Origin of the sequence: Hungatella hominis (assembly GCF_014288005.1) — a bacterium.
GTDB lineage: Bacteria > Bacillota > Clostridia > Lachnospirales > Lachnospiraceae > Hungatella > Hungatella effluvii.
On record NZ_JACOPB010000001.1, the window covers coordinates 230,687 to 288,357 of the forward strand.

Annotated in this window: 41 protein-coding genes (2 of these 41 running past the window's edge); 29 read left to right on the forward strand and 12 right to left on the reverse strand. The window is 50.3% G+C overall.

The features are described from left to right. From H8S75_RS01115 to H8S75_RS01150, 8 genes are all read left to right on the forward strand, one after another. A protein-coding gene (locus H8S75_RS01115; protein WP_187018664.1) for an InlB B-repeat-containing protein crosses the window boundary here: on the forward strand, positions 1 to 4,516 show its 3' portion. 1,787 nt of this gene lie to the left of the window's left edge; only the last 4,516 of its 6,303 coding nucleotides appear in the window; its start codon lies beyond the left edge, outside the window; its stop codon occupies positions 4,514 to 4,516. A 10-nt stretch (positions 4,517 to 4,526) separates the two neighbouring features. Next, positions 4,527 to 8,951 carry an InlB B-repeat-containing protein gene (locus H8S75_RS01120; protein WP_187018666.1) on the forward strand — a complete coding sequence of 1,475 codons (4,425 nt, stop codon included), beginning with the start codon at positions 4,527 to 4,529 and terminating at the stop codon, positions 8,949 to 8,951. 168 nt (positions 8,952 to 9,119) lie between these two features. Beyond that, positions 9,120 to 9,707, forward strand: a complete 588-nt coding sequence (locus tag H8S75_RS01125) for a tungsten formylmethanofuran dehydrogenase (protein ID WP_187018668.1) — start codon at positions 9,120 to 9,122, stop codon at positions 9,705 to 9,707. Continuing rightward, positions 9,704 to 9,859, forward strand: coding sequence for a hypothetical protein (locus H8S75_RS01130; protein ID WP_187018669.1), 156 nt, complete (start codon positions 9,704 to 9,706; stop codon positions 9,857 to 9,859). Before H8S75_RS01125 ends, H8S75_RS01130 begins: the two co-directional genes overlap by 4 nt. Continuing rightward, a complete protein-coding gene (locus H8S75_RS01135) occupies positions 9,856 to 10,524 on the forward strand; it encodes a PAS domain S-box protein (RefSeq protein ID WP_349768844.1) in 669 nt (222 codons plus the stop codon). Before H8S75_RS01130 ends, H8S75_RS01135 begins: the two co-directional genes overlap by 4 nt. After that, a complete protein-coding gene (locus H8S75_RS01140) occupies positions 10,514 to 10,843 on the forward strand; it encodes a helix-turn-helix domain-containing protein (protein WP_187018671.1) in 330 nt (109 codons plus the stop codon). The genes H8S75_RS01135 and H8S75_RS01140 overlap by 11 nt, the downstream gene beginning before the upstream one ends. Before the next feature lie 462 nt (positions 10,844 to 11,305). Further along, positions 11,306 to 13,762, forward strand: coding sequence for a response regulator (locus H8S75_RS01145; protein WP_207729043.1), 2,457 nt, complete (start codon positions 11,306 to 11,308; stop codon positions 13,760 to 13,762). A 21-nt stretch (positions 13,763 to 13,783) separates the two neighbouring features. Next, positions 13,784 to 15,676, forward strand: coding sequence for an extracellular solute-binding protein (locus H8S75_RS01150; protein WP_187018673.1), 1,893 nt, complete (start codon positions 13,784 to 13,786; stop codon positions 15,674 to 15,676). Between the two features lie 98 nt (positions 15,677 to 15,774). Here H8S75_RS01150 and H8S75_RS01155 read toward each other — a convergent pair whose 3' ends face one another. Together H8S75_RS01155 and H8S75_RS01160 are read right to left on the reverse strand one after the other, a co-directional pair. Beyond that, positions 15,775 to 17,049, reverse strand: a complete 1,275-nt coding sequence (locus tag H8S75_RS01155; protein ID WP_187018674.1) for an EAL domain-containing protein — start codon at positions 17,047 to 17,049, stop codon at positions 15,775 to 15,777. Between the two features lie 434 nt (positions 17,050 to 17,483). Further along, positions 17,484 to 20,201 (reverse strand): EAL domain-containing protein, encoded by a 2,718-nt coding sequence (locus tag H8S75_RS01160; RefSeq protein ID WP_187018676.1) that lies wholly within the window; start codon positions 20,199 to 20,201, stop codon positions 17,484 to 17,486. Positions 20,202 to 20,389: 188 nt separating this feature from the next. Between H8S75_RS01160 and H8S75_RS01165 the strand changes: the two genes are divergently transcribed. The 6 genes from H8S75_RS01165 (at position 20,390) to H8S75_RS01190 (ending at position 28,309) form a co-directional block, all read left to right on the forward strand. After that, on the forward strand, positions 20,390 to 21,316 hold the full coding sequence (locus tag H8S75_RS01165; RefSeq protein WP_187018678.1) for an AraC family transcriptional regulator: 927 nt from the start codon (positions 20,390 to 20,392) through the stop codon (positions 21,314 to 21,316). Positions 21,317 to 21,503: 187 nt separating this feature from the next. Beyond that, complete coding sequence (locus H8S75_RS01170) at positions 21,504 to 22,829, forward strand: MFS transporter (RefSeq protein ID WP_187018680.1); 1,326 nt, start codon at positions 21,504 to 21,506, stop codon at positions 22,827 to 22,829. Further along, positions 22,829 to 25,108 carry a glycoside hydrolase family 3 protein gene (locus H8S75_RS01175; protein WP_187018682.1) on the forward strand — a complete coding sequence of 760 codons (2,280 nt, stop codon included), beginning with the start codon at positions 22,829 to 22,831 and terminating at the stop codon, positions 25,106 to 25,108. The genes H8S75_RS01170 and H8S75_RS01175 overlap by 1 nt, the downstream gene beginning before the upstream one ends. Further along, positions 25,108 to 26,670 carry a carboxylesterase/lipase family protein gene (locus H8S75_RS01180; RefSeq protein WP_187018684.1) on the forward strand — a complete coding sequence of 521 codons (1,563 nt, stop codon included), beginning with the start codon at positions 25,108 to 25,110 and terminating at the stop codon, positions 26,668 to 26,670. Before H8S75_RS01175 ends, H8S75_RS01180 begins: the two co-directional genes overlap by 1 nt. Positions 26,671 to 26,917: 247 nt before the next feature. Then, positions 26,918 to 27,559 carry a hypothetical protein gene (locus H8S75_RS01185; RefSeq protein ID WP_187018686.1) on the forward strand — a complete coding sequence of 214 codons (642 nt, stop codon included), beginning with the start codon at positions 26,918 to 26,920 and terminating at the stop codon, positions 27,557 to 27,559. Between the two features lie 81 nt (positions 27,560 to 27,640). Beyond that, entirely contained in the window at positions 27,641 to 28,309 is a 669-nt protein-coding gene (locus H8S75_RS01190; RefSeq protein ID WP_187018688.1) for a vWA domain-containing protein, read from the forward strand. Between the two features lie 118 nt (positions 28,310 to 28,427). Here the strand turns inward: H8S75_RS01190 and H8S75_RS01195 are convergent, their stop codons facing one another. Both H8S75_RS01195 and H8S75_RS01200 read right to left on the reverse strand, forming a co-directional pair. Continuing rightward, on the reverse strand, positions 28,428 to 29,417 hold the full coding sequence (locus H8S75_RS01195) for a rhodanese-like domain-containing protein (RefSeq protein ID WP_117634663.1): 990 nt from the start codon (positions 29,415 to 29,417) through the stop codon (positions 28,428 to 28,430). A 19-nt stretch (positions 29,418 to 29,436) separates the two neighbouring features. Continuing rightward, on the reverse strand, positions 29,437 to 30,351 hold the full coding sequence (locus tag H8S75_RS01200; RefSeq protein ID WP_002603110.1) for a sulfurtransferase: 915 nt from the start codon (positions 30,349 to 30,351) through the stop codon (positions 29,437 to 29,439). 241 nt (positions 30,352 to 30,592) lie between these two features. Here H8S75_RS01200 and H8S75_RS01205 point away from each other — a divergent pair, with 241 nt between their 5' ends. Next, positions 30,593 to 32,230 (forward strand): ArnT family glycosyltransferase, encoded by a 1,638-nt coding sequence (locus H8S75_RS01205; protein WP_187018690.1) that lies wholly within the window; start codon positions 30,593 to 30,595, stop codon positions 32,228 to 32,230. 73 nt (positions 32,231 to 32,303) lie between these two features. On the opposite strand, the gene H8S75_RS01210 is transcribed toward H8S75_RS01205, so the two are convergent. Genes H8S75_RS01210 through H8S75_RS01230 form a run of 5 tightly spaced genes read right to left on the reverse strand, consistent with a single transcriptional unit; the run spans position 32,304 to position 38,109 of the window. Beyond that, positions 32,304 to 33,023: an ABC transporter ATP-binding protein gene (locus H8S75_RS01210; protein ID WP_187018692.1), complete on the reverse strand. Its 720-nt coding sequence runs from the start codon at positions 33,021 to 33,023 to the stop codon at positions 32,304 to 32,306. A 14-nt stretch (positions 33,024 to 33,037) separates the two neighbouring features. After that, on the reverse strand, positions 33,038 to 33,838 hold the full coding sequence (locus tag H8S75_RS01215) for an ABC transporter permease (RefSeq protein WP_187018695.1): 801 nt from the start codon (positions 33,836 to 33,838) through the stop codon (positions 33,038 to 33,040). 25 nt (positions 33,839 to 33,863) lie between these two features. Beyond that, complete coding sequence (locus H8S75_RS01220) at positions 33,864 to 34,922, reverse strand: ABC transporter substrate-binding protein (protein WP_187018697.1); 1,059 nt, start codon at positions 34,920 to 34,922, stop codon at positions 33,864 to 33,866. Between the two features lies 1 nt (position 34,923). Next, a complete protein-coding gene (locus H8S75_RS01225; protein WP_187018699.1) occupies positions 34,924 to 36,966 on the reverse strand; it encodes a glycosyltransferase in 2,043 nt (680 codons plus the stop codon). An 18-nt stretch (positions 36,967 to 36,984) separates the two neighbouring features. Further along, on the reverse strand, positions 36,985 to 38,109 hold the full coding sequence (locus tag H8S75_RS01230) for an aminotransferase class I/II-fold pyridoxal phosphate-dependent enzyme (RefSeq protein ID WP_187018701.1): 1,125 nt from the start codon (positions 38,107 to 38,109) through the stop codon (positions 36,985 to 36,987). Positions 38,110 to 38,185: 76 nt separating this feature from the next. On the opposite strand from H8S75_RS01230, the gene H8S75_RS01235 reads away from it, so the two are divergent. Further along, positions 38,186 to 38,401 carry a sulfurtransferase TusA family protein gene (locus tag H8S75_RS01235; protein WP_002603117.1) on the forward strand — a complete coding sequence of 72 codons (216 nt, stop codon included), beginning with the start codon at positions 38,186 to 38,188 and terminating at the stop codon, positions 38,399 to 38,401. On the opposite strand, the gene H8S75_RS01240 is transcribed toward H8S75_RS01235, so the two are convergent. Further along, positions 38,398 to 39,297 (reverse strand): LysR family transcriptional regulator, encoded by a 900-nt coding sequence (locus H8S75_RS01240; protein WP_187018703.1) that lies wholly within the window; start codon positions 39,295 to 39,297, stop codon positions 38,398 to 38,400. The genes H8S75_RS01235 and H8S75_RS01240 overlap by 4 nt on opposite strands. 227 nt (positions 39,298 to 39,524) lie before the next feature. On the opposite strand from H8S75_RS01240, the gene H8S75_RS01245 reads away from it, so the two are divergent. The 7 genes from H8S75_RS01245 to H8S75_RS01275 all read left to right on the forward strand — a co-directional run bounded on the left by H8S75_RS01245 (position 39,525) and on the right by H8S75_RS01275 (position 45,721). Continuing rightward, positions 39,525 to 40,235 carry a YeeE/YedE thiosulfate transporter family protein gene (locus H8S75_RS01245; RefSeq protein ID WP_029466629.1) on the forward strand — a complete coding sequence of 237 codons (711 nt, stop codon included), beginning with the start codon at positions 39,525 to 39,527 and terminating at the stop codon, positions 40,233 to 40,235. A gap of 15 nt (positions 40,236 to 40,250) precedes the next feature. Next, a complete protein-coding gene (locus H8S75_RS01250; RefSeq protein WP_002603120.1) occupies positions 40,251 to 40,478 on the forward strand; it encodes a sulfurtransferase TusA family protein in 228 nt (75 codons plus the stop codon). Positions 40,479 to 40,517: 39 nt separating this feature from the next. Further along, positions 40,518 to 41,045: a YeeE/YedE thiosulfate transporter family protein gene (locus tag H8S75_RS01255; protein WP_034533379.1), complete on the forward strand. Its 528-nt coding sequence runs from the start codon at positions 40,518 to 40,520 to the stop codon at positions 41,043 to 41,045. A gap of 83 nt (positions 41,046 to 41,128) precedes the next feature. Next, positions 41,129 to 42,430, forward strand: a complete 1,302-nt coding sequence (locus H8S75_RS01260) for an FAD-dependent oxidoreductase (RefSeq protein WP_243270147.1) — start codon at positions 41,129 to 41,131, stop codon at positions 42,428 to 42,430. 213 nt (positions 42,431 to 42,643) lie between these two features. Next, the gene (locus tag H8S75_RS01265; protein ID WP_187018706.1) at positions 42,644 to 43,633 is read left to right on the forward strand and encodes a hypothetical protein; all 990 of its coding nucleotides are present in this window, start codon (positions 42,644 to 42,646) and stop codon (positions 43,631 to 43,633) included. A 97-nt stretch (positions 43,634 to 43,730) separates the two neighbouring features. Further along, entirely contained in the window at positions 43,731 to 45,224 is a 1,494-nt protein-coding gene (locus tag H8S75_RS01270; RefSeq protein ID WP_187018708.1) for an IMP dehydrogenase, read from the forward strand. 29 nt (positions 45,225 to 45,253) lie between these two features. Beyond that, complete coding sequence (locus H8S75_RS01275) at positions 45,254 to 45,721, forward strand: GNAT family N-acetyltransferase (RefSeq protein ID WP_187018710.1); 468 nt, start codon at positions 45,254 to 45,256, stop codon at positions 45,719 to 45,721. Between the two features lie 79 nt (positions 45,722 to 45,800). On the opposite strand, the gene H8S75_RS01280 is transcribed toward H8S75_RS01275, so the two are convergent. Continuing rightward, positions 45,801 to 46,292, reverse strand: coding sequence for a cysteine hydrolase family protein (locus H8S75_RS01280; RefSeq protein ID WP_187018712.1), 492 nt, complete (start codon positions 46,290 to 46,292; stop codon positions 45,801 to 45,803). A gap of 456 nt (positions 46,293 to 46,748) precedes the next feature. Between H8S75_RS01280 and H8S75_RS01285 the strand changes: the two genes are divergently transcribed. The 3 genes from H8S75_RS01285 (at position 46,749) to H8S75_RS01295 (ending at position 51,327) form a co-directional block, all read left to right on the forward strand. Further along, the gene (locus H8S75_RS01285; protein ID WP_187018714.1) at positions 46,749 to 47,681 is read left to right on the forward strand and encodes a helix-turn-helix transcriptional regulator; all 933 of its coding nucleotides are present in this window, start codon (positions 46,749 to 46,751) and stop codon (positions 47,679 to 47,681) included. Between the two features lie 129 nt (positions 47,682 to 47,810). Continuing rightward, a complete protein-coding gene (locus H8S75_RS01290; RefSeq protein ID WP_187018716.1) occupies positions 47,811 to 49,541 on the forward strand; it encodes an ABC transporter ATP-binding protein in 1,731 nt (576 codons plus the stop codon). After that, positions 49,534 to 51,327, forward strand: a complete 1,794-nt coding sequence (locus H8S75_RS01295) for an ABC transporter ATP-binding protein (RefSeq protein ID WP_187018718.1) — start codon at positions 49,534 to 49,536, stop codon at positions 51,325 to 51,327. Before H8S75_RS01290 ends, H8S75_RS01295 begins: the two co-directional genes overlap by 8 nt. Positions 51,328 to 51,452: 125 nt before the next feature. Here the strand turns inward: H8S75_RS01295 and H8S75_RS01300 are convergent, their stop codons facing one another. Beyond that, entirely contained in the window at positions 51,453 to 51,833 is a 381-nt protein-coding gene (locus H8S75_RS01300; protein WP_187018721.1) for a DUF11 domain-containing protein, read from the reverse strand. Positions 51,834 to 52,027: 194 nt separating this feature from the next. On the opposite strand from H8S75_RS01300, the gene H8S75_RS01305 reads away from it, so the two are divergent. The 3 genes from H8S75_RS01305 to H8S75_RS01315 form a co-directional block, all read left to right on the forward strand. Beyond that, entirely contained in the window at positions 52,028 to 53,161 is a 1,134-nt protein-coding gene (locus tag H8S75_RS01305) for an aldo/keto reductase (protein ID WP_187018723.1), read from the forward strand. A gap of 316 nt (positions 53,162 to 53,477) precedes the next feature. Further along, entirely contained in the window at positions 53,478 to 55,433 is a 1,956-nt protein-coding gene (locus tag H8S75_RS01310; protein ID WP_187018725.1) for an ABC transporter substrate-binding protein, read from the forward strand. Between the two features lie 22 nt (positions 55,434 to 55,455). Next, positions 55,456 to 57,671, forward strand: partial view of a hybrid sensor histidine kinase/response regulator gene (locus H8S75_RS01315; protein WP_187018728.1) — the 5' portion only. The gene runs 391 nt beyond the window's last position; only the first 2,216 of its 2,607 coding nucleotides appear in the window; its start codon is at positions 55,456 to 55,458; its stop codon lies off the right edge, out of view.

The following is a 57,671-nucleotide window of genomic DNA, read 5'->3' on the forward strand; positions in this document are numbered from 1 at the left end:
TCAGATTACATCCTTCGTCAAAGATGTAAACACAGGCGGCGGCATTGCAGGAGCGCCTGCGATACCGGCGATTACCCGTGGATCGGGTGAGGCGGTAGAGATTGCCGCGCCGCCGCAAGTGACAGGATATGAATTAGAAGGCGTGACCATTGATCAGGGGGCATTTACCTCGCTTCAGGCTCAGCTCACACCGGGAAGTGATTTTGGAAAAGTAACAGGAACCATGCCGAACCAGGATGTGACGATTGACTACGAGTACAGAAAGGTGGATTCCAGCATTAATTTCGAGGCAAACGGCGGAACGCCGATACCGCCTTCCCTGACAGGAATGGCCGGCAACAGTGTCAACGCACTTCTGCCCAGTGTCAGCCGATATGGATATCGGTTCCGCGGCTGGAGTACGGTAAATGACTGGAATAACCCGAGCTTTATTACGGAACTGCCGGCAGTATTTCCGGATACACCGATTACGTATTACGCGATTTTTGAATCGGACCCCAATGTGAAATTTAACTATACTGTGGAATACTCCAATCAGAACGGATCGATTGTATTCCAGACCAATACTTCGGAAAGTGCATACAGTGTGGAAACGCCGATCCAGGCACAGAAGAAAACGATACACGGCTACGTATGGAACCTGGGAGACTCAGGAACGACGCCGGAGACGTATAACTTTAACGGGTCCAGCGTCCCGATTGGTACGTTTAACGGATCAAGCGGGCAGTTTGAAGGAAAGATGCCGGGGCAGGATGCCACGGTGCGTTACCGCTACCGGGTGGACTACGGCAATACGGCCGCGCAGTCGCAGCTTACGGTACGCCATCAGACTGTGGGAGGAGCCGTCGTCTCGGCCGACCAGACCAGCGGCCGCTATCCGGAGGAGGCGATTACCGCCGGTCCGGTGACGAAATACGGGTATCAGTGTGTGGAGGCACGGATTGACGCCGGGGATACGGCAGACGATGCCGATGGAAATCTGGTCAGCGCCCTCACCGGTGCATTTGACGGGAGCTTCCAGTACCAGGGCGTGATGCCGAATCAGCCGGTCACCATTACCTATATTTATGAACCGACAGAAGAAGGCTATCCCCTGACCGTGGAATATGTGGACAACCAGACACAGGATGACAGACTGAAAAATATCAGGGAACCGCTGCGCCACATGCATCAGGCGGAAGAACCGGTAGGACTTGCCTGTGCGCAGGGCGGAATGGAATACCAACAGCCTTACGGCTACAGCCTGGCGGCCAGGGCCATCAGCCCGGTGACCAATAAGATCAGCTGGAGCGGAAATGATTTTACGGGAACCATGCCGAATGACAGTGTGACCGTGAAATACAGCCATAGCCGTACCGCATCCCTTTGGGCGGACATTACCTACCGCGCAGGAGCCGGCGGAACGCTATCCGCGGCGGACGGGATGTCTCCGGATGTACAGGCTGTTGGAAACGGCAGCTTCCGGACCAGTGCCCTGATCGATGACGGAAGTGACCAGGGAGCGGAAAACGGCTATACCCTGAAAACTTTGACAGACAAAAAGCTGATGCCGAAAGGCGATGCGAACAATTATTACCGTTTTGAAGGATGGTTTGTGGATGCAAACAACAATGGAATGCTTGACGGCGGTGAGACGCTGCTTGGAGAGGACTACCATATTACCGGTAATACGGTATTGACGGCTTATTTCGGAGAAGATCCGGATAAGTGGGTGGATATCCGTTTTGAGGCGGGCGCCCACGGCACCATTAATACGGGAGAACCGGTGAGCCTTCATACCACCTTTGACAAGAAGTGGGGAGACATCACAGGCAGCCTGCCGCAGTACACCCCGGAGGTAAATTACCTGACCGTGGGCTGGTATGCGGGATCAACGCCTGTAAATGGGGAACTCGGTCTCGTAAACGGGCAGACGTATACCATCCGTTTCCGTCCGGACCCCGATGTATTTGGAACGGAAGTGGCCCAGCCGGAAGTGCTGGCCGGTTTAAACAGCCAGGGAAAAGGCCGCGTCACCGTGTTCCACACAACGCAGGGATATCAGTATATTCTGACAGACACAGACGGTAAGATCCTTAAGGTGCTTCGTGGAAATGAGCTGTCCGGGCGCGTGGTGTTTGATGACCTGTATCCGGGCGCGTATTACCGGATCTATGAGGCCGATGAGAATACCCTGGTCCAGGCCGGCGGTCAGATCGACGAGATCACGGAGCCGTTAAGCGCGCCGGCAGAGGCGCTGACACCTGTACTGGAGACGAATTACCAGATTATCTACGATGAGAAAGAGGAAGGCAAAACCTGCCTGGTGATCAAACCCTCGGATCCTGATTCGGAATACGCGGTGCTCGACAGCAATGGTCATGTGGTGGAAGTGCCATCCGCGAGTGCAGGCGGCTGGAAGAAACCGGCCGGAAGCCCGGCTTCCCTGGAATTTGCGGGACTGGATTATAACCAGGAGTACACGGTGGTGGCCCGCCCTGTGGGACAGACGGACATTACGGCGGAGAGCCGGAGAGAGGCAGGAAGCGTTATAACAACCGATCCGGGCGCAGAACTGGAACTGCCTGAATATATCGTTGAGGCGGTAAACGGACAGATCCTGCAGGTGGCGGAGGAAACCGTCGGCGAAGAGCGGTACGAGAAAGCCCATAAGGGTGACCGGGTCAGGATTACGGCCGATGCGGCAGACAGTGCGGGAAATCCATTTTCCCACTGGGAGACGACCATCGGAACCGCCGGAAATCTGGGCGATAAGACAACCGCCCGGGAAACCAGCTTTACGATGCCTGGCGCCAATGTGGTGCTGACCGCAGTCTATAAAAAGCCGGTCGCCTCACCGAGCAACGCTGCGGTCGTGGATGAGGTGAGAGGCGGGAGCCGGAAGGAAACAGCGCTGGATCCCAATGAGATTCCAAGGCTGGAGGAAGAACTGACGACGAACGCGGACCGGGAGCTGATCGATGTAAACCGCGCCGATGTGACGTATAAAATCGTGTACAGAAAGAACGCAGTCAAAGCGTCGGAATCCAATGCGGTAAAAGCCTCCGGCTACTACGACCAGAACCATGAGGAGGCCTATAAGGGCGCCTGGGGACTGGATGTGCTGGCGGAACGGTATGTCAATGGAAGAAAGGTGGCCGGGACCCCGGAACCTGAGGCTTCCTTCCGGACTTACATACAGATGGGAAAAGACGATATCGACATGATGGATTACCAGCTGTATGAAATAACAGAAAACCCGTCTACCGGTGAGACGGAAGCGAGTCTGGTTGATTTGGACTATGACCCGGAGACCACGGGAGGGCTCTTCACCTTCACGGCCCATATTGGAAGCCGGTATGTGATGGTATATAACCGGGCGTACCGCGTGTTCTTCATAAACAGCGTGGTCCTGCCGATTGAGAACCGGTACCGCTATTCCTTTAAGGTCCGCCGCGAGGAGGCGCCGGATGACATATATTACAGCGACGCGTACGGCCAGGTGGCGGATCAGGTGGAATACTTTGTGAGCCCCACCGGAGCGGAATACAGCTATGAAGGATGGAGCTATGACCAGAACCGGTTTAAGGAGTTTGACCCCTCCGGAGCGATCCGAAGAAAGATGTACGTGTACGCCTATTATAAGGATAATGTAAAAGAAGTGGACGATATCAGAAAGAAGCTGGAGGAGGCGATCCAGGAGGCCATACGGATCAGCGATGACCACTTCCTGAAGCTGGAAGAGAGCGGAAAGCTGAAAGACGCAGTGGAGGAAGCGCTGGAGATTCTGGACCATGAGAATCCAAGGGCAACGGCCGGTCAGCTGGAAGCGGCTCTGGAAAAACTGAAGGAGAAAACCGTGCCGTATGAAAAGATCCTGGATGACCGTTACAACCATTACGACGAGATTCAGGAAGGCGGAAACAAGGGCGGCAACAAAGGCGGCGGCGGTGGCGGACACGGAACAAAACAGAATCCTTTTAACACAAATACGCCGAAAAGCTACGTAGTTGGAACCAACGGAAACTGGGTGGAAGTCAGCGCGCCCGAGGGAGAAGAGAGGCAGATGGCCTTCGTTCTGACCGGAGGAATGCGGTTAAGCGGAATGTGGGCGTGGATCAAGTATCCCGCGGACGGAAGCGGCAATCCATCAGACAGGACCGGCTGGTACTATTTTAGTGACAAGGGAATCATGCAGACCGGTTGGATCAGGGATAAGGCCGGAAACTGGTATTACTGCAACACGGAAAAAGAAGGCAGATTCGGCAGAATGCAGACCGGATGGCACCACGACACTGCAGATGGAAACTGGTATTACCTGATTCCGGAAGGCGGAATGATGGCTGTGGGCTGGCGAAAGATTGGAGACAAATGGTACTATTTCGAAACGGCCGGGGCCGGGGTATACACGTACAACCCGACTAAGGAAAACTGGAATTTTGGCGGAGGAAAAGGAAGGCCGCTGGGTTCCATGTATAAAAACGAAAAAACACCGGATGGCTTTGCAACGGACGCTGACGGTGCGTGGATTCAGTAGGAGGAACTCGATGAAAAAAAGATTTAACTTGAAAGCAAAGCTGGCGGAGCTTCTGGCGGCAGTCATGGTATTTTCCATGGCTGCCCCGGGTAATCCGGCGTATGCGGTCAACTATGGGGAGACGTCTGTCATTGAATTCGATCCCCAGGCGGGCCCGGGCCTGATCCATTCCAGCTACAGCGGCGTGCCCAGAAGGGCAGACGGGGTCTCCTTTGCTACGGGACAGGCAGGGCATCCGCTGACGGACTCTGCCGATTTTAACGGAATTCCCAGAGAAGATTTTGGGTCCGGACAGAGGCCGCAAATCCCGGAATTTAATGTCGCGTGGGACGGCTACACGTTTGATGGCTGGTATAACGAGGCGGGAAACAAGATTCTGTCCCTGCCGTACGCATTTCCCTATTCGCAGGTGAGCACCTACAAGGCTGTGTGGAAAGGAAATGCGACGAGTCCGTTTCAATTTACGGTGATGCACTACCGGGATTTAAATACCGGCAGAGACAACAACAATAACGGCGCCGATGAGAATGCATGGCCGGCGTCCGGAGCAGAGGATCTCTGGAAGTTTTATGAGTCGCCGGACTGGACGCGGTCGGTTATGGCCAATACCCCGATCTCTGCCACCTATAGGAGAGATATTCCGGGATACCGCTTAAAGTCCGTGCTGATAAAAAATAACCGGGTGCGGAAGTATGAGGAAGCCAGCGGCCAGGGAAGTCTGGATGGCGGGGCCTCCATCAACTCGGCGACAAACGCGGTGCGCGGCAATATGCCCAATGACAATCTGACGGTGGCGTACCGGTATGAACCCGATCCGACGAAGAAATTTGCGGTGAACGTTGAGTATGTGGATTTCTCAGGAACGCCCATCAAGACTCCGGACACCTTTACATTTCCGGCGGAGGCGGAGATCGATATCGCACCCGCGCAGATCAACGCTTATACGCTGCAGAGCAGCGAGATAAAACCGGGCTTTGAGGGGACGGATGACTTAGCAGGCCAGGGAATCTATTCGGCGGCGACTGCGGGCTGCCATTTTGACGGAAATAACCATTTTAAGGGAAAGATGGCGAATCAGCCTATAACAATTACTTATAAGTATGCAATTGATCCCAATTTCCATACGAGGCTTCAGGTAAAGAGGCTGGATAACCACGGGAATCCGCTGGAGGACGATGAGATACGGGATATCACCCCTGCGTCTCCGGTCGTGATCGATGTGGAACAGAAGACGGGCTATGATTATCCGCCCAACATTCGATGGGACGAGCATTTTACCGGAAATCAGAACAGTTTCGATCCCAATGCGGAAACGCTTACCCTAAACAGCGACATGCAGGGCGGGATCGTGACGATTACATATAATGAAAACCTGTCGGACGAATCGTACTGGGCAAAGCTTGAGTATTATAACGGCAGCAACGGATCCATCTCCGGGGCGACGGCTCCCCGTTTTAAGAAGCACGGGAATTATACCATCGAAGAACTGACGGATGGCATCGCGGCTTCTCCGGAGGCCCATTACGTGTTTGACGGCTGGTACAAGGCCAATGGAAATGGAAGTGATAAGACGGGAGAGCGGCTGGAAGGAAGTCTCTCCATAACCCAGGCGACGAAGCTGTTTGCAAATTTTGAGGAAGATCCCAATGAGTGGTTTGACTTAAGCTTTGAAGCCGGAAATCACGGATCGCTTACCGGAGTGACCTCGATTCACACAGAAAAAGGAGTGCTGTGGACCTCTTTGAATCTTCCGACTCCCGTGCCGGATACGTATTATACGTTTGCAGGATGGTTTGATGAGAGCGGAAACCGGGTACAGGACAGCCAGACTGTATTGGCTGACCAGCATTATACGGCAAGGTTTGTTCCGGTCAGCATGCCAGACGACGGAATCCTTGCAATGCCGGATGCGAGAGGTACTGTGGCTCAGGATGGGCGGGGAAAGGTCTCCGTATCCGGAGCAAATGAAGGGCGCAGATATGCGCTGACGGATGAGAATCACCGCGTGCTGGCTGTTAAGACTGGCGTTCAGCTGCAAAGCAGCGATTTTATCGGATTGTATCCGTGTACAGCCTACTACGCGTATGAGCTGGCCATGGAAGTGAATCCGGCCGTCGGAACGATCCTGCCGGACAGCGTGGATCCCCTCGATTTCGGACCGCCTACCCGGGTGACTGTACCGGCCCTGGGCGGCAATTATCAGGTGGGAGCAGATTCCTTAGAAGGAAAGATGCGGATTACCATCGACCCGGCCGCGCCGAATACCCTATACGGCATTCTGGATGCGGAAGGAAACGTGATACAGGTTCCGGGAACTGATGGAGACGGCTGGATTGGAGCCGCCGGTTCCGCGGGAGCAGTCTCCTTAGGAGGCCTGGAGCCGAATCAGCTGTACACGGTCACTGCTAAACACGCAGGAGAAACGGCTTCGGCTGCCGACAAACGGATAATGGGAACACAGGTAGCCGTTCTGGGCAGTGATCAGCAGGAGCAGACGTATACCGTATCCCTGACAAACGGCGGATACATCGATGAGATAGTAAGAAACGGCACAGCACTGGAAATAGAATCACACGCTGTGACCGCTGTCGTAAGAAAGGGAGACATAGTAAAGATTAATGCAGATACCACGGATGGAAACGGACAGGCGTTTAAGCAGTGGAATACCCTGATTGGAGCCCCGCAACTCTTTGCGGCGAGAAGAAATCAGCCGGTGACCATGCCGGGACAGAATGTCGTGCTGCAGGCCGTTTACCAGTCGCCGCCAACGGCCACACCGGGCAATGCATCGGTGGAGTTTTCGCCGAAGGATGGTAAGACAGCTCTGGATTTATCCGGGAACTATCAGGAGAGCCTGATACAGGCGCTGACTGCCAACACCAGCGATCAGACAGCCATGACACAGGGAATCGATGTGGAATACACGGTGAAATTTAACAGAAGGCCGCCGAAGGCTTCGGAATCCAACGCAGTGAAGCAGGAGATGGGAGAGGACGGCGATCTCGTGAAAGTGCCGTGGACGCTGACCTCTTCCCTGACAAGAAAGGTGGGCGGAACCAATAAGGAGCTGCCGGAAGACGGAAACTCCCAGCCGGATATCCGGGTGTACGGTGTGATCGACAACAACCTGCTGGGATATTTAGACTACAGGCTCTGGAAGATCGATGACCCGGAGGGGGCGCCAAGCTGTACGCAGATACCGATGGAACCGGATCCCAACAGCGCCGGTGAGACATTCCGGGGCACCATATCCTTCGATGCCGCGGTTGGGTCCACCTACGTGCTGACGTATTTGAAGGCGCATGAAATAACAATTATAGACGGCAAGAGAGCAGCCGTTCACCGGGTGAAGGTGAAGTCAGGCACCGCGCTGGAAGACACAGAGGAATTTAACGACCTGGCTATTTTTGAAGACTACACAGACCCGGTTACCGGAATTGTATACGAGTATCAGGGACTGGGAGTATCCGAGTCTTCGGCAGCGTACGATGTTTCGGAACCGGTCACACGGTCATTGACCCTACATGTCCGGTACCAGGCCGCGGATGATACAGAGTGGCAGGCGGCCAGGCGGAAGCTGATGGATCAGATCGCTGTCGCACAGGCGCTGATGAACAATACGTCGGTCAGTGAGGAAAACAGACAGCTCTTAAGCGCCGCGGTGGATACGGCGCTGGAAGTGGTAAACAGAGTTTACCGGCCAACGCTGGAAGAGCTTTTACAGACCTATGAGGAATTAAAGGGAATCGTGGACACCATCAGTTCAGGCGGCGATAATCCCGATAACCCGGATAATCCCGATAACCCGGATAATCCAGACAATCCGGATAATCCAGACAATCCCGATAACCCGGACAACCCAGATAACCCGGATAACCCGGACAACCCGGGTGGAAATGGCTCCGGCGGTGGTTCCGGTTCCGGCAGATCGGGCAGAGTCCTGGGACCCGGCCAGTCCTTTAACCGTTACAGAACGTATTTTAACGGAACAGACGGTTCCTGGGTGCAGGGCGAAAGCAACCGATGGATGTTCGTCCTGAAAAGCGGCGCGAAAGTCAAAGACAGCTGGGTGAATGTGAGGTATGAAAATTCGCAGCAGCTTTATACGTATCACTTCGATTCGGAGGGCTGCATGGACACGGGCTGGTATCAGGATTCAGAGGGGCAGTGGTATTATCTGGTCCCTGATCCCGGAAGCGAGCAGGGACGTCTGAAGATCGGCTGGTATTTTGATCAGGACGCCGGCAAATGGTACTATTTGAACCAGTTTACCGGAGGAATGCTTACAGACTGGCAGGAGCTGGGTGACGGCTGGTATTTCTTTAACCCTGTGAGTCAGCCGGGGCGTCCATACGGATCGCTGTATGTGGGTGAAATCACTCCGGATGGGTATCCGGTAGATGAAAACGGCAGATGGATCAGAGAAACGCCGTAATGGTCCGCTGACGGCAGAAATGATTGTGGGAACACCGGAGAGCGGAAAACAGCAGAACGTGTTCCCACTTTTATTCCCGCGGACAATGAGTCGGGCGGGCGCGGGCACCTGCGGGTCCGTCTGATGACTGCCGCGAGGGTCAAAAACCAGTGGAGAGAGGATAGATGTATGGTAGAAAAACAGGAACTGGAGGCACGGTTTAAGGAGCTGACCGGCACGGACCGGGCGGGGATCATGCTGGTTCTGATTCACGGACAGAAGGAGGAGAAGCTCTTCGGGCAGATTATTAACCGCTATTTGAGAAAGCCGGTCTTATTTTACGGAATGGACCAGCTGATCCTGAAAACAGACGAAATTTGTGAACGGATTGGTACCCCCATGCTTTCCATGGCTCCCCGTTTTTTGCAGAGAGAGGAAAAGGAACGGTACCAGGAACTGTCCCAAAAGAAAAACGAACTGGAGAAAATGGCTGGAGACTGGCACAGAATGTCTGATCTGTTACAGGCCCAGGCGCCGGCGGCCAGGGAAATTCTTGAGATTCAGGTTCTGTTCCGAGGCAATGCCACGATGCAGGGAAGGTTCCGGTGTCCGATTACCGGCAGAAATTACATCAGTTTTCGCAGTGCCCTGGAGCTTCAGCGGATGCTCAGAGAGGTGGAAATCCAATTTTGTACCAATAACCAGTCAGACAGCAAAGTGTCCGGCCTGGCCGGATCAGGTAAGATCTTAAACAGAAAAAAAGGAAGGGTCCTATGATATGCAGTGAATGCAAACGAAAGAGAAGACAGCAGGACATGGTCTGCGAGATATGCGGCGCATTGGATAAAATGCGGGAATTCGAGCAGTTTCAGGAAGAGATGAACAGGAAGTTTTTTTCAGAAAGGAACGAAGTGGAGGCGGTAAGGTGAATGAATATGAAATGATTATAGATGGGATGCATTTTGGGGTCAGCAAGCATCTTTTTGACAAGCATTTTACCATTCTGTGGGCGAATGATTACGCATACGGTCTGACCGGTTATACAAAAGATGAGTTTTATTTAAAGTATCGTAACCGGGTTGATGAGTATTACAGGAAGGACAGCGAGACGTTTGACTACATGTCCAGTAAGATAGAGGAAGCGTGGAAAAAGCAAAAGGAAGGCTACTTATTCGAGTGTCCGGTAAAACCGAAAAGGGGGAAGACGGTATGGCTTGCCATGAACGGCCGGTTTTCCGGGGAAACCTATCGGGGAGTCCCATTGATCTGGAATGTGTTCTACGATATAACGGACATACGAAGGAGCCGGAAGGAGCTGGAAGAGAAATCGGAACTGTTAATCAGCGAGCTTCAGAAGGTGGAACAGATGAAACAGTGGCTGACCTGCTTTGTATCAGAGTTAAACGAGGATGTCCACTCCATGGCCAATATCATTGGCGGGCTGTCCGACGTGGCAGTCCTCTCTCTGAACAATCCGAAGCGGTGTGAAGCGTGTTTGAAAGAAATAACGGTGACCAGCAGACAGCTGAGGAAAAAAGTCTGCGGCGCCAGCCGGAATTTTCAGCAGGAGGCTGGTTTAGAATATGAAGTATAATCGTGTGGAGGCGGCCAGGCGGATTAGAAAAAGGCGGAAAGAGCTTGGGCTGACGAGTGCAGAGGTCGCGAATAAAATAGGAAGGGCGAACCACTATTACGGTGATATAGAGCGCGGCACCTGTGGAATGTCCATTGATACCCTGATTGAGCTGACGGAAATCCTGGAGATTTCCTCCGATTACATCCTCTTTGGAAAGAGGACCGGAAATGAAATATCGAACGCCGCCAGGGCCTGCCGCATCCTGAGGCAGTGGGATGAAAGAAAACAGGAGCGCGCGGTGGATTTAATGAAATATTACCTGGAGCTGGATAAATGATGGCAGCGGCTGCGGTATCTCATGTATCGTACCTCAGCCGGTTGGGAAAGGAATTCCTGTATTCCGACGGCGTCAGCCCGGTTTCAGAGGTTTTTAATAAATCCATATTGCGTATACTCTCTTTATTCACTATAATAATTCTGTACAGGTACCAACTATGGCAGCGCAGATATTTTCACAGCTAAAACAGTTATTCCTGATTTATCATCTGACATACTATATAAAGTCATGATTTCATTCTGAAACAGCCTCGGTGATGTTTTAGGAAGTACATAAACTTGTTATTCGGGAGTGTACCCCCAGGGGGATCTGGAGATTGCCGGTCAGGTATACGACGGGACCGTGCTGTGGAAGGGAACAAATAGCAGAACTATATAATTCAAAAAACACGGACAGGACAATGATAGTATGAAAAAGTATTTTATAAAGTTGTGGAGAAAAATTCTAATTACAGGTTTTGGAATGCTTATAATTATCACCCTTATTTTCAATGCCATGCTGATCCGGCAGACTGCATATGAGGAAGGTTCCCGGCATTTGGACGAGTTATCCGCACAGATAGCCTCATCCATTGAAAAGCAGTCCCGTGGCCAGTGGAATATGCTGGATTTGTTTTACCGGTACTTTGCAGATCTGTCAAGTGATGACTGGACAGTATTGAACGGCTATATTAAGGATAAGAAGGAAGCTTTTGGATTTGACTCCTTATGTCTTGTGGATGAGGACGCAATGTATTACGATGGGGAGATGTCTTTTTCTCTGCTTTCGAACCGGGAAGTGACAACGACGCTGCTTACAGACCGGCAGTCGATTATACTCGATAATATGTTCTCGGCAGAGGGCAGGCTGATCTTTTTGATACCCATTGAAAAGCAGGTTGTCGGAGGAAAGACCGTCTGTGCATTGGGTGTGGTCTATAACAGCCGGAATCTGTTTGATATGCTGAATATTCAGGCATTTGACGGAGAATTAAGGATGTATATTATACATCAGGATGGCGTCGCGCTATTTCGCACCAGCCAGGAGAATATCTTAACGGGATATAATATAATTAACAGCCTGGGGGAGGCTGAGTTTAAGCGCGGCTCTCTTGACTCATTTCGGAATAATATACGGGGCGGCCGGCAGGAACTGATGACGGTACAACTGGAGAATCGGGAGTACTATCTGAACCATACGCCTGTGGAGGTGAATGACTGGCAGCTGGTCACGATGGTGCCGGTGAATGTGGTCAGCGGGCGTTTGATGCGCTCAACCATGATTACATTTCTATGCCTGTTTGTGGTAGGAACCCTGATTGTGCTTGCTTTTATCCTGCTCTATTCGGATTCCACGAGGAAGGTGCTCAAGGCAGAAGAGGCGGCGCGTAAAGCAGCGGAGAGTGCCAATGAATCGAAAAGCCGGTTCCTTTCTAATATGTCTCATGATATACGTACTCCCATGAACGCCATTATCGGAATGACAAGGATCGCACAGGATCATATAGAGGAACCTGTGAAGGTGAAGGACTGTTTGAAAAAGATTGATTTGTCCGGCCGTCTTCTGGTGGGACTGATTAATGATATTCTGGACATGTCCAAGATCGAAAGCGGTAAAATGTCTCTGAATAATGATACGGCGTCGCTGGTGGAATTGATGCAGAACCTGGTGAGCATTACCCAGCCCACAGTTTTTCGGAAAAATCAGATATTTAATATACGGCTTCATGATATCCGCCATGAGAGTCTGATATTTGATTCTCTCCGACTGAATCAGGTTATGATAAACTTATTGGGAAATGCAGTAAAATTTACACCTGAAGGGGGAAGCATCAGTCTGGATGTGACAGAAGAAGCTGCAGAGGATGAGAAGCTTGTCCATCTTGTGTTTAAGGTGGCGGATACAGGTATTGGTATATCCCGGGAGTTCCAGAAGAATCTGTTTACCTCATTTACCAGAGAGCGGGACAGCAAGATCGATAAAATTGAAGGAAGCGGTCTGGGACTGGCCATTACAAAGATGATCGTGACTATGATGGGCGGTACCATTACTGTCGAGAGTGAACCGGGCAGGGGGAGTGTATTTACGGTAGAAATGGATTTTCCCGTTGCAGGTGCACCGGAGGAGATGAGCCTTCCGGCTATTCATGTACTGGTGGCGGATGATGATCCGGACACCTGCCGTTCTGCAGCCGGCTATCTTCGTGAACTGGGGGCCAGGGCGGATGCTGCGTATGGGGGCAGGGAAGCAGTCAAAATGGTAAAGGAGGCTGTCTCTGATGGTGACGATTACCACATTATCTTTCTGGACTGGCGTATGCCGGATCTGGAAGGAACCGATACGGCAAGAGAGATCCGGGAGGTAGTAGGTGATGACGTTCCGATTTTGATTATCAGTGCCTATGACTGGAATGGGATAGAAGTGGAGGCAGGTGAAGCTGGTATTAATGGTTTTATCCAAAAGCCCTTCTTCAAATCAACGCTCTACCACAATATTCAGAAATATTACCTCCGTTGTGATCTGGAGCAGCCAAAGGAAGAGCTGGAACGAAATGCCCTGTCAGGCAAACGGCTTCTGCTGGTAGATGATAATGAAATAAATCTGGAGATTGCCCAGGAGATGCTGTCCTATACTGGTGCGGTGGTGGAGACGGCACGTGACGGGCAGGAGGCGGTGAAGCATTTCCGGAATTCACCGGTTGGTTATTATGCCATGATTTTTATGGATATACAGATGCCTGTTATGAATGGTTACGAGGCAACCAGAGCGATCCGGCAGATGGAACGTGCAGATGCCGGTCAGGTGCTGATCTTTGCTATGACAGCAGATGCCTTTGCAGATGATATTGAGCTGGCGAAACGTGTGGGAATGGATGCGCATTTTGCAAAACCGCTTGATATGTCCGCTATGTTGAAGGAAATTAGAAAAATACGCGGATAGCAGAGCAGAAACGGGGTCAAAATGATATTTGATAAAAAGAGTTTTAGTGTAGTGTTATGTATGCTGGCTATACTGGGAACGCTTGGGGGATGTTCAGCGCCTGGTGCGTCCGTTGTGGATGAGAATTTACTGGGAATGGCAGACTCCGGTACGGAACAGATGACCATCATTATCACATGTAATTCCAAACTGGATCATTTTGCGGCTGCTGTTAAGGAGCGGTTTCCTGATATCAGGCTGGTACAGGACTGCTATACGGGGCAGTACCGGATCAGCGAGCATATTGCCCGTATTGAGAATCATGATTTTGGAGATATCCTGATGGTGAAGGCAGGCCACATCCCCAAGACTGACATGTCGGACCATCTGATGGATCTGTCTACCCAGATTTTTCCGGCCCATTTTAACCCGAATGTACTTCAGGCAGATGAAGATGGCCATATTCGCCTGATTCCGGGGCCTTTAAGTTTTAACTGCAATATCTATAATAAAACATTGTTTGAGGAAAATAGCTGGGAGGTTCCGGGAGACTATGAGGAACTTTTGGCTTTGAGCCAAAAGATTGACAGGACCGGAATCCGTGGATTTCGGAACAGCTATTTTGACTCTGCCTCACAGAGCTACCAGATTTATCAGTACAGCGTCTTTTCCGCGCTGGACACATTGACACAGGTAGAAGGGCAGAACTGGCATAATAAACTTATGGCGGGAGAGAAGATTTCTCTGGAACCTATGGAAACTGCTTTTCAGGATATGCGGCGCATGATGGATACCGGGGCAGTCCGGGCCGAAGATATGGAGGTTACGCTCAACGCCAATCTGGAGGCAATGGCGAACCGGGAGGTTGCCATCGGCAGCGGGGAGATCGACCATATCCGGAGGCTTAACTCAAACAGTAAGGATGAGTTTTGTTTCATGCCCCATTTCAGTATGACAGATGGGCAGGGCTGGCTTTTGAATCTGGGATTCTTTTTCGGAGTCAACAATGAGTTGAAGCAGCCGGGCAATGAGAAGAAGCGGAAGGCAGTGATGGAACTTATGGACTTTATCGCCTCAGAGGAAGGGCAGAATCTTTTGGTGGAGGATGGGCTCGGTATGATGCCTGCTACCATTGGAGCCGTCATTCCGGACGATCCGGTACTGGACCAGATCCACACACATATAGAAAGCGGACGCTATATCATGCGGCCAACCTATGATATGTTTTCCTCTGTATTGAGCACGGATATCGGAGGATTTATACGGGGAGAGATAGACAGCAGGGAGATTTTGGATAAATGCAGCCTGATTTTAGAACAGGGGTCTGCTCCGGTGCAGGTATTAGGAGAGGCGGAGGAGGATTTTACCATTCCTCAGGCAGGCTGCTTAAAAGCAGATGCTCTCCGCGCGGCAACCGGCACGGACATTGCCCTGATTGCCGTATCGGAGGTGAACGGTTATGACCCCGTAGGGGGAACCAGGGCAAAGCTGTACAAAGGATTTGTCACCGAAGATGATATCACCCGAATGACACAGATTCATATGGATACGCCTCTTATGAGTATGAGCGTTTCAATGATGGGCCATGAGCTCCTGTCTCTTCTGGAATACGGAGCCACATCAGGACAGGAGCAGCAGGAGGGAAAGGTGAGCCGGTTTCATCCCTTTGCTGTCTCCGGCGTAAATCTTACTTATCATCTGGATAGAGAAGAGGGGGAACGTGTTTCCGGGGTGATTCTGGAGGGCGGCGGAAAACTGCAGCCGGACGCATTGTATACGATCTCCTATATTAAGGGAGCGTTTACGGAGGGGACATTAGACGGGACGGAAACCGGTATTACGATGACAGATGCGCTGCGGAATTATGTAATGACAGAAAAGCGCGTTGCCCCGGATAAAGACCGAATCCGGTTCAAGGCTGCAAAACGACCTTGAATTCTTTTTTGAAAGGTGTATAAGAAAAACTTTGGCTCTCAACAAGCAGAGCCAAAGTTTTTTCATTTTTGGGACGAACATATTACCGGAAATCATAATTAAACCTCCGCCCGCTCACCATTCTGTAAAAACCGCTGTTCAAATTCATCTACAGGCATGGGTCTATAGAAAATAAACCCCTGTATATAATCACATCCCAGTTCCTTTAAAAATTCTACATAATCCTTTGTTTCAACACCTTCGGCAACTGTTTTTAAATTCAGTTCTTTGGCGGTCTCGACAATATGGCGGACCAGAATTCGTTCCCTGGGGTCTGAGTAATTCTGGAACAGAGAGCGGTCAATTTTCATGGTTTTCAGCTCTGTGTTTGTCAAAACGCTGAAAGAGGAATAGCCGCTACCGAAATCATCAAGAGAACAGGTAAAACCGTAATCCCGCAGATGTTTCACCACGGTCTGCACCAGGTCTATCTGATTTAATACAATGCTTTCAAGAAGCTCAAATTCTATACAGTCTTTGGGACAGGGGACTTTTTCATATACTTGCTTGTATTCGTCAAAAAAGTAGCGGTAATTAAACATATTACTGGAAAGATTGACGCTGATTTTAATTTTCTTGCCATAAAGATCAATCCAGCGGTTAATGACACGGCATACATGTTCAAACATGTATAAGTCCAGATCGCCGATCAGGCCGTTTTTTTCCAGCTCCGGCAAAAACTCTCCTACAGGTATCATCCCTTTTACCGGATCAATCCATCGTACCAGTGCTTCGGCTTCCTTGACCTCTCCCGTTTGCAGATCTACTTTCGGCTGAAGATAAAGCTTAAAGTCCTCGTGCTCCATCGCCGGACGGAAATCCTGTTCCAGATTGTAATTTCCCAGATTCGAATCACGGTAAGTCAGCCCATATACCTCCATATGTGAGTTGCGCAGACGGCTTTCCGCGCTTTCTGTACGGCAGATATCGGCATTGTACTGTGCGGTAAGGAAATCCGGGGGATTGTGCCCAAGCCGGAATATACCGTATCCCATATATATTTTTCCGTACTGCTCACCGTAGGGCCAGTCGCGTATTCTCGTATTAATATCGATAATATAATGAAAGATATCGTCATAATCCTCCGGCATATGAACCAGAAGAAGATAATATCCTGAATGGATATGTGCTATATATTCTTCCGGTTTCAACCAGGACTCAACGCAGTCATAAATCATGGCGGTCAGGCGATCCCCGGCTTCCCGTCCAAACAGCCGGTTAAAAATGCGAAAACGTTTGATTTTCATGCTGACCAGGGCGTATTCTTCGGAATTCCTTTTACATAGTTCTTCATAACGTGTTCTTATCCATTGTTCATTTTTTAAATCAGCCATCGCGTTATCCTCTGTTTTCCATTACTTTTTATCAAATGAATATCTGTTTGGTTTATGAGATAAAATTCTGTTAAAGCCGGTGATTGCGAATTATATGTCATATTAGAAAGTTATCTTAAAAACATACGAAAAAGTTATAAAATCAGCTAAGCTGTCTATAACTATATCACAATTGTAACTGCCGGGCAATGTTGCAGACTAAAATTTTGCAAAATCGTTATATGATACCGAAGTCGTGCAGCGTGATCTGATCATTCCATGGTGCCCTGATTCTGCTGCTCACCGACTGCTGCCTGTTCATTTGCCTCCGACACGATCGGAAAGCTGGCGGCAGAGCAGCAGGGTGGAGGAAATAAAAACGAATGAAAAAGAGAAGAGGAGTCAGACTGTCGATACGGTCTGGTTCCTCTTCTCTTTTTTGTGAACGGCTGCTGTCATTCCGTTTCCTGTTTTCCTAAATATTCCTGTTCAAATTCTTCCACAGGAACCGGCTTGCTGAATAAGTAGCCCTGGAACAGATCGATTCCGCAGGCGCGCAGGACTGCAAACTGTTCCTCACTCTCGATTCCTTCCGCCACCATGCGGATTCCCAGCTTGAGACAGACCTCGGAGATGGATTCCACGATCGCCCGGTTCCTGGAATTCGTGGTGATGTGATCGACCATGCTCTTATCCAGATTTAACGCGTCGAAGCTCACCTCGGACATGAGAACGACATTGGCACATTCCGTGCCGAAATCATCGAGAGTAACCGTAAAACCTGCGTTCTGAAGCTCTGTGATTAACTGTTTGATGTTGAGGTTTTCCTCGTTATGAACTTTTTCCGTGATTTCGATCTCCAGATAGCCCGCCGGAATCCCAAACTGGTTACAGATGGCCAGGAGCCGTTCGGAAAGCGCCGCCTCCCGCAGAGTGCGGAGCGAAAAGTTGACGGATACAGGGAAAATCTGTCTTCCCTGATCCTGCCACGCCTTAAGTCTGGAGCACACGAATCGGAAAACATAGAAATCGATCAGGCTGACCGTATCGAATTCCTCCAGCAGAGGAAGAAATTCGCTGGGAGTAATCAGGACGCCAGGCTGCGGTGTGTAGCGGATAAGCGCCTCACAGCCTACAATCAGGCGGTTTTCCGACGAAATCTTAGGCTGAAAATAAACAAGAAAATGGTTTTCAGCGAGCTCCCTTTTTAAGGTTTCAGAATCGGATAAATGCTGCAGCAGCCTGTCGTTGCAGCGGCGGTATCTGCGGGACACAGGATTGATCCGGTAGAATGCCTTTTTATTTTCATACATTTTCGCGTCGGCCGCCGCGATGATCCGGCTGATGTTCTCAATGCTTTCCATCCATTGGGAGCCGATGGCAGCCTGGCAGTCGGAGTCATTCCGGAACCTGGCTTTCAGCTCACGCACCTGATTCAGGAAAACCTCCTGCGTGATGCCCGGACTGATGATGACAAACTCATCCCCGCCGATCCGATAGAAATCCGCCTGTGTGAAGGTGGATTTAATCCGTTTGGCACACTCGATCAGGACGCGGTCTCCGAATTCGTGACCGTAGTGGTCGTTGATGTCTTTGAGCCCGTTGACGTCCAGATAGACAATACCCACAGACTGCTTCGAATGAGCCAGAGCCCCGGTATCGACGATGTATTTATTTCTGTTGTAAAAATCGGTCAGTTTGTCGTAATAGCTTAAATGGGTCAGCAGCTGTTTGCTTTCCGAATGGCTTCGTGCCAGCATCAGGAAGTAGCACAGCGTCTGAAGCAGAGGAGCTATGTTCTGGATCCGGTCGGGCGGCGGATTATCGACTCCCAGATACCCGATCAGAGTGCCATCCTGCTCCAGAGGGGCGGCCACCAGGCTGGTAATTGACTGCGCATGGAGAATTCGGTATTCTTCAGGATCAGATTCCCGTATTTGCTCCATATCCTCGATAAACACGCACTCTTTTCTGCTAAAATAAGTCAGCCAGCGGGTGATCAGGTTTAGGGGAAGGTCTTGAAGATTCATCTTTTGCGATTCGACCCCGTGGCGGCACCATTCATAGTCATTGTACATTTTTCCGTCTCTTATGTAGAGGATGTAGGCCCGGTCGGCGGAAAGAAAACTTCCGAGGTGCTCCAGGACCTGGGCGATGGCGGTATCAATATCTTCAGTCTGATACAGTGTCTGGACACATTCCGTAATCATCTCATTGGTCTCCAGCGTCAATTTAAGCTGGAGCTTCTCCTTCTCTGATTCTGTGGTATCGAAGGCAAGCTCCATACGGGCAGCCCGCCCCTCCCATTGAATCAGCCGGTCTTTTAAAATGTAGTGGCGCCGGGTCAGCGGATTGGTGTATTCCCATGTGTAAATCTCACCCTCCTTCAGGATCGGAGAGGTACAGAATTCACACGGCGAATCGAAGCCCTGCAGGACTTTATAGCATTTCTGTCCGTCCATGGTATCGACGTGAAATGTTTCCTGGCCGGCTTTATTTACAAATAACAAGGTGTGATCTTCAAGGTCGGAGACGTAGACGAGTTCGGAAATCTCATTCATGGGACCGAGAAGGTTATCCACCATATGGGAGAGATGTTCCTTCCTTTTCCGGTCCTCCTCCTCAATATCTTGAAGCTTCTTCTGACGTCTGGCCTGTCCGGAGCTGTACAGGTAGAAAAAGAAGATCATCAGAACGAAGAAACAGTTTAACAGAAGCAGGCTCTTTTCTGCAAGAAGTTCTCTTTTTTCGGAAAACTGCTCTGCGGCAAGAACCGCCTGGTCAGCCAGATCAAAGTAGGATTCACTGTTTTTGAACAGAAGTTCCGCATCGCCGCCGGCCCGGACAAGATAGATTTCTTCCTTTAAAATGCTCCAGTCCGCTACCATCTGGAGAATCAGGTCCTGAAACTCCCTGCTGTCCATGCGGATCAGCCCGTGATCACCGTTTCCTGACTGCAGTTCATCGAGAATGCCGTCCAGCTTCGCAATCAGTAAGTCATTGGGAATGCCGTTCAGCTCCTCCTTGACGAGACGCTGGGTCGCACCGCGGACAATGCCGGCGTGGTTTATGACCCTGGCATTGCCCTGAAGATTATGAAGGCATGAAACCGAAAAAATGCTGGAAAAAACCAGCGCTATAGTAAAAATGACAGGAAATATTCTCTTTTGCATGAGTGCCTCCGGGTCCGCTATCATGATAAATTATACTGCCTTTAAGAGTACCATATTTAGCAGGCTGTTGCAAGGAATAAAGAGAGGACGAAGCGATTTTAGCCCCATCTTCTATATTGTAGACGCAGGAGCTCTGTGCTAAAATAGGAACAGAAACAGAAGGCCGCCCGGGGAGAAGGGAGTATACCGTGGACTTATTTTATCATGAGACATTTATGCAGAGTGAGCAGATGCCGATGGAGCTTCGCCTGCACCGCGGACAGATTAATTACATGATTCTGGAGCACTGGCACCGGAGCATTGAGATCGATTATCTGCTGGACTGTGAAGCCGATTTTTATATGAACGGGAAGAAGAAAGCCGTGTCCGCCGGAAGCATCACGCTGATCAACAGCGGGGATATTCATGCCCTGGAGCCAAGAGAAGTACCGGAAGATCCGGGGGATGAGATTCACGGTATTTCGTTGTTTATTTCCTACGAATTTCTGAAAAAGATATGTCCTGAGATCGATCAGATTACCTTCGAACTGGAGGGAGCGGAAGAACGGCTGCATGAACTGAAGGGGATCTTCGATGACCTGATCCGTCTGGAGCTGAGCCCTGCGGAAGAGTACGGCTATTTAAAGAAGAATGCGCTGCTCCATCAGCTGATGTACCTTCTTCTCACGTATTTTAAAGGACCGAAAAACAGCTCGGCCGTAAAAAGCCAGAAGTATATCGACCGCCTGCGCGTGGTGCTGGACTACGTGGAAGAGAACTACCAGGAACCGCTGACGCTGCAGGGGGTGGCGGACTATTTTAACGTGTCCATGGAGTATCTGGCGAGAATATTAAAGAAGTATACGGGCAACACATTCAAGACGCATTTGAATCAGGTCCGCGTCAGCAAGGCGTTCCGGGATCTGCTCGAGACGGATTACTCCATCCTGGAGATTGCCATGCGCAGCGGATTTCCGGATACCCGGTCCTTTATCAATGTTTTTCGGGACACGTACGGCATGACGCCTTCCCAGTACCGGAAAAAGAACCCCAGGCGGGAGACCGTGAAGGAAACCGTTTCTGCCGAATATCCGCCCCATATCAGGGTGGTGGAACCACAGAGAGACAACAATTAGTATAGGCCATGGCCGGCAGAATGCTGGAGCAGTTCCAGCGTCTGCCGGCCCTCTCTTAAGGAGCGTTTGAAAAAATGTCAAGAAACGTATCTGTTTTCAATAAATAATGTAAAGATTTCACAAAGTGAATCCGATACAATTAGAACATAAGACGCGTCCTTAACAAAAAAAGAGAGGTTATTTAAAAATGGAGAAAATTTCGTTAAAAGAACGGTTCAGTTATGGGTTGGGAGATTTGGCCTGCAATTTAATGTTTCAGCTGATTACAGCGTATCTGATGTTTTTCTATACCGATGTAGCGGGGATCGGACTGGGGGCCATCAGCCTGATTATGCTGGTCGCCAGAGTGGTGGACGCGGTCACGGATCCGATGATGGGGGTAGTCATCGACAAGACTCATACCAAATGGGGAAAAGCAAGGCCTTACGTGCTGTGGATGGCGGTTCCCTTCGGAATCATCAGCGCTTCCATGTTCCTGGTGCCGAATTTCGGCGGAACTGGCAAATTTATCTACGCACTGATCACCTATATTCTGTTCTGCATCGTGTATACAGCCCTCAATATTCCATACAGCACCATGCTGTCCTGCATGACGGATGACGTATCCGACCGGCTCTCCTTTAATATGTTTAAGTCTCTCGGAGCCAGTCTGGGCGGATTCATCGTCATGGGAGCGACCCTGACGCTGGTCGGCATGATCGGCCGGGGGGATCAGAAAAAAGGCTTCTTCGGTACGGTTGTTCTGTACGCGGCTGTAGGCATCATACTTCTGATGATCTGTTTTAAAAATACGAGAGAGCGGATCATACCGGAGACGGAAAAGGATTCCGTGGCAGGCGCTATAAAGGTTGCCGTCAAAAACAAATACTGGCTTCTGCTCTGCGGAATCACCTTCTTCACCTTTGCCGGCATGATTCTGAAAAATCAGTCCACCATGTATTATGCAAAATACTACTTAAACAACGAGGGAATTGCCTCCCTTCTGATGACGATTCCGACACTGCTCTCTTTCCTCATGGCATTTGTGATTCCGACTCTGGCAAAGAAGATCGGAAAACGCAACTGCATTCTGTCCGGCGGGCTGGCTACCATCGCAGGAAACCTTGTGGTGCTGATCTCCAGAACGAATCTGGCCGGAATTCTGGCGGGTACGGTCTTATGCGGAATTGGCCTGGGGCTGGGAATGGGAGTGACATTTGTCATGGGAGCGGAGACTGTGGATTACTCCGAGTGGCAGACGGGAAGGCGTCCGCAGGGAATCATGACCGCCCTCATGGGCTTCGGAGTAAAGCTGAGCATGGCAATGTCAGGCGTGGTAGGCGCCCAGATCCTAAAATTCGGCGGCTATGTGGAAAATTCGGAGCAGACAGAAGGCGCGCTTCGCGCGATTCAAATGAATTATATCTGGATTCCGGTCATTTTTTTCATCGTGGTGGTCATACTCAGCTTGTTCTATGATCTGGATAAAAAATATGAAAAAATTCTGGCTGAAATACATGAAAGGAGAAATTGATGGAGAAAAAATGGAACGAAGCAGAGAAGGAGGGCTACCGTCTCATTTACAATGAGGGGGGAAAGGATCTCGGAATCTCTTTCGGCAGTAAGGTGACGATTATAACAGAGGATGGCTTCGCCTTCAAGGATTTTCTTGGAACAGGAGAGCTGGCAGCCTATGAGGACTGGAGACTGCCCGCAGCAGAGCGGGCGGCGGACTTGGCTTCCAGGCTTTCGATCGAAGATATTGCCGGCCTGATGCTCTACAGCGCGCATCAGCTGATTCCGGCCAGGGGGCCGCTTTCAGCCGCTTTCGGGGGCACGTACGGCGGAAAATCCTTTGATGAGAGCGGAGCGGACCCGTGGGATTTAACGGATCAGCAGAAGGAGTTCATCGTAAAAGACAGGGTGCGCCACGTGCTGATTATGAAGCTGCAGGACACGGAGACTGCGGTCAAATGGAACAACCGGCTTCAGGCGCTGGCGGAAAACACCGGCTTTGGAATACCCGCCAACAACAGCTCGGACCCGAGGCACGGGGCGGGCGCTGCGGCGGAATACATGGGTGTGACCGGAGAACCCATATCCAAATGGGCGAATGGAATCGGCCTGACCGCTGCATTTGAGCCGGAGGCGGTAAGAGAATTCGGGGAGATCGGCGCGGCGGAATACCGGGCGCTGGGGATCACGACGGCATTGTCCCCGCAGATCGATCTGGCCACGGAACCGAGATGGATGCGGTTTGCGGATACATTTGGCGAACATACGGAGCTGACCGTGGAAATGACGCGGGCGTACTGCGACGGATTCCAGACTACAAAGGGCAGCGAGGATGGCTGGGGTGCGGACAGCGTCAATACCATGGTAAAGCATTTCCCGGGAGGGGGGCCCTGTGAGGCAGGACGCGACGGCCACTACGCATACGGAAAGTTCGCGGTCTATCCCGGCGGGAACTTTGAAGAGCATCTAAGACCCTTTACGGAGGGCGCCTTCTCGCTGAACGGCGGTACGAAGACGGCCAGCGCCGTGATGCCTTACTACACGATTTCTTACGGCGCAGACCAGACCTGCGGTGAAAATGTAGGGAATTCCTTCAGCAAATATATCGTAAACGATCTGCTCCGCGAACGGTTTGGCTACGACGGCGTCGTGTGTACGGACTGGGGCATCACCCACGATATGGGAAAGACGGAAGAGGAGTTTGCCGGAAAATGCTGGGGCGTGGAGACACTCACTGAGGCGGAACGCCATTTAAAGGCTCTGGAGGCCGGTGTGGATCAGTTCGGCGGAAACAACGATGCAGGGCCGGTGCTGGAGGCTTACCGGATGGGGTGTGAAAAATACGGGGAAGAAGCCATGCGCAGCCGCTTTGAACGGTCCGCCTCCAGGCTGCTCCGAAACATATTCCAGACGGGTCTGTTTGAAAATCCGTACCTGGATTTGGAGCATTCCTGCCAGGTGGTGGGCTGCAGGGAATTTACGGAAAAGGGATACCTTTCCCAGCTGAAATCTGTGACGCTCTTGAAGAACCGGGCCGGGGTGCTTCCGCTCAAAGAGCACATAAGGGTATATATTCCGCGGCGCCATATCCGCCCATACTTAGATTTCATGAGCTCTATGACACCGGATATGCATGTGGAACCTGCCGGCAAGGGCGCGGCCGCCGATTACTTTGTGGTCGTGGATACGCCGGAAGAGGCTGACGCTGCCATCTGCTTCATCGAATCGCCAGTTTCCGTGGGCTACGATCCGGAAGACCGAAAGCAGGGCGGCAGCGGATACGTTCCGGTAACGCTTCAGTACAGGCCCTATGAGGCGAAGCAGGCGAGGCTTCACAGCCTGGCGGGAGGCGATCCGCTGGAGGATTTTGACGACAGGAGTTATCGCGGAAAATGGAATACTGCGGCAAATGAAGAAGATCTGGATCTTGTCCTTGATACGAAAAAACGCATGGGAGACCGCCCGGTGATCGTGTCGGTAAACTTGAAAAATCCCATGGTGATGGCGGAACTGGAACCCTGTGCCGACGCGATCCTGGTGGATTACGGGGTATCCCCACAGGCGGTGCTGGACGTTATCACAGGCAGATTTATCCCCTGCGGCCTTCTTCCGCTTCAGATGCCGGCCGATATGGATACCGTGGAACGGCAGGCAGAGGATGAGGCGTTCGACATGGAATGCTACGTGGACAGCGAGGGCCATGTCTATGAATTCGGCTTTGGCATGAATTTTGACGGCGTGATTGAAGACGAGAGAACTGAAAAATATGGGAGACAGAACAGAAGGAGGACAAAATAATGGCAGGACAGTTTCAGTATGACAGCCTCCCGGTGGTGGAGACGAAGGCCGGGAAGCTCAGAGGATATCAGTGGAAAGGGACGTATATCTTCAAAGGAATCCGTTACGCAAGGGCGAAACGGTTTCAGCTCCCGGAGGAAGCAGAACCCTGGGAGGGAGTCCGGGAGGCGGCCTCCTATGGCTTCGTCTGCCCGATGCTGACAAGGGACAATCCGCAGGGCGAGCTTTTAGTTCCCCACCGCTACTGGCCTCAGGACGAGGACTGTCTGAGTTTAAACATCTGGAGCCAGTCTCTGGACCGGAGCGCGAAGAAGCCGGTGCTGTTCTGGATTCACGGCGGGGCGTTTTCCATGGGAAGCTCCATCGAGCAGAAGGCGTACAACGGAGAAAATATGAGTAAATACGGGGATGTGGTAGTCGTTACCGTAAACCACAGGCTGAACATCCTTGGATACTTCGACATGTCTCCTTACGGTGAAAAGTACGCTGGCTCCGCCAATGCGGGCCAGGCCGATCTGGTGGCCGCCCTTTTGTGGGTCAGGGACAACATCGAGGCATTTGGCGGAGATCCGGGCAACGTGACCATCTTCGGACAGTCGGGCGGCGGCATGAAGGTGAGCGGCCTGATGCAGACCCCGGAGGCCGACGGGCTGTTCCATAAGGGAATGATCATGAGCGGTGTGGCGGGCGATATTCTTCCCTATTCTACTGGCGATTCCAGACCGTTAATCCGGGCGATGCTGAAAGAACTGGGGCTTACGGAAGATGAGGCCGGGCGGCTGGAGACGATTCCCTACCACGACCTGGCAGCTGCGTATAACCGGGTCAGTCCTGCAGTCGCCGGAGCTGGCGGTTACATCGGATGCACGCCAAAACCGGACGATTTCTACAAGGGAGAGGGGCCGGCAGTTGGATTTACGGATCATGCGAAGACCATACCGGTGATGGTCGGTACGGTCTTCGGAGAGTTTGCGATGGCGCCGCTGCCCTTTAACAAGGAGCAGATACCAGAGGCAGAATTAGAGGCCGTTCTTGACAACCGTTTCCAGGGCCGTGGGAAGGAGCTGAAGGCCGTTTTTGCCGAGGCGTATCCGGGAAAGAACCCGGCGGACTTACTCACGCTGGATACAATATTCCGTGGACCGACTAAAGAATTTGTGCGGGCGCTGGCCGCCGCGGGCGGAAGCGTGTATTCCTATTTATTTGCGCTGGAGTTCCCGTACCAGAATCAAAAGACGGCGTGGCACTGTTCCGATATTCCTTTTGTTTTCCACAACACGGAGCTGGTTCCGGCTGCCAACATTCCGGAGGTGTCAGACCGTCTGGAGGAACAGATCTTCGGCGCGGTTATGGCTTTCGCCAGAACCGGGAAGCCAGAGTATGAGGGGCTGCCCCAGTGGCCTGCTTCGCGGGAGGACGACGAGGCGACCATGATCTTCGACCGTGTCTGCGAGGTCCGCCATAACCACGACGACCGCCTGTTAAAGCTGCATGCGGAAGCGTCGCCGAAGTTTGACCTGGCGGCCATGATGGCGAAAATGGGGGATGAGATTCAGCACTGACTGCGGTGAAAAATACGAAAGATAAATGGTGCATATCAAAGGGGGGAAAGCATTTATGCTTCCCCCCCCTTTGCCATATTCCCGACTCTGAACCTCAGACATGTATTATTTGCAAGCTGGCAGTATTAGTTATGTTGTCAGCATCTGTATATTTGATTGATTATATTATGTATTTATGATAGCATAAAATAAATAAATTGATAATTCCGGACGTGTCAGAAGGCGTGATAAATAAGGAGTGATAAATATGGTATCCAGGCAAATTTTAGACAGAATTGACCGTTATATCTGCATAAATTATATCGCTGATACGGCAGATGCAGAGCCGGCAGAAAGAATTCAGGAGCAGTACGGCAGTTATGTTCCGTGCATGAGGGAACCCCATGCGGAAAACAGGGAAAAGCAAATAAATATTCCGGATATTCTAAAAAAGAAATCAGGGACAGTTACAGAATCGTTGGCAGAGAGCTTAGAAGAGGAAGCGCCTTCGCGAAAGGTGCAGGCTTCCTTTTCCATAAGAAAGCTGGAAGATTTGGCGGCACAGACAGAGGAAAGCTTTTCTGTGTCTGTACTGCGTATGATTGACGAAAAAGGTATGACAGATGTGGAAGTTTATAAAAGAGCGAACATAGACAGAAGGCTTTTTTCAAAAATCAGAAGCAATCCGGATTATTCGCCGGGAAAACAGACAGCTGTTTCGCTGGCACTTGGTTTGAAGCTGAATCTGGACGAGACCAGAGATTTGCTTGCAAGAGCCGGATATGTGCTGTCCCACAGCAATAAATCAGATATTATTGTGGAATTTTTTATTTCCGAGGGTATATACGACATAATGAAACTGAATGAAGCGCTGTTTGCGTTTGGGCAGCAGCCGATCGGAGGATTATGAAAGAAAATGTCGCTTTTACGGCGACCTTTTCTTTTTGTTTATGTGGTAATCTCTTTTTATCAAATACAGGAGGTCGCCATTATGAGGAAAGGTTTGACAGAGATTATATTTATACTGGACCGCAGCGGTTCCATGTCGGGACTGGAGTCAGATACGATTGGAGGTTTTAATTCACTGATAGAAAAACAGAAAGAGGAGGGAAGTGAGGCCTGTATCACGACTGTTTTGTTTGATGACAAAATCGAGCTTCTCCACGACAGAAACAACTTGGCGGAGCTGGGGCCGATGACGGAAAAAGATTATTTTGTCCGGGGGAGCACAGCATTGCTGGATGCAGTTGGGGAAACTGTCCATCGTATGGAAACTATTTACCAGTATGCGAGAGATGAGGATATACCCGAAAAAACTATGGTGGTTATCACAACTGACGGTATGGAAAATTCCAGCCGAAGATATTCTTACAGCAAAGTCAGCCAAATGGTAAAACTCAGTCAGGAGAAGCGTAGCTGGGAATACATATTCCTTGGCGCTAATTTAGATGCGGCAGAGACCGCATGCAGAATTGGAATCAGACGTGATCATGCGGCAAATTATACGTACGACGGAAAGGGAATTCAGTGCTGCTATGACTCGGTTTCTATGGCTGTAAAGAGTATGTGCAGCAATAAAGAGTGTCCCATTGAGATACCGGAGTTTTTGAAAAAAGTGAGGGAGGATTATGAAGACAGATCCGGAGCAATGAAGAAATAAGGCGGGCAGTGATCCGGAAGGACTTATGCGAGAAGAGAGGAATTAATGGGGCGTGAATCCATTTTCATGGATTCACGCCCCATCATATGACAGCAGATATGGAAGGATCAATCATTCATTATTCGGTCACAACCGGATAACCTGCTCCGAGCCAGCCGGCTCCGCCTTCTTTTCCCATGCCTCCGCTTAAGGAATAGGCCTCATAGCCGAGCAGTCGGAGAATAGCCATGGTCTGGGAAGATGTCTGTCCGCTGTAGCAGTATACGACGACTGGTTTATCAGTCGGAATTTCGGAAAAATGTTCCTGCATTCCCTTGCCGAACGGAATGTTCATGGCGCCTGCGATGTGGCCCTGCTTATAGTCGTCCTCACGGCGGATGGAGAGAATCGTATAATCTTCGCTTTCCGCGTCAACCAGTTCTTTTAAGGCTTCCACCTTGAAATTAAAGGAAGCGATGGTGTTGCTGGTCGCCTCTTTGTAGTAATCGGCGATAGCGGCGGCGATGGCCGGATCTACTTCATAGGTGTCATCAGGAATGACGGCTTCCTCGGTGTCGATATAGGCTTCGTAGCCTTCTTCCTGGGAAATGCCGTTGTTCCAGCCGCTCTGAATGTTCGTAGCAAATTTTCCGGCTGCGTTTAAGAGGGCTACCGTCTGAGAGGAGGTCTGACCGGTATAGCAGTTTACATATACTGGCGTGTCATCTGGGATTTTATCCAGTGATTCCGCTACAGCAGCACCGTAAGGGATGTTCCACGCTCCTTTTAAATGTCCCGCAGCGTAGTCATCAGGCTTTCTGATATCGATGATAACCATGTCTTCACCGGCGTCGATTTTTGCAAAGAGATCGGCTACAGACGCCATATGCTTATCTTCCGGGAAGTTTTTAAAATAGTCAGTAGCGGCCGCAGTGACGGTATCCTCTGTTTTTGCGGCTGCTTCTGTTTCTGCACCGGAGGTCTCCGCGGGCGCTTCCGTGGTTTCTTCCATAGCTGCGGCCGTCGTCTGAGGGGCAGCCGTAGGTGCTTCCTTTACGGTCTTGGTTGCACAGGCGGTCAGACTGGCTGCCAGGGTGAGCCCAAGTAATACAGGTACAATTTTCTTCATAATAATTCTCCTTTTGGTGTTAGGATGCGTTTTTCTTTAACGGAGCAGATTGACCGGCCGGCATCTCAACCGGATTATCAGAGTTGGAAGACCATTCTAAATAGGCGCCGTCATAGATCCGGATGTTCCGGTATCCAGCCTCGTACAGCTGAACAAAGACCGGAGCCGCCCGCATGGACGTCTGGCAGTAGAGAATGATTTCATCCTCCGGATAAATTTTTTCCTCCAGGTAGTTAATTCTGGTAATCTGCGTTGTCTTAAATGTTCCATCCGAGAAGAAATTGGTCTCATAGGGAATGATCAGGGATGTCGGAACCTTGCCGACCTCTGCGTATTCCTCAAAAGAACGAACGTCTAACAAAATGGTGTGCGGATCCGGGTTCTCAGCCTGTGCGCGGACCTCGTCCATCGTTGCGAGCCAGTTGGCTGACGGCTCCTTCGCAGTAAAAACAGCCTCGGCCGGAGCTTCGATATCAGTGCTCAGCTGGATCCCGGCTGTCTGAATGGCGTCAAAGCCTCCATCCACAACCTTAACTTTCTGGTGGCCAAACATGAACAGACTCCAGAGAAGGCGGGAGGCGCCCATTTTATTGGCATCGTACGCCAGGACTAATGTGTCATTGGAGATTCCGTTGCTGCCCATTACCTTTTCAATCTTTTTCTGGCTGGTCAGCATATTCTTTACCGGAACATTGATAACAATGTCGGCGGTGGGAATATTGACTGCACCTGCTACGTGTCCCGCGGCATATTCCTCCGGGGTACGGGTATCCACAACGACCACGTTGGACTGTTCGGCGTAGCCGGGCAGGTCCTTCGTGGAGACGATCAGGGACTCCCCTTCGACAAAAGTATGGGAGCTGCAGCCTGTAAGAGCCGCTGCCAGAATCGCCAAAAACGAAAAGATTGTTATTTTTTTGGCAAATAAGCCCATAAAACCCTCCTTTATAAAGCGAGTAATGGTAGTGTGTAGTAAACGCTGTTGTTTTGCGTGAAAATAAGGGCCTCAACCTTATTTCCATGTAATTCCAAGTTTTATTATACTGTAACAGGGTTGATTTCTGGTATAAGAATCCGTTATATTATATCTGTTAATCGTATAATGCTAAAACTTTAACGAAAATCGTGATAAAATAATAACGAAAAAATGCGAAGAAATCATAAGGAGGCGGGGAATGGACCGATGGAAGAAATGGGCGGTGTTTTGTGCCGCAGCTGCGTACCTGGCAGTCTACATATTTGTATCATACCGGAATCTTCTCGTATTTCCATTTGTTCATTCGGATGAGAGCTGGCTGGCCGGTTTGAGCCGCGATATGCTGGCGGCTGGAAATTTAGGAGTGACAGAAAGCTTTTTTGATGCGAAGCCCCGGGTGCCCCACGCGATGAAAAGCCTGTTTCATCTCATGCAGATGGGAGCGGTCGGGCTGGGTGGTTTTTCTGTTGGAAGTGTGAGAATGCTTTCTCTTCTGGCGGGGATTATCTGCCTCGTTCTGTTTTATCTCTGCGTGCGCCGTATGGGAAGCCGGTGGTTTGCTCTGGGGCTTACTGTTCTGCTGAGCCTGGATATTCAGTTTATTTATGCCTCCCATTTTGCGCGGCAGGAGATTTTTATTGCGCTGGAGCTGCTGGTGTGTCTGTGGATTCTGCTTGGAAAAAAAGGGCGGCCGGGGACAGGAACCGCGCTGATCCTGGGAGTGGTCACAGGACTTTTTGTCGGGATTCATCCGAACAGCTTTTTGTGCGCGGCGGTCTGCGGCGCCATTATGGTGTTTGAAATCGTGAGGCAGGCGGCGGGAAAGGATAAAAAGGGGGCATTGAAGACATTGGGCAGTCTGGCTGCCTATACAGCGGCGGTGCTCGCGGTGACTGCCGTCTATGTTGGTATCAGTTTTCAGTTTAACCCTCATTTTCTGCCGGGCTACTTTTTGTATGGGAAAGAGGAGTTTGAGCTGTCGTCCTCCGGATGGGCGAGAGTCGGGGAGCTGTTTTCATTTTTCAGCGGCGTATACGGGCGGGATAACGGAACCTATTATCTTCCCGATGTGCGTCTGGAGATGATTGCCATGGCTCTAACGGCAGGATTATCGGCCGCCGCGTGTCTGGTCATGAGAGGGGAGCCCATATCTGAGAGTGAAGCGTTGGGAGGGGAGCGCGTTCCTGACAGCGAAGAGGATCGGTGGATTCAAAATACCAGGGTGATTCTCGAGGGGGCCGCAGGGCTTGCGGCGGGTATGGTGGTGATTGGCCGGTATAATCAGACGGCTGTCCTGTTTTTCTTCCTGTTTGGCTGGCTCCTCGCAGGCCAGGTCCTGCAGCTCTTCGAGAAGGCCGGCCGTACGATCGGAATTCTGATACTTGCGGCCGGTCTTGCCGTGGGGAGTATCTGGCAGATACAGAACCAGCGGCCCGGGGAGGCGGAGAATTACGCTTCGTATCTCGATCAGCTGGCGGAACTGGTGCCTGCGGATGCCCCCACAATCGGAAACCTGAATATGGAGTTTTATTTTGACAGAGGGATGCTGAAGGATTACAGAAACCTTCCTTACGTGGAAGGCGGGGTGGAAACGTATATCAGGGAAAATCAGATCGAGTATATCTGCTATTCTGATGAGCTGGACTATCTCTATGAGCACAGGCCTTACTTCCATGCGATTTATGGAAATGCAGCGTTTGTGAGGGAGCTTAAGGCGTTTTGTGAGACGGCGTGCAGGGAGGTCGGGCGGATTCACAGCCTGGAGTATGCCTCGCGGGTGAATTCCCTGAGAGGTGCGGAGGAATGGGGAACGGTGAGAGTGTATCGGGTGAAATAGGAAAAACAGGAGGACACTTAAGTCCTCCCACGGTCTCAGCCCTCGCAGGCTTTTAAAACACTCCTTGATACATTCAGGTATTTTCCTCCAGCATTTTTTCCAGCGTTTCTGCCTCCGGCATCGCTTCTTTGGAAAAAACGGCGGATATGCCTTTTTTCTGTCTGGACATGACGGCGATATGGGAGCCGAGCGTGCGGGCTTCGCGGATATCGTGAGTTACCAGAAGGATGGTACAGCCGGTTTGGGCGGCCATGGCAGTGACGACGGGATATAAGGCCTTTTTGGTGGCGATGTCCAGGCTGGAAAAGGGCTCATCCATAAGGAGGACTTTGGGCTTTAAGGACAGTGCGCGGGCCAGCGCGGCGCGCTGCTTCATGCCTCCGGAGAGCTGGTGGGGATAGGCGTTTTCAAAGCCGGACAGGCCTGCCATGGATAAATAGCTTCGGGCACACTCTTTTCTCTCGGCCAACGTGCGGAAGAGTCCGGCTTTCTTCATGGCATAGGTCAGGTTGCCGAGAACCGTGTACCAGGGAAAAAGCTGATCGAAGCTTTGAAATACCATCATGATGTCTTTCGACGGAGCGGTGATTTCCGTTCCGTCTAGCAGGAGAGAACCGCTGTCCGGGCGGTCAAAACCTCCGATGAGCCTTAACAGCGTGCTTTTTCCGCAGCCGCTGGGACCGACGATGACAAAGAAATCATGATCGCATACCGTCAGGTTTAAATGGTCAATGACCGTATGAGTCTGGCTGCTTCCGGTGTAGGAGCGGCTGATGTTATGAATTTTCAGCATGGTTTCATTCCTTTCTAAACAGATTTCATCCCCCATTTGGTGAGCGTGCATTTCTCAATGACCGAGAACAGGCCGTCTTCAACCAGCATTCCAATGAAAATGACAAGAATAATTCCGGCGAACAGTCCCGCCGTGTTCATGAAGGTGCGCTGAGTCAGAATGTACCAGCCGATGCCGCCTTTGGCGCCTACTGCTCCAAAGACCATTTCGGCGCTGATGAAGGCCCTCCAGCCCCTGGCCCATCCGATGCGCAGGCCGGAGATTAGATAGCCCAGGGATGCGCGCAGGCGGATCTCTGCGGTGATAGCGGCGGAACTCATGGAAAGGCTGCGCCCCATATCCTCATAAATGCCGGGAACCGCGTTAAAACCGGCCAGGAGATTGACCAGAACCGGCCAGAGCGCAGAGTGAACCACAATGGCCGTTACCGCCCCGGTGCCGGTTCCGAACCACATGATAATTAACGGAAGAAGAGCCAGGCCCGGGAGCGGATGCGCCAGGGCGGTCAGGGTATCCACCAGACTGTATATCAGCCGGCTCTGTCTGGAAAACAGGGCCAGGACAACAGCCAGGACGGCAGAAATGATAAGGGAAAAGGCGATGATTCCCAGGGAGTACGCGGACTGCCAGATTAAGTCCCCCTGCGTGATGCCCTGAATCAGGGTGGCGCACACCTGTTCCGGGGAGGGAACCAGAAGCGGGGAAACGTTCGAGATCCGGCAGAATAGTTCCCACAGCAGAAGAAAGACCGAGATCCAGAACAGGCGCCCGGCCCATTTCTTTTTTGTTATAGTGTCTAAAAAACGTTCAGTCATAGTAAAAATTCCTCTTTTTTACACTCTAGTGGTGAACCACGTTGTCAAAAAACAGACTGTCTGCCGGCAGCTCCTCTGAGAGAAAGCCCATCTCAGCCATCTGGCGGTTGAAGATCTCCACTCCGTTCAGTTCGCTGGAATAGATCGTGCCGTCCCGGCCCATCTGTCTGTAAAGTTCCTCCTGAGAAATTCCATAGAGAGGTGCGAGAAGCTGGGAGGCTTCCTCCATATTGCTGTTGATGTAATCGATTGCTTCCTGAAGGGCATCGATGACTGCGTCGTAATACTCCCGGCGGTTGTCGTGAAACTCCTCCATAGCAACGCCGGTGATAAATGTAAACGGCTGCCCGACAATCTCCTCCCCCGTGGCCATCACGTGCATACCGCCATCGGACTCCTGGGTGATATAGGGCGGTGTGGAAACGTGTGCCGTGATCTCGGTCGCGGAGAGAAGGGCGTTTACGGAATCGGGATGGCTCATGGAGACCAGCTGGTTGTCCAGGGCATGGGGATCTCCCAGCTGCTGGCCGGCCAGCATGCATAAAAGTACGTGCTGGGTACAGGCTGGGGACAGGATCGAGATCCGGTCTTTGGGCGTCAGCTCGGTCAAGGAGTGAATGTCGTTCCGTGTGACGATGGCGACCTCATTGGAACTGATTCCGGTGGCATAACGCCATTTCATGCCGTTGTCAATGCCGATTAGGACCGGAGATACCCCCATAAATCCGAAATCGATCTCTCCGTTCATCATTCCTTCGCGGATGCCGGTCGGGCCGCCGAACTGCTTCCAGTTGATTTCCACACCGGGAAGCCTCTTTTCCAGAAGCTTCTGCTCCTTCATGATCTGAAGCGGGGCATAGGCAATGCCGTACTGCTCGGCGATCCCCACAGACGGCGCCTTTTTCCCGCCGCATCCGGGCAGAATGAGGACCGCCGCTGCAGAGAGAATGAGCAGAGCGGATCGTATGAATGAGGGGCGGTGCCTTTTGCCGGTGTTTAAATCAGCTCTTATGTCAGCGATTATGTCAGCGATTATGTTAGAGTTCATGTCTGTGCACATGTCTGTATACATGTCTGTGTTCATGTCAGTCTCCTTTATGCAGTCCATAAAAATTCGTGATCATCTCTTCCCCCTGTGTGGAACGGACGGACAAACGATGATAAAAATCATGGATATTGGCGGAAATATTTGCGTCATCTCCCCAGAGGACGGCGTGGCCGAAGCGGGCGGTGGCATTCTCCATGGCGGGGATGGTCTGGCCGGGGAGATAGTTGTAGCCGGCATCCAGCACGTAGGGCAGAGCCAGAAGTTCTTCTAAAGGTGTGATGCTTAAAATGTCGCCTGGCCGGCAGAATAAGAGCTGGACCGCGACACATCGTCCCTCCGCGGCCGCTTCCAGGCAGTCCATAGAGGGGGGCTCGGCCGGCATTCCGAGAGCGCTCCGTATCACGGCGCCCAATATGTCAAAGCCCGTTAAGAACGGGATAAAGACATCCTCGAAAGCGCCTCCGATCCGGCTGGCCAGTTCGTTGACCTGAATTCCGTCTTTTCCGACCAGCACCTGAAGATAGAAGGGGCCATTGGCGATGCCGAATGCGGCTGCGGTTCTGCGGCTGATTGACTCAATTTCCGCGTACCGGTCCATGTGAACCGTGGGAAAACGATGCCCGACGCAGACTCCGATATGGACCGGATCCGGATAGAGAAGGCGGTCCGTGACGGTCAGGATATGGAGCCTGCCCTCATGGAGCCATCCGCTGACCGTAATCTCCGTGCTCTCGCAGAATTTTTCTACCAATGCCTCCTGTTCCCGGGAATAGGAGAGTGTGTCCTTCAGATGGGAGAAGACCTCCTCCGGCGTATTGAGGCGGTAGATTCCGCGCTGACCCTGGGAATCCAGAGGCTTTATGACATAGGGAGACTGAAGTCCGTCCAGAGAGCCTGCTTCCATGCCCTGATGGATAAAACGAAAACGGGCGGCAGGAATACCGGCCTCTTTCAGGATTGTTTTCATATGCTTTTTGTTGGTTACGGACAGCGCTTCCCCGACCGACAGAAGCGAAGGCAGATTTAGGGCGCTGCTGACAGAAGCGGCCGTGTACACCGGCTGGTCCGTTCCCATGGTCATTACCGCGTCTGCGTGGTGCTCTCTGGCCGCCCGGATGCAGCCTTCTATATCGAAGGTGCTCACCGGTTCATGGAGTCCCGCATACCGTGCTCCGCTGGGCGATCTGGTGTAATCGGCCAGAATCGTGTCCATCCCCAGCGTCTTTGCCCGCTGGAACGCATGAACCTGGCAGTTGGAGCCGCCGAGGATCATGAGCCGTGGGGCGCGGATTCGCCGGGATATGCGGTAGAGCGGTTTTGCGCCGCGGCTGCAATTCCGCTTTGCAGCAGAGAAGCACGTATAATTTAGAAACAGCTTTGTGTACAGCCGCAGCAGTGAGAGTGCGCTGTAGCCGCTGATGGTTTTCTCTGCAGATTTCTTTTGAAAAAGAGCATGATTCAAATCCTCTTCGCCGTTAGATTCTCTCCTGTAAGGAATGGATACGGCCCGGACCGGTCTGGTGCTCCCTTTAAAAACAGAGGCGGACAGATAAAAGAATCCGTTGGGTTTCAGGCGGCAGGCTTCCTTCACTAAGTCGGCTGTCATGATCCGAAGGCTGCTGACGCGAACCCCTTCCGGCACGCCCAGAAACAGGGAGAAGAGGCCATCGCGCATGTAGCTTCCTGCCCTTCGGTAAAGAGAACGGCGGGAGACGGCGGGGACTCCGTATACGATGTCATATCCCTGTCGGATGGTGTCGTAAAGGGCCGCCAGCATTTCCGGAGGCTGTTCTAAGTCGTCGTCAATGGTGGCGTAATACCGGCACGGATCCAGGTGCTCCAGGCCGCAGAGTGTGGCGGCCTGCTGTCCGTAATTGCGGTCCAGAACCAGAATCGCGGTCTCCGGAGAACGGCATATCCCGGCCAGGAAAGCCGCGGTTTCCGGCCTGCCGCTGTCATCTACGATGCAGATGCGCAGAGTGAGTTTTTCAGAAAATAATTCCCGTATACGGTCCGTTAAAATCCCGATGGATTCCCGGGGCCGGTATACGGGGATGATGATGCCGAGATCGTAAATCATGGTAAAACTCCTTATCCGTTACACGAACCGCAGGATCGTTTCCGTTGTCCGTGCGATATCTTCATCCGTCAGGGCCGTGTGGACCGGAAGGCGGAGAAGTGTCTGATAACAGGCCAGCGATTCGGGTAAATCTTCTTTGTGGTATCCCAGCTTTTCCCCCATGGGGGAGGCGTGGAGAGGGACGTAGTGCGTTTTGCAGTCGATTCCATGGGCCGCCAGGGCGGGGATGAGAGAATTCAGCAGGGCGGGGTCCTGAAAACGGAGATAGAAAATATGGCCGTTTGGCCGGGCATAGGCGGGAATCTGCATACGCATGGCGATTCCCCTCTCCTCCAAGGGAGCCAGCTGCTTCCAATACTGTTCCGTCACGTGGAGGCGGCTGCGGGTAATCTGGGAAAGACACTGAAGCTGCGCCAACAAAAGGGCTGCCTGCGGTTCGCTTAAGGCGGTGCAGGAGCCGGGAAGATTCCAGGTATAGCGGGCAGCTTCCCCGTCTAAATATCCCGCCCGGTTCGTTCCGTGAAGGCGGTACTGGCGCGCATACTGCCAATGGCCACGGTTTTTGGTGATCATCAGGCCGCCTTCTCCGCAGACGGCATTTTTGGTGTGATGGAAGCTGACGCAGCCCATATCGCCGACGGTCCCAAGGGGCTGATCCTCATAATAGGCGTCCACACATTGGGCGGCGTCCTCGATCAGGACGATACCCGCCTCTTCGGCCAGTCTTTTTAAGCCGCCGAGAGGAGCGGAGACACCTGCGTAATGCATGGCGATCACGGCCCTGGTGCGGCTGGTTAAGCGATTGGACGCGTCCCGGACCGAGATGTTCTGGGTGTCGGGCGTGATATCGCACAGAACGGGCCGGCCGCCGTGGCGCAGTACGGCATTGGCGGCAGACGGGAAGTTAAAGGAAGGAAGCAGGACCTCATCACCCGGAAGCAGGCGCAAGCAGGCCAGAGCGGTCTCCAGGGCCAGCGTGCAGCTCGGGGTAAAGAGAAAACGGCAGCCTGGATAGAGGCTGTCCGCGCAGTCAAGCAGCCGTTTCATGAATAAGCCATCCGTCTCCAGGCCGGAAGCCAGGACTTCTTCTAAATAGGCGGATTCAAGAGGCGCATGAAAGCGGCTGTAAAATGAAATATCCATAATAATCCCTTTCCTCTACCGCGGCCGCCTGAATTATGATACACTATAGCCATCAAAGAAATGGAGGCGCTGCGTGATGCATGAAATCGATTGTCTGGGAGATATGTGTCCGATTCCCATCATGAAACTGAAACAATGCAGGGAGATTAAGGAACACGGCGGCCAGATCAAGCTGGTCACAGACCACAGCTGTGTGGTGGAATCCATAGGCAGCTACTGCCGGAAAATGCACTTGAAAATGGAGACAGTAGAGCCGATGAACGGAATCTGGGAGCTGTATATTACAGTCTAGCAGATGCTTTTCGTAACAATGGAGATAAAATACAGGATTATTTTTTCCAGAGCAGGATTGTTTTTGACCAGATGTGGATTGTATATGGAGTACACATCGTAATTCAAATCGAAATCCATGACGGAGATGATCTTTATCTGCTTCTGGTATACTTCCTTCTTTACTGTTATGTAGGGAAGAAACGCGGCTCCATGTCCGGCAAGAACTGTGCTCTTTACAGATTCTGTGGAGTCGAGATGGTACATCACCCGCAGGGTATCCAGGGGATGCCCTGCCTGCTTTAGGTACTGATGAAGCAGACGGTAGGAGCTGAACTGCTCGTTCAGCATGACCAGGGTGAATTTTTTAAGCTCAGACAGTGTAATGCTGTCCGGGCACCGGTAGTCTTCGCTCGCCACCAGACAGATCTTATCGCTGAAGGCCAGGTTGCAGACGAATTCAGGATTATCTGTGGCGCCCACGATAAATCCCATGTCCGCCTGCCCGTGCCCCACGCGGTGAATGACCTCGGTGGAGGGGACGGAATTTAAACTGAAGGAGTAGCTGGGATATTTGTGATTCACCTTGAACAGGGAGCAGGGAAGCGCGTAGTTGCAGGCCACGGGAGTGGCCGCGATACGAAACGTCCCGTTGTAGGATTCAAGGCTGGCGAGTTCCTCCTTTAAATTGGAGTAGGTCTCTAAAAATTGTTCCGAGTATTTCTGCATGACCTCTCCGGATCTGGTAAGTATGATCCCGCGGTTGGAACGTTCGAAAAGTTTTACGCCCAGTTCCTCCTCCAGCCGCTGCATCTGCTGGCTTAAGGCCGGCTGAGAGATGTGGATCGCCTGGGCTGCCTTGGATATACTCTGTTCTTTTGCAATTCTGGAAAACATGGAAATCTGTTCTAAAAGCATTTGATCCCCCCCTCATTATTTCATTTCTATTTACCCCGGTATTATTTCTATCATTCATTATACAAGAACGTTAAAAAAAACACAATATCGCCATAAGGATTGTTTATAGCAAAAAATTATACAGTATAAGCAACTTGGATAGTGAAAAAAATGACAATGTGCTATACTGTAGAGGTGTAGTAACGCGTTCAAATCCTCAAAAAACAAGAAAAAAGGAGGTGCAATGAATGCAGGAAAACGGAACAGAAACGACAGGAAGTATCCGCAGAAGCCAGACCTCAGGAGGCTCGTCAAGACCACGGAAGAAGAAAAAGAATCAGCTTCCCATTGGATTTGGAGTCTTTTTGGCTATCATAGTGATCGGAATACTCTTAGGATTTAAAAACGGCACGCTGGCTCTTTTCTGGGCGTTTGGGTGCTGCTTCGGTTTTATTTTGCAGAAGTCACGCTTTTGCTTTACCGCATCCTTAAGAGACCCGTGTATTACCGGATCAACGTCGATTACCCGTGCGGTTCTGATTGCATTCGCCATAACCACCATCGGCTTCGCCGCAATTAAATACGGCGCATTTGTAAACGGACAGGAGATTCCGGGTCAGAGTTATATCATGCCCATCAGCCTTGCCACGGCAGTAGGCGGAATCATGTTTGGTATCGGTATGGTAATCGCAGGAGGATGTGCTTCCGGCACGCTGATGCGGGTTGGCGAAGGCTTTGCAATGCAGATGCTGAGTCTGCTGTTCTTTGTAATCGGATCCCTGATCGGCGCCAGCCATATGGGATGGTGGACAGAGAACTTTATCGCAACTGCTCCAAGAATTTTCCTCCCGGATGTGTTTGGATGGGCGGGAGCAGTGATTTTACAGTTAGCAACGATCGGCCTGCTCTATATAGCGGCTGATTTATATGAAAAGAAAAAAATGGGAATTGAAGAGTAGAAAGGAGATATTATCATGGCAGAATTTACAATTGATTGTTTAGGCGAGGCTTGCCCGGTACCGTTAATGAAGGTTCAGAAGCAGTGTGAGAAGATGGCGGTAGGTGACGTACTGATTGCGTCGATTGACCACAGCTGTGCGATGAAAAATGTTCCGGAATGGGCCAGAAATCAGGGATATAACGTAGAGATTGAGGAAGTGGACGACGGAGAATGGGAAATCGTCATTGAAAAAACAAAATAGAAAGGCGTGGGTGACACTTTGAAGGCTTTTTGGGATAAAGTGAGTAAAAATCCATATTATAAAAAGATTTTCAAAAATCCATTTACATATGTCACAGGAGCGGTGCTGCTGGCCGTCTTCCAGATCGCCATGTTTGCGTCTACCGGTTCCCCCTGGGGAGTGTCCGGCATCTTTGCCAACTGGGGCGCATGGCTGTACCGTCTCGTGGGCGGTAATGTGGATAAGTGGTATTACTTTTCTTCAGAAGGCGCGCAGAATACCTTAAACAGCGGAATCCTGAATCATCCAGGATCCTGGCAGAACTTCGGTATCATCGCAGGAGCGCTGCTGGCTGCTCTGCTGGCCTCTCAGTTTAAATTCAAAAAGATTAAATCCTTAAAGCAGGTAGTGGCCGCCACGTTGGGCGGACTGCTGATGGGATACGGCGCAAGGCTTGCCGGCGGCTGCAACATCGGAGCTCTTTTTTCAGCGATCGGCTCCATGTCGTTATCCGGATGGGTATTTGCATTCTTTTTGTTTATTGGGGCTTTCATTGGGAGCAAGCTGTTGGCCAGGTTCTTCATGTAGCGTCGCAATATCGGAAATGAATCTTTGACCGCTGCAACTCTTTGACAGAATTGCGGCGGTTTTTGCGTCACGGGAAACTGTTTATGAAGCAGATGATAATCATAAAACATTTTTCCCATAGAACAGATGACAATCAGTACAGAAAGGCAGGAATTATTTTGGAAAAGAAAATAGAGCAATACGATGTGGTAATTATCGGCGGCGGCGCAGCAGGTCTGACGGCCGCCATCTACTGCGGCCGTGCGAGGCTGAAAACCCTGGTGGTCGAGAAGGCGCTGGTAGGCGGACTGGCTACCTATACGAACGAGATTGAAAATTACCCGGGATTTCCGGAAGGCAGTACAGGTCTGGGCCTGATGGAGCTGTTCCACAAACAGGCCAAGAAGTTCGGTGTAAAGTTCAAACTGACCGACGTGCGCGCGGTACAGCTTGAGGGAGACAAAAAAGTAGTGGAGACCTTCCGGACCGATTATGAGTGCCGTTCCGTCATCATTGCCAGCGGCGGCAAGCCCAGACTCACCGGGGCGCCGGGGGAGGACAAATTCTTATACGACAAGGGTATTTCTTTCTGCGCCACCTGTGATGCGGCGGCGAACACGGGAAAGACCGTCATGGTCATCGGCTCCGGAGACGCGGCCATCGAGGAGGGAATGTTCCTCACAAAGTTTGCGAGCAGAGTCATTGTCAGCGTCATGCACGAGGAAGGGAAGATGGACTGCAACGAGATTGCCAGGGAAGAAGCCCTGGCCAATCCGAAGATGGAGTTTATCTGGAACACGCTTCCGGCAGAATTCAGAGGAGATGAGGAACATCTCCGCAGTGTGGCATTGCGGAATTTAAAGAACAACGAGATCATCGATGTGCCGGTGGATACGTGTTTCTTATTTATCGGTTACCTGCCAAATACCGAGATATTCAAGGATATCATCGATTTAAGCCGTGCAGGCTACGTGATCACCAATGAAAAGATGGAGACAAACATGCCGGGCGTCTTTGCAGCAGGAGACGTAAGGGATAAATTCTTAAAGCAGGTAGCTACCGCGGTCGGAGACGGCGCGATCGCTGGCTATGCGGCGGAGAAATACCTGGCTGAGAGCGAAGTATTCGAAAAACAGATTATGGACCCGACTGTACCGGGTGTGGTTTACATCTGGAATGCCGTGGAGACGGCCAGCCGTGAGCTGCTTCCTGTCATCGAAGCCTTTAAAGAAAAGCATGCGGGCAGCGTGAAGGTGACGAAGGCGGATATCTATAAGTCTACAGGCATCGCCAGCCGTCTGGACATCAGCGGAGCACCGGCAGTGGCATTTATAAAAGACGGAAAGCTTGCGGGAGTGTTGACAGAAGGGATTACAGAAGATGCGCTTGAGGAGGGGATTAAGTAAGCGTAACTGATCAGAATGTTATAGCCTGGCAGAGGCAAAGGCAGATAAAAAACTGCTTTTGCCTCTGTCCATTTTTTTACATCAGGGAACTGGATCGTAACCACCATTCTGTAAGATAGACAATACAGATGCTTTGATTAATGAATTGACATCATTTCCGCAGGATAATAGAATAAAGATAAGCCATAAAGATAAAGCCATAAAGGAGATGTCATGAGCGAAGATAAAATCAGATCCAAAACACTGGCCCTTGTAATCATTCTGCTGGCCGTCGCCCTGTACAACAATTACCGCATGAAGCAGGAACTGAACAATCTGCGAAGTGAGATGAGCAGTATGGAAGCCATTTTGCGCAATGAAATCAACGGAGTCAGGAACGATGCGGATCATAAATATGAAAGTGTGACAAAGAAGATGGAGCAGGATGCCAGCCTGTTTTCCGATACTTCCATAAATATGGGGATGCAGGACGGAAAGCTGGTGGTGACGATGCGGGCGGTTCCCAAAGCGCTGGAGAAGAATGAAACTGTGACTGCCAGTCTGACTGCGGAAGGAACCGTATACCGGCAGGCGCTTGACGCAGAGAACCAGGCACAGTTTATGCTGGAACCGGCAGAATGGCTGGAACCGGCCTTTGTAATTGAGTCAGAGACCGGATACCGTCAGGAAATTCTGAAGCCTGTGTATACCGTCAATACCATGATGGCGCGGGCGGAATGTGATTTTTATGATTCCGAGGCAAACGATGAGGGGATGTTTCATTTCTGGATTACGGGAAATGCAGGTGGAAATCCCTTTGAAGAGGACGAGATCGCAATGGCAGAAGCAAAGATTGCGGCAAACGGTATGGTAGAAAGCCCGGGTGGAAATGGCGGCTCACACCAGAAATCCGGTTATAGTCAGGCAGTCACGGAGGCGCAGGCCGTAGAAGTACAGCCTGCCGCATACGACCAATTGGCAGGGGAAGACCTTACCCTTACAAAGCTTTCAGGTGAGACCGGTAAAATAGTGGGCTACCGGATCGACGTGTCCGATTATATAGGAAGAAAAGACAACGTGAATTACGAAGTTTATCTGCGGATTACGTTGAAAAATGGGCTCCAGTATGTGACCGGAGGTCCCCTGGTTTCATTTGCTTCTACGGAGAACAGCACTTCCAGGAGCGGGGGGAGTGAGAATCTGGTGCCGGTATTGGATTTTTAGTAATCCGACAAATAAACAGATATAACAAAAAAAGATTACCAATTTGTGGGAAAATGTAGTAGAATATGAGAAAAGCAGTCAGAAAAGGAGAATTAAAATGGCATTCTATTATGAGGAACCGTCCAGAACATTCAGTGAGTACCTTCTGGTTCCGGGCTATTCATCGACAAAGTGTGTTCCATCGGAAGTAAGTTTAAAGACCCCTCTGGTCAGATACAATAAGGGAGAGGAACCGGCGCTGCATATTAATATTCCTATGGTTTCCGCAATCATGCAGTCGGTGTCGGACGACAGATTGGCTATCGCTCTCGCGCAGGAAGGCGGCCTGTCTTTTATTTATGGATCTCAGACCATTGCCGAGCAGGCAGCGATGGTGAACCGGGTGAAACGGTACCGTGCCGGTTTTGTAGTAAGCGATTCCAATGTATCTCCTGAGATGACGCTGGAGGACGTGCTTTCCCTGACTGAGCGGACAGGCCATTCAACGATCGCCGTAACGGAAGACGGCGGACCAAACGGCAGGCTTCTGGGAATCGTAACCAATAAGGATTACCGTGTGAGCCGTATGACCCCTGACACGAAGGTAAAGGAATTTATGACACAGATCGGCGACCTCGTCTACGCGGACGAAGACACCACTTTAAAGGAAGCCAACGACATTATCTGGGAACACAAGATCAATTGTCTTCCTCTGGTTAATAAAGAAGGACAGCTGGTCTATCTCGTGTTCCGCAAGGATTACGACAGCCATAAGAAAAATGAAAACGAGCTGATTGACAGTTCCAAGCGCTACATGGTGGGGGCGGGTATCAATACGAGAGACTATGAGGAACGTGTTCCAGCGCTTTTGGAAGCAGGCGCCGATGTGCTCTGCATCGACAGCTCGGAGGGCTTTTCCGAGTGGCAGAAGATCACCATAGACTATATCCGGAAGAATTACGGACAGAGTGTGAAGGTGGGCGCAGGCAATGTAGTGGATGCGGAAGGATTCCGTTTCCTGGCGGAGGCCGGAGCTGATTTCATTAAAGTCGGGATCGGCGGAGGCGCAATCTGCATCACACGTGAACAGAAGGGAATCGGAAGAGGCCAGGCAACTTCTCTGATCGAGGTGGCAAGAGCAAGAGACGCCTATTACGAAGAGACCGGCATCTATGTTCCGATCTGCTCTGACGGCGGAATTGTCCACGATTACCACGTAACCCTGGCGTTGGCCATGGGCGCTGACTTTGTGATGCTGGGCAGATACTTCGCCAGATTTGACGAGAGCCCGACAAAGAGAGTCAATGTCAACGGAAGCTACATGAAAGAGTACTGGGGCGAAGGAAGTGCGAGAGCGAGAAACTGGCAGCGGTATGATATGGGCGGAGAGAAAAAGCTTTCATTCGAAGAAGGTGTGGATTCCTTCGTACCGTACGCGGGCAGCTTAAAGGATAACGTGGGTCTCACCCTGAGCAAGGTGCGCTCAACCATGTGCAACTGCGGCGCGCTCACCATTCCGGAGCTGCAGAGCAAAGCAAAAATTACGCTGGTTTCATCGACCAGTATTGTCGAGGGCGGGGCACATGATGTCATGCTGAGAGATTCAAAATAAAGTTTTTTGCCGGAAAGGGAGCGGATTGTATGGAATATTTCAAAGCATCCGAAGACCACGCAGAGCAGATTTATAATCTGGTACAGAACACCATTACCGCGGTCTATCCCCGGTACTATCCGGAGGCGGTGGTGGATTTCTTTTGCAGCCTTCACAACAGAACCAATATCAGCCGGGATATAGAAGACGGCTGTGTGCGTGTTCTGTGGAGCGACGGCCGGATGGTAGGAACCGGAAGCTGCAAAGGCAGCCATATCACCAGGGGCTTCGTTGCCCCGGAATTTCAGGGACAGGGGTATGGCAGGCGGATCATGGAGAACCTGGAACGTGAAATTGCACGGGAATATCCATCTATATGTCTGGATGCGTCCCTTCCTGCGGCTCACTTTTATGAAAGCAGGGGATACAAGACCGTGAGACATGGGAAAACAGAGGTTGAGAACAACGCCATACTGGTCTATGAAGTGATGGAAAAGCAAATGACTAAGAACTTATAAGAGAAAAATTAAAAGAGCGGTTAGCTGCGCGGCGGATAATACAATGTCCGCCGCGCTAAACTGTTAATATAGAAAGTGTTTAACTTAACAGATCATTCAGGCTAATAATGTTACATCCCTTGCTTTCATAATAATGCAGCATCTCATCAATCTTTCTTTTGTCATAACTGGTAATGCAGTCTGACAGCACACTCACGCCATACTCTGCCTTGCGCAGGTTGTAGCAGGTCGATTTGACACAGATGGCGGCATCTGCTCCTGCAATGTAGAAATCACACAGTTCATTCTTTCTGATATAATCTGTAAATTCTTCAGAGCTTAACGCATTTCCTTTATATTTTGTAAAAATATTGTCTGATACCATTTTCAAGTCTGAAGCTAATTCAGATCCACAGGTATTCGGTTTAAATGTCCTCGTGCCTGCGGATAAATTTTCATGTCTGATATAAATAACATGAATTTGATGATTGGCCGCCCAATCGATCGCTTGATTGATATTGTCAATCACGTCCTTGTAATTCTTTGTTATATCATTTTGAATATCGATTATGACCAGGGCTTTCTTCTGCATGGTGTCTCCTCCTGACAGGTAGTGTATTTTGTTTGCTTTTTTATTATAGCCTGTAATTGTTGACAGCTATATGGCAACAATCTATAATGGGAAAAAGAAATTCCACCTGTGCGGTTGGGACTGCTTCGGCATACGTCCTGCCACAGGCTCCTGCTGCCTGCTCTGGCCCGGTGGTTCATCTCCATTTCCTGTTCCGGTTTCGGGCATAAGCAGTTCTAAACGTGCAGGATTTTTCTAAAAACCAGAGGAAATCCCCAAACTCGCGTTGCTCAAACAAGTGGGGATTTCCCCTGAACGAAAAATTCTGCGCATTAAGAACTGCTAATACCCTGCAAAGTCACAGGAAATGGAGATGAACCACCGGGCCAGAGCAGGCAGCAGGAGCCTGTGGCAGGACGTATGCCGAAGCAGTCCCAACCACACAGGTGGAAGAAATTTTGGAAGGCGGATGATCTGATGAAAGTTGACAGGCTTGTAAGTATTATTATGATACTCCTTGATAAAAAGCGTATAGGCGCGCAGGAGTTAGCCGATCTTTTTGAAGTTTCACCCCGCACCATCTACCGCGACATAGATGCGGTCAACATGGCGGGGATTCCTGTTTGTTCGATACCGGGAGTGGGCGGCGGCTTTGAAATCATGCAGGAATACAAAATGGATAAAAAGGTATTTTCTGCTGACGATCTTTCCGCTCTCTTAATGGGGCTGTCCAGTCTTTCCAACATCGTGCGGGGAGACGAACTGGTACACGCTCTTGCGAAAGTCAGGAGCTTTATCCCGGCTGACAGAGCGAAGGATATCGAATTAAAGGTAAATCAGATATGTATCGATTTAAGTCCGTGGACAGGAAACAGCAGCATACAGCCATATTTAGAAATTATCAAATCAGCTTTGCAGGAAAACAGGCTGCTTTCGTTTGAATATACAGCCCACCATGGAAATAAAACCGCACGAACAGTCGAGCCGTATCAGCTTGTATTGAAAAGCAGCCATTGGTATTTACAGGGGTATTGCCAAAAAAGACATGATTTCCGCCTGTTCAGACTGTCCCGTATGGCGGACCTGCAAATGCAGGAGGAGGCTTTTGTACCGCGGGATTATCAAAAACCGGTTTTAGACTTTGCAGAAATGCTGGAAACGATGCAGACAAAAATCAAAATCCGTATTCATCAATCGGTGATGGACCGGGTGCTTGATTATTGCTCTTATGAAGATTTCTCGCCGGACGGTGATGATTATTACCTTGTCAGTTTTCCTTTCATAGAGAACGAGTACCACTACGATATTCTTCTCAGCTTTGGGGATAAATGCGAATGCTTGGAGCCGCTGCATATCCGCACGGAAATGAAGCGAAGAATACATGATATAGCTTCCTTATACGAAAAATGATATTACATTTTACCACAATTTTTATTGTCTGCTAAAGTTTTACTTGACTATAGGGTTACCTTATAGTTTATGCTAGGGGGACGCGAGTAAATCGTTAAGATATTTTCATCAGGAGGAAACGGGCTTTATATGAAATTAATTATCCACTACTTAAAAAACTACAAGAAAATGTTTCTGCTCAATGTAGTATCCGTACTGGGGTTTGCGCTTGTGGAGCTGGGTATTCCGACAATCGTGGCTCAGATGATCGATAACGGAGTAAACCGCGGGGATCCGGCCTACATATGGAAGATGGGGGTTCTGATAGCCGCTATTTCTTTTGCCGGAGTTGCAGGCACGATTTTGCTGGGGTACTGCTGTGCTTATCTTTCGACCTCTGTCACCAGAGATATCCGAAATGATATTTTCAAGAAAACTCAGGAATTCTCACACAGTGAGTTCCACGAATTCGGCATCGCCTCCCTGATTACCAGGACGGGCAATGATGCATTTCAGATTCAGATGTTTATGAATATTCTGCTGAGAACCGCGCTCATGACGCCGGTGATGATGATCGGAAGCATTTTCCTGGTTTTACGGGCTTCTTTAAGCCTGTCCGTCGTTATTCTGGCGACGATTCCGCTGATTGTGGGCGGAGTGATTCTGGTGGCAAGGATTTCGGAGCCGATCAGTGAGAGCCAGCAGTCCTCCCTGGAAGACATCAACCGGATTTCCAAGGAGAACTTAAGCGGTATCCGGGTAATCCGTGCATTTACCAACGATGAGTATGAGAAGAAGCGCTTCGACGGCGCCAATTCAAGCTATATGGGGAACTCGAAGAAACTGTTTAAGCTGATGTCTGTGACTCAGCCGGTCTTCTTCCTTCTTATGAACTTAGCCGGTATGGTAATCTACTGGATTGCCAGCATTATGCTCAGCGAGGGAACTCTGCAGATCGGTGAGCTGGTGGCGTTTATGGACTACTTATTCCATGTGATGTTCTCCATTATGCTGTTCTGCCTGGTCTTTATGATGTATCCGAAGGCAGCGGTCAGCGCCGGACGTATCCAGAAAATATTTGACGCAGAGCCGTCGATTAAAAATCCTGAAACCAATGTGCAGTCGTTAGACCACATCGATGATATCGTTTTTGACCATGTAGATTTCGTTTATCCGGATGGAGAGGAAGCGGTGCTTAAGGATGTGTCATTTTCGGTGAAGCGGGGAGAGACGATCGCCTTTATCGGAAGTACCGGGTCAGGAAAGAGTACGCTGATTAACTTAATTCCCAGGGCTTACGATGTCAGTGCGGGCCGTGTTCTGATGAACGGGAAGGATATCCGGACGTATGATTTGGAGAGCCTGCGGCGCGCCATCGGTTTTATTCCCCAGAAAGCAATGCTGTTTTCCGGAACCATTGCAGATAATCTGCGTTTCGGTAAGAAGGATGCCACGATGGAGGAACTGGTACAGGCGGCAAAGACCGCGCAGGCGTACGATTTTATCATGGAAAAAGGCGGGTTTGAAGAACATATCACGGAGAGCGCAACCAATGTTTCCGGCGGCCAGCGCCAGCGTCTGTCCATCGCAAGGGCGCTGATTCGAAGGCCGGATGTCTATGTTTTTGACGATTCCTTTTCTGCCCTGGATTTTAAGACGGATGCGAAGCTTCGCCGGATGCTTAAGAAGGAGACGGGGAACGCCATCGTCATGGTGGTGGCTCAGCGTATTTCCAGCATCATGGAGGCCGACCAGATCATCGTATTGAACGAGGGCAGTATCGTGGGGACAGGAACCCATAAGGAGCTGCTGGAGAACTGCCGCATTTACCGTGAGATTGCATTATCCCAGTTAAGTGAGGAGGAATTATCCCATGCATAAAAAAATCAAAGAAATCGGAAGGATGCTGGGAAAACTGAAACCCTTTCTGGCGCCTTATGCTTTTCAGTTATTTGTATCTGTTTTTATGATCGTTATCAGTATTGGGGCGATTACAGCCGCGCCGCGGATTGAAGGAATGATTACCAGCAGGCTGGCCGCAGACCTGGCGGATATGGCCTCCGGCGCAGAGGGCGCCGGCATTAATTTTGAAGTGATTCGCAATATATTGCTGGTGCTTCTGGCTATTTATCTTACGAAGACGGTTTCCCAGATCGTAGGCTCGTTCTGCCTGACCAACTCGATTCAGAACGCCATGCACGATTTGCGGAACGAGGTTCAGAACAAGATACGCCGCCTGCCTGTCCGGTATTTTGACACCAACAGCTTCGGCGACGTACTGAGCCGTGTCACCAACGACGTGGAGGCGGTATCCAACGCGCTCCAGCAGAGCTTTTCCCAGGTGATCAGCGGTATCCTTACCCTGATTCTGGCCCTGTGGATGATGTTTTCCATCAACAAACTGATGGCCTGCATCGCTTTTTTGATCATCCCGGTGGGGGCCCTCATCACCCGCGGTATTGTGCGGATCAGCCAGAGTCAGTTTAAGGCTCAGCAGGACTCACTCGGTGATATGAACGGAGCGATTACGGAGCTGTATACCGGTTACAATGAAATACTGCTGTTCGGACAGCAGGAGCAGTCCAGGGAACAGTTCGAGGCGGTTAATGACAGCCTGCAGAAACACGCTTTTAAGGCGCAGTTTCTCTCGTCACTCATGAGCCCTCTCATTTCCCTGACGACGTATTTAAGCATCGGCGTTATTGCGGTAATCGGCTGCTTTGCCATCCTGGCCGGTACGTTGTCGGTGGGAAACTTACAGGCATTTATCCGTTATATCTGGCAGGTCAACGACCCGCTGACCCAGGTTTCCCAGCTGTCTGCCCAGATTCAGGCGGCCTTTGCAGGCATGAAACGTATTTTTGAGATTCTCGATGAACCGGAGGAGACAGAAAAGTCTCCAGCGGGACTCCTTCCAGGACCGGCAAAGGGCGAGGTTACCTTTGAGCATGTCAGCTTTTCCTATGGGGACACACCGGTAATCAGGGACTTTAACGTCACGGTTAAGAGCGGTCAGATGGTTGCCATCGTAGGACCAACCGGAGCGGGAAAGACCACGCTTATCAATCTGCTGCTTCGCTTCTATGATGTAAACGGCGGACGGATTCTCGTTGACGGTGTGGATATCCGCGATATGAACCGGGAGGACTTACGGTCCATGTTTGGTATGGTGCTGCAGGATACCTGGCTGTTCTCCGGAACTATTTTTGACAATATCCGATACGGTAATCTGTCGGCCAGAAAGGATGAGGTAATCGATGCGGCCAAGATGGCCAATGTCCATCACTTTATCCGTACTCTGCCCCAGGGCTATAACATGGTAATTAACGAGGAGGGAAGCAATATCTCCCAGGGAGAGAAGCAGCTCCTGACGATTGCCAGGGCTATTTTAAAGAATCCGCAGATCATGATTCTCGATGAGGCTACCTCCTCGGTAGATACCCGTCTGGAGAAGATGCTGCAGAGCGCCATGAACAAGGTACTGAAAGGAAGGACCAGTTTCGTCATCGCCCACCGTCTGTCCACCATTAAAAACGCAGATTTAATTCTCGTTCTCAGGGATGGAGATATTGCGGAAATGGGGAACCATGAGAGCCTGATGGCGCAGAGCGGTTTCTACAGTCAGCTTTACAATTCCCAGTTTGCGTGGGGATCGGAGGAAGCGTAAAAACAGTGTTTGCAAAAAGCAGTGTCGAAGTTCAGACACTGCTTTTTTTGATCATAAAAAGGTTATGAAAGTCCGCTGCCGATGCTGCGGCTCAAGGGTGTTTGCAGAAGTATAAACGGCAGGTATTAAGTGGTACCGCCCACAACTTTAGCCTGAAACTGGAGACTGGCTGTACCAAGCGCCGCAATATTGGGTATGGTATAAGTCAGTGTGCTGCTGGTCAGGGTTGGTGTGGCAGCAGTGCCGTTTGCCGTAAAAGAACCAGTAACATACGTAGCGCCGGCAGGAATTGTATCGCTGAAGGGCAGATTGGTTAAGGCACTTAAGCCAAGGTTTGTTATGGTTACGGTGTAAGTCAGAGTTTCGCCAATACTGGCTGTTAACTTATCTACCGCTTTCACAACTGTGGGCGCGATAAGCAGAACTGTAGATACCGTGTTGCTGTTGATCGGACTTCCGCCATAGGTTACACTGGCAGTGTTGTCTAATTTGTTGATAATTGCCATGGAATTCACCTCACAAAGCTGGTTTGATTTATCATATGCATTAACAGAAGGACATGACATCAATATGTAATCGTTCACACGGAAAGCTGAACTGTTACAAAAAAACTGCAAGACTGCAAAAACTTCTTGACTTGGAGTTCACTCCAGCAAGTATAATAAAAGAAATGTCTATGACTGAAAAGGAGAGTGCGAATATGATTTACAAAGATTTTCAGGACTTAAAGCTGTCTGCCCTTGGAATGGGGGCTATGCGTCTTCCGGTAACGGCAGGAGATGATTCTGCCATTGATGAGGCGGCCACTGCAGAAATGGTCGCATATGCAATAGAAAAGGGTATCAACTACTTTGATACGGCCTGGGGCTATCACGGCGGCCATTCCGAAGAAGTGTTGGGCAGAGTGCTTGGCAAGTATCCGAGGGAGAGCTTTTATCTGGCAACAAAATTTCCGGGATATGACCTTTCCAACATGGATAAGGCAGAGGGGATTTTTGAGAAACAGCTTGAGAAGTGCGGGGTGGAATACTTTGATTTCTATCTGTTCCACAATGTATGCGAGATGAATATTGATGCTTATCTGGACGAAGGGTATGGGATTTTTGAGTATCTGCTGAAACAGAAGGAGGCGGGGAGAATCCGTCATCTTGGTTTTTCGGCCCACGGCAGCTATGAGGTGATGAAGCGTTTTTTGGAGGCGTACGGCAGTGAGATGGAGTTCTGCCAGATTCAGCTAAATTATCTGGACTGGTCATTCCAGGGCGCTGAGGATAAAGCAGAACTGCTGCACAGCTATGGACTGCCTGTATGGGTCATGGAACCGCTGCGGGGAGGAAAGCTGGCTGTTTTATCCGAAAAACACATGGAAAGGCTGAGAAAATTCCGCCCTGAAGAAAAGGCGCCGGCATGGGCGTTTCGATTCCTGCAGTCTGTTCCGGATGTCACGATGATCCTGTCGGGCATGTCTGATTTTGGACAGCTTCAGGAAAATATACATACCTTTGAAGAAGATAAGCCGCTTCAAAAAGAGGAAATGGAGACGTTACTGGCGATTGCGGATGAGATGCTTAAAAAGTCCTCTCTGCCCTGCACGGCCTGCCACTACTGTGTAAGCCACTGTCCAAAGGGACTGGATATTCCATCTCTGCTGGAGCTTTACAACGAACACTGCTTTACCGGCGGCGGTTTTCTTGCGCCCATGGCGTTGATGGCAGTGCCGGGAGACAGGCATCCTGACGCCTGTATCGGATGCCGAAGCTGCGAGGCCGTATGTCCGCAGCAGATTAAAATCTCAGAGGCTATGGCGGATTTTGCTGCAAAATTAAAAGCATAATTATAAAAGTTGAGGCCTGCGCCGAATTACGCAGGCCTTTTGCTGTTTTGATTATTAACTTACTGCTCCTATCTATGAGCCGGTTGATTTTCTGCAATTGTAATGATATAATGTATCAAATATGTTTATGTTTGCTGAATATATGGTATTAGATCCTAGTTTTTGGCTATAATATATGGCAAGTGTACCAAGTAAAAGGTGCGACGGATGGTCTGGCTGTCTTTAACAGCAAATTGTTTAAAGTGAGAAAAAGAAAAGGGCGAATTCTTCCGCTGGGATCCGCGGTACCAGTCTGTTTTCGGAGGAGATGACGACTATGGGAGTCAAAATAGAGAGATTAAAAAAATATACTGCTGTTATAGTGATTTTGGTACTGACAGCAGGTGTTTTAAGTGGCTGCGGTTTGCTGGAATCGAAGAAAAAGACGGTTGTAACGGTACTTTTTAATACAAAATTTGATCTTTTGGAGCAATTGATTGAGAAGGTGTATCCCGATATTGACCTGCAGGCAGAGCAGAGTTTTAACCCCGGCGAACAGCTTCGGAGGCTGGAGAATGGAGTCGGCCCGGATCTGGTCATTACGACGCAGCCTTTGACCGGCGAAAGCCTGGATTATGTATTAGATATCAGTGATATGTCCGTTACCGTGGCTTACGATGGCGCTGTTATGAAAAATTTAAAGCAGGATGGAAAGATATACCAGCTGCCGCTGCCGGGACAGTATACGGGTTACATAGTAAACGAGACTCTTTTCGAACTGGAAGAAATTTCTGTGCCAAATACCAATGAAGAGTTGCGTGAAGCACTGATTACACTAAAAGAGCGGGGAATTGCAGGGGAGGACGGGAGCAATTTTGCTGTATTCAGCGACTATAATGCGAATATAGCCATGTTTTATACGGGATATACGGTTCCTGATTTTTTAGGAACGATGGAAGGGGTTAACTGGCTTGCTGCTCTCTGGACACAGAACGCTTCTTTTAGTGGCGTCTGGGAAGAGAGCTTCACAGCGATAGGGAAACTGGCAGAAGCCGGTGTGATAGATGCGGCTGCGATCGGCCGGCAGCGCAATTCTATTAAGTATAGTGCACGAATGGGACGTGGTACCCTGGCGGTACTGTGTGGAGACAGTGCTTTATTTTCTGAATGTGTGGCCGAAAATCTGAATGCTGTGGAAGCAGGGGAAGCCCCTGTTTATTCATACCGAATGCTTCCGTTTCTCAGTAATGGGGAGAACTCCCCCTGGGTGCTTTTTTCTCCGGCTGCCTACATTGGAATTAACAGCTCTTCCGGCAAAGAAAAGCAGGAAGCATGCAGACGTGTGCTGGAACTGCTTTCCACCCAGGAAGGGCAGGAAGCACTTATTCAAGAGTTAAACACAGGGATTTCCTGTCTGCAGAATTACGAAGCCGGTGAAGACACAGTTCCAAAGGGAATTGAATCATGTATAGAAAATGGTTACGTATACCATGTGCTGTTTCCGGAACGGACGCTGGAGTATTTAGGAAGTAACGCCAGGAAGGTGATGGGGAATAAAATTACGATTTCTGAAGCATTGGCCTCGTTGGACTATTATGTAAGAGAAGGAGCAGATTCGGTGGATGACGCCATGGAGGTGGTGGGAGTTATGGAAGAGGACCTGCTGCTTCATGACTTTAATGTGCGCCGGGGAGAAAGTGAAATAGGTAATTTTCTGGCTGATAGTGTGGCAGATGCCTCCGGGGCACCGATAGCGGTGATCAACGGAGGGGGAATCAGAAGCAGTTTTTATAAGGGCGAGGTATTGGGCGAGGATTTGGAAGCTGTCTGCCCCTTTGACAATCTGATTGTGGTTTTAGAGATGGATGGGCAAACGATGTGGGATATGATAGAAAATGGTTTGACTGTATGTACAGATGAGTTACCCGGAGGCCGTTTTCTTTCTGTTTCAGGATTGACATATGTATTTGATAGTTCCAGGCCGGCTGGAGAGCGTCTTATGGAACTTACCCTTAGAGATGGAACGCCTGTCGATCGGAAGACAGTCTACCAGGTGGCAATCAATGACTATATGGCCGGAAAACGGGGATATGTGGAAGGAAACGGAGATAATTATACTATGCTTAACTGGTATGATGATGAAACTGAGAAGGGATCTGTCTCCATGGTCAAAGAAACGGGGTTGACGTATCGCGACGCTATGGTTCTGTATTTTGATAATCATCAGGGCAGTCCTGTTCGCGCACAGATAGAAGGCCGTATTACAGATTTGGCTGACTATAAGATGAAATAAGACCAGGAAAGAAGGAAGTGCAATGAAAAAGATCATTCCCCGACAATTGGAGAGGAGAAAAATACTAGCCTTTCTGCTGGCTGTACTGATTACTCTGCTGTCTGGTTTTATCTGCTGGGGGGCTTACCAGCGTGAGGCGCGGCAGACGGTATCGGGAATCAGCGAAGTTTATTTACGGGAAATGACGGCACAGATGAATGAACAATTTAAAAATAATATTGATGGACAGTTTGCACAGCTGCGGACTGTGGCCAATTCCCTGTCGGATACAGAATTGTCGGATAAGGCCAATCTGGTAGATTTTCTGGCTAGGATTCAACATGATAACGATTTTACCCATGTAGCCCTTTTGAATGATAAAGGAGTCGGTTATTCACCAGATGGAACACTTCAGGTGATATCCAAGCTTTCAGGACTGGACCAGCTTTTTACGGGAACGGAACGGCTGGTATCATATAATGAAACGATATGGGACAGCAATATAATTCTTCTCGGCACCTCCATGGATCCCAGAAGCCTTGGAGATGAGAAACTGGTGGCGGTTATGGCGGGGATTGATACGGAAGTGGTTGGCGAAAAACTGGCATTGAGTAAGGAGGGAATGGATGCCTATGCCAATGTTATTACGCGAAACGGAGATTTTGTAATCAAAAGTAAGTATTCCAATGATTTGATAAAGGGTTCCAACCTGTTTACCGTTATGAGCAGGGAGGCTGATTTTGATGAGGGGTATGATCTGAAAACACTGCAAATGCAAGTGATCAGTGGAGAAGAGGGGATGGTATCCCTAAAACTTGGCCCCAGGCACGAGTATCTCTATTACGCACCTGTACCGGGCACAGAGTGGTATATATTTACCAGTATGGCCTATGCCACCGTTAATTCCAAAGTATCTGCCCTGAGCCGGTTTTTGATAGTTCTCTCACTTGGAATTTTAGCCGCTATCCTGTTGATGCTCTTCTTTTTATTTACCATGTATCAGAAAAATGAGCGCCTCCATCAACGTCTGCTGATGGAGGCAAAGGAAAAGGCTGAACAGGCCAGTCAGGCGAAGAGCAGTTTCCTTTCTCAAATGTCCCATGAGATTCGCACGCCGATGAACGGCATCATTGGAATGGCGGAAGTGGGAAAGCGGCATATTGGGGATCCGGAGCGTATGAAAAGCTGCCTTGAAAAAATCAGTCTGTCTTCCCGCCACTTACTGTCTTTGCTCAACGATATTCTGGACATGTCAAAGATTGAGAGCGGGAGGATCGAACTGCACAGGGAGATATTTGAACTGGGGCATCTGTTAAAGGTCCTGTCTGTCATATTTTACAATCAGGCCAAGGAACGGAAGATAGAATACGACACGTTATTATCCGGCAGGCTGGAGGAGAACTTAACGGGAGACAGTATGCGCTTAAATCAGATTCTGACTAATCTGCTTTCCAATGCCATGAAATTTACACCAGACGGAGGCCGTGTAGTGCTGTCAGTGGAGGAACTGAGACGGGAAAACGATAAAATATGGATACGTTTTGAGGTACGTGACAACGGCTGTGGGATTGCTGAAGAGAACAGAGACCGAATTTTTGAGGCTTTTACTCAGGAACATAGCGGAATTGCGCGTCAGTACGGAGGAACGGGTCTGGGGCTTCCAATTACAAAGAACTTTGTCGAATTGATGGGGGGAACCATTGAGGTGGAGAGTCGGGCTGGCGCCGGCAGCATCTTCCGTGCCGATATACCCTTTGATACGGTTTTGGACGGAGGCGTCGGCAACAGAGAACAGTGGGGAGAGGACCGGCGCATTCTGGTGGTGAATCCGGTGATGAATCGGCAGTCCCATATAGTTTATGTACTGGAGAGCGCGGGATATACCGTAGATTTTGCTGTATCAGAATCCGAAGTTATGGAAAAAGTAGTGGCTGCCGCTGGTGACGGCAATCCTTATTACATGTGCCTCGTCAGGTGGAATGTTTTGCCCGGATTAGAACTTTTTGCAGCAGAAGTCCGTCGCACAGCCGGTTGTACGGGGCTTAAGATAGTTGTAACCGGATACGACCGGGACGATTTAGATGAGGCTGTCCGTTTGTGTGGTGCCTCTGGCTTACTGTGCCAGCCGGCTTTTCGCAGTGATGTGGAGGAACTGCTTCGGAATGTAGAGGCGGGGCAAGATGCGAAAGCCGAAGAGATTCAGTCCCGACATTTAGAGGGTAGACGGATATTGATTGTAGATGATAATGAGCTGAATCT

Excerpts from the sequence above, each read along its gene's own strand:
- H8S75_RS01155 (WP_187018674.1), bottom strand. The coding sequence starts at position 17,049 with ATGGCTGATTTAAAAAATGAACAATGGATAAGAACACGTTATGAAGAA.
- H8S75_RS01300 (WP_187018721.1), bottom strand. The coding sequence starts at position 51,833 with ATGGCAATTATCAACAAATTAGACAACACTGCCAGTGTAACCTATGGC.
- H8S75_RS01280 (WP_187018712.1), bottom strand. The coding sequence starts at position 46,292 with ATGCAGAAGAAAGCCCTGGTCATAATCGATATTCAAAATGATATAACA.
- H8S75_RS01125 (WP_187018668.1), top strand. The coding sequence starts at position 9,120 with ATGGTAGAAAAACAGGAACTGGAGGCACGGTTTAAGGAGCTGACCGGC.
- H8S75_RS01235 (WP_002603117.1), top strand. The coding sequence starts at position 38,186 with ATGCATGAAATCGATTGTCTGGGAGATATGTGTCCGATTCCCATCATG.
- H8S75_RS01295 (WP_187018718.1), top strand. The coding sequence starts at position 49,534 with ATGCATAAAAAAATCAAAGAAATCGGAAGGATGCTGGGAAAACTGAAA.
- H8S75_RS01150 (WP_187018673.1), top strand. The coding sequence starts at position 13,784 with ATGATATTTGATAAAAAGAGTTTTAGTGTAGTGTTATGTATGCTGGCT.
- H8S75_RS01240 (WP_187018703.1), bottom strand. The coding sequence starts at position 39,297 with ATGCTTTTAGAACAGATTTCCATGTTTTCCAGAATTGCAAAAGAACAG.
- H8S75_RS01140 (WP_187018671.1), top strand. The coding sequence starts at position 10,514 with ATGAAGTATAATCGTGTGGAGGCGGCCAGGCGGATTAGAAAAAGGCGG.
- H8S75_RS01310 (WP_187018725.1), top strand. The coding sequence starts at position 53,478 with ATGGGAGTCAAAATAGAGAGATTAAAAAAATATACTGCTGTTATAGTG.
- H8S75_RS01175 (WP_187018682.1), top strand. The coding sequence starts at position 22,829 with ATGGAGAAAAAATGGAACGAAGCAGAGAAGGAGGGCTACCGTCTCATT.
- H8S75_RS01190 (WP_187018688.1), top strand. The coding sequence starts at position 27,641 with ATGAGGAAAGGTTTGACAGAGATTATATTTATACTGGACCGCAGCGGT.
- H8S75_RS01245 (WP_029466629.1), top strand. The coding sequence starts at position 39,525 with ATGCAGGAAAACGGAACAGAAACGACAGGAAGTATCCGCAGAAGCCAG.
- H8S75_RS01285 (WP_187018714.1), top strand. The coding sequence starts at position 46,749 with ATGAAAGTTGACAGGCTTGTAAGTATTATTATGATACTCCTTGATAAA.
- H8S75_RS01220 (WP_187018697.1), bottom strand. The coding sequence starts at position 34,922 with ATGAACACAGACATGTATACAGACATGTGCACAGACATGAACTCTAAC.
- H8S75_RS01120 (WP_187018666.1), top strand. The coding sequence starts at position 4,527 with ATGAAAAAAAGATTTAACTTGAAAGCAAAGCTGGCGGAGCTTCTGGCG.
- H8S75_RS01265 (WP_187018706.1), top strand. The coding sequence starts at position 42,644 with ATGAGCGAAGATAAAATCAGATCCAAAACACTGGCCCTTGTAATCATT.
- H8S75_RS01275 (WP_187018710.1), top strand. The coding sequence starts at position 45,254 with ATGGAATATTTCAAAGCATCCGAAGACCACGCAGAGCAGATTTATAAT.
- H8S75_RS01230 (WP_187018701.1), bottom strand. The coding sequence starts at position 38,109 with ATGGATATTTCATTTTACAGCCGCTTTCATGCGCCTCTTGAATCCGCC.
- H8S75_RS01195 (WP_117634663.1), bottom strand. The coding sequence starts at position 29,417 with ATGAAGAAAATTGTACCTGTATTACTTGGGCTCACCCTGGCAGCCAGT.
- H8S75_RS01200 (WP_002603110.1), bottom strand. The coding sequence starts at position 30,351 with ATGGGCTTATTTGCCAAAAAAATAACAATCTTTTCGTTTTTGGCGATT.
- H8S75_RS01145 (WP_207729043.1), top strand. The coding sequence starts at position 11,306 with ATGCTTATAATTATCACCCTTATTTTCAATGCCATGCTGATCCGGCAG.
- H8S75_RS01250 (WP_002603120.1), top strand. The coding sequence starts at position 40,251 with ATGGCAGAATTTACAATTGATTGTTTAGGCGAGGCTTGCCCGGTACCG.
- H8S75_RS01170 (WP_187018680.1), top strand. The coding sequence starts at position 21,504 with ATGGAGAAAATTTCGTTAAAAGAACGGTTCAGTTATGGGTTGGGAGAT.
- H8S75_RS01290 (WP_187018716.1), top strand. The coding sequence starts at position 47,811 with ATGAAATTAATTATCCACTACTTAAAAAACTACAAGAAAATGTTTCTG.
- H8S75_RS01305 (WP_187018723.1), top strand. The coding sequence starts at position 52,028 with ATGATTTACAAAGATTTTCAGGACTTAAAGCTGTCTGCCCTTGGAATG.
- H8S75_RS01270 (WP_187018708.1), top strand. The coding sequence starts at position 43,731 with ATGGCATTCTATTATGAGGAACCGTCCAGAACATTCAGTGAGTACCTT.
- H8S75_RS01210 (WP_187018692.1), bottom strand. The coding sequence starts at position 33,023 with ATGCTGAAAATTCATAACATCAGCCGCTCCTACACCGGAAGCAGCCAG.
- H8S75_RS01180 (WP_187018684.1), top strand. The coding sequence starts at position 25,108 with ATGGCAGGACAGTTTCAGTATGACAGCCTCCCGGTGGTGGAGACGAAG.
- H8S75_RS01160 (WP_187018676.1), bottom strand. The coding sequence starts at position 20,201 with ATGCAAAAGAGAATATTTCCTGTCATTTTTACTATAGCGCTGGTTTTT.
- H8S75_RS01205 (WP_187018690.1), top strand. The coding sequence starts at position 30,593 with ATGGACCGATGGAAGAAATGGGCGGTGTTTTGTGCCGCAGCTGCGTAC.
- H8S75_RS01260 (WP_243270147.1), top strand. The coding sequence starts at position 41,129 with ATGAAGCAGATGATAATCATAAAACATTTTTCCCATAGAACAGATGAC.
- H8S75_RS01130 (WP_187018669.1), top strand. The coding sequence starts at position 9,704 with ATGATATGCAGTGAATGCAAACGAAAGAGAAGACAGCAGGACATGGTC.
- H8S75_RS01185 (WP_187018686.1), top strand. The coding sequence starts at position 26,918 with ATGGTATCCAGGCAAATTTTAGACAGAATTGACCGTTATATCTGCATA.
- H8S75_RS01215 (WP_187018695.1), bottom strand. The coding sequence starts at position 33,838 with ATGACTGAACGTTTTTTAGACACTATAACAAAAAAGAAATGGGCCGGG.
- H8S75_RS01225 (WP_187018699.1), bottom strand. The coding sequence starts at position 36,966 with ATGATTTACGATCTCGGCATCATCATCCCCGTATACCGGCCCCGGGAA.